This window comes from Roseateles sp. GW821-FHT03B02 (genome assembly GCF_059421025.1).
This window is the reverse complement of the sequence record NZ_JBWKUV010000002.1, coordinates 426,777-482,874: the sequence shown is the minus strand read 5'-3', so window position 1 is coordinate 482,874 and position 56,098 is coordinate 426,777. Positions and strand designations below refer to the sequence as shown.

The following is a 56,098-nucleotide window of genomic DNA, read 5'->3' as shown; positions in this document are numbered from 1 at the left end:
AATTCGGTAGTCCGAAACGCCCCCTAGGCGCTCTCGCGCACGGTCGATCAGTTCGACAGCAGAAAACATTGAAACCCCCCGGTTTCGTGGCGCAGCCACTACGAAACCTGACTGTAAGCCGACTGTCTCAATGGGGTAAATACTCGGTGTGGCTTGAGATATCTCTTACCCCTTGAGATAGTCCGGCCCGCTGACCGGTCACTTCGAAACCCCCCGTTCCCCGGTCCGGTCAGCACCCTTAGGGGCACTGCCCGCCCAGGTAGGGCAGTGAGGCAAGCCAAAGCGGTTCGATTCCGCCCGGGCAGTGCCCCTAAGGGTCTCAGGCGGGGAGGGTGGGGGTTCAAGGGGTTTCAATGCACCGTATCGAGTTCTCCGGCTTCAGCGACTGCGCGTTTCTGAAGTCGGCACCGGCCGCAGTCATCTTCAACGGACGCGAGCTGAAGCCGCATGAGGCGCTGATCCTGTCCGACATGCTGCGCGAGATGGCCCACGAGGCCAGCGACAAGGCGGCCAAGGAACGGGAGGCCGTCAGAAAGGCATTCGAGTCGCACAAGCAGACCCGCGCCGCTGTGAAGCGTGCCGAGGACGCCCAGGTCTGCGAGCAGGTTGCTCGCGAGATGCTGGAACGCGAAATCGGGGCCTGACCATGGGCGGCAGCGTCAACAGCGGCGTGTGCCAGGGCGGTCCCTTCCCTGCGCCGTTCAAGATCAGTTCGTTCTGGTGGAAGCCCTGGGACTCGACCGGAACGCCCTGGCGCGTGGCAGTCCGCTCGGGCCTCATGGGCATCTTCTTTCCCGGCCGGGACGGCGCGGAGCTGCGGGACTACGGGCTCCAGGCCGATGCGCCGGCCGTGGTCGATGACTTCGGCAATCTGGTCATCGTCGGGCGCTGGGAATGAGCCCCGCCACCATCCAGACCGAGCGCGGCCCGCTGGTCGTTGACCGCGTGCCCGGCGCCCCGACCGTCCGCGTCAAGCTGGGGGAGGGCATCTTCTCCATCACGGTCAACCTGACTTTGGGCCAAGTCGCCGACATCGTGCGCGCGCTGGGCCTTGCGCGGCACGAGATTGCGCCCGAGCGCGATCCCTACGACGTCTGAGGAGCCATCATGAGCGGTCCTATCCCCCAAGCCCTGGCCGACAAGGCCGCCGGCCTCGCGTTCGCTGCGAAGGCGGCGGCCTACGGCGTCAGCCCTCGTGAGCTGGCGGTCCTCGAAAGCCGCGCCAACCTGCGCGACATCGCCGAGGCCCGCGCGAAGGCCAACAACGTGAGCGCCCAGGCCCAGGCCTGGGCCTCCATCCCCCACCGCTGCCGCGTCGTGCTGCTGAACCTCGGCGCCCGGTCCGAGGGCGACAACTTCGCCCGCGCCCGCCAGCCCTGGGACACCTTCAGCCGCGAGGATCAGGACAGCATGGCCCGCGTGCGGGAAGAGCTGCTCCAGGGCCTCGCGCCGGCTCACGCGCTGAGCTGGTGAGTCGTTCCCACCCCCGAGCGACGCACATGGAACGCAACCCCCTGACCGGCTTCAGTCGCAAGCGCCTGATGATGGCGCTCGACGCAATCGGCGGCGATCTTGAGCTGGACGAGAGCGACGTTTTGGAGGCCCACGCGCCGCCCGGCTACTGCTGGGCCGGCAACGGCGGGACCGTCATCGTTGAGCCGGCCGTCAACCTAGCCGGCGACCGCTTCATGCGCGAGGCCCTGGACCGGCTCATTGAGCTGATCGGCCACGGGCTGCGCCGCTGCACGGCAGAAGAGTCGGCCGACTTTGAGCACATGCGCGATGAGGCGTGGACCGCGCCAGTGGGCGCCCCCGACTTCATCGACGCTGCCGCCATCGCTGCCGCAGCCTGAAAAACCATCCCCTGGAACTGAAGTGCGGAATCTGAGCCCGCGCCGCGCCCTGTTCCTGCACGGCGCCAGCGAAAGCGACGTGAGGGCGGCCCGCCGGGCCGGCTACGCGCTGCGCACCATCGTTTGGGCGCTGGACACGGCCGACGCGCCGCGCCGCGCCGCGGCCAAGCGCGCCGCGCTGAAGGCCCTGCCGGACCTCGGCGAAGCGCACCCGCGCGCCTCGCAGTGGGTCACTCCAGACATGCCGGATGCCGAGATTCGCGACCTCGCGAACTGGCGCGCGGCCCTGGTGCTGCACCTCATCGGCGAACTGCGCGAACCCGTCACCCTCGAATGGTTGGCCGCGACCGTGGAAGACCTACAGGGCACGCTGCCGCGCGTCAGCTGCATGGCCTCGGCCGAAGAGCTGCAAGCCTGCGTGAAGCGGGCATGCTGCCGTTTCTGGTGGCGCCGACAGCTGCGCCGCGTGGCCGGGCAGGCCCGCGAGGCCCGCGCCGCCCAGGACGGCGAGCTGGGCAAGGGTCAGCAGGTCTACGTGACGGATGAGACCGCCCGCCGGCATGCCGCCCAGCGCGCCGCGAATCAGGCCATGCTTGAGCGCACCGAGATTGAAGACGCGGACGGGAACACGATCACGCTGGCCGCGGCGGTGAATGCCAGTGTCGCGAATAGAGCCATCCGGCGCGGCGAGCTGATGACCCGCATTCGTGGCGCCGAAGAGTGGGCCGCGGCCCGCGGGCTGGCTGGCCTCTTCACGACCAACACGGCGCCCTCACGGTTCCACCCGGCCGCCGGCCGAAACGAGAAGTTCGACGGCTCGACGCCGGCCGACGCTCAGCGCTGGCTCTGCAAGACCTGGGCGCGCACCCGCGCCGCCCTGGCCCGCGCCAAGGTCGCGGTGATGGGCTACCGCGTGGCGGAGCCCCATCAGGACGGGTGCCCGCACTGGCACATGCTGCTATGGGCCAAGCCTGACCAGCTCGACAAGCTCCAGGCCATCATGCGCGAGCATTGGCTGAGGGACGAAGGCGACGAACCGGGCGCCCAGCGCTACCGCGTCAACTTCAAGGCCATGGAACACGGCGGCGCCGCCGGCTACGTCGCCAAGTACATCAGCAAGGGTATCGACGATCACGGCGCGGTCGGAGCTGAGGGCCACCGCGACGAAGAGCAGGGCGCCCAGGTCGATGCCATCGGAGGCAATGCGAAGCGCGTGGAGGCCTGGGCCTCGCAGCATCGCATCCGCCAGTTCCAAGCCATCGGGCAGCCCCCGGTGACGGTTTGGCGCGAGCTGCGGCGGGTTTCATACCCCGCCGCCCAAAGCGCCTCCCTGGCAGTGCAAGAGGCCCGCGAGGCCGTCAACCGCTCCGGCGGCCGGCGCGCGTGCTGGCGCCGGTACATGGAAGCCCAGGGCGGCGCCATGACCGGCCGCGGCTACCGCATTGCCCTGGCCGGCCTGGAGGAGCGGCGCGAGGGCCGTTACGGCGCCTTCGACGCGCTGCGCATCCTGGGCGTGGTGGACCGCGAGGCCGGCCCGGTAATCATCGAATCGGAACGCAAGCAATGGCGCCCGCGTGGGTGCTGGGGACAAGGCGACCGCAACACGGCCCAGCTGGCGGCCGTGCTGGGTGTTGCAAGCGCGAAGCGCGCGCAGCCTTGGACCCGTGTCAATAACTGTACGCAGCAGCAAGGCGGCATTGCCGCCCTGTGGGCCTCCGGCATCGTCGGGGCCGTCACGAATCGGGGGCCGGGGGGTCTACCTACTGAGGAAAACCCATGTTTGAAGTCTGGACCCCCGTCAAGGTCACCAATCCCGAGCACGCCCGCGCCGAGACCGCCGGCATCGTCACGCAGCGCAACCTGAAGGAACACCCCGACGCCGTCGTCGTGAAGTTCGACCTCGACGGCACGGAAGAGGCCGTGCCCTGCGCCGACCTGAAGGCGCTCTAAGCCATGGTGCGCACCGTGTCCGAAAAGGTCGGGCGCGGAGCGTGCCCTTCGTGCGGCGAGGCGGTCATGTACCGCCGGACCGGCGGGGGCAAGCTCTCGTTTGAGTGCGACGCCTGCGACCTGTCCGGCTACATGCCGGCGGGAAGCGAGGCCGAGCGCAAGGCCCTGGCGACCGTCACCCGCCGCACCCCCGAACCGACGCCCGAGCCTGCCCCTAAGGGGCAGCCCGCGCCGACCCCTGAACCCTCGCCGAGCCCTGCCCCTAAGGCGGCGCGCTCGGTCTTCGAGCTGGGCCAGCTATGACCGAACCCATCCCCGGCGACGCCCTCGCGGCGCGCACCTTCACCCCCCTGCAAGAAGACGCCGACGCCAGCCAGGCGGAAGCCCAGGCGGCGGCCGAAGCGGCCCAGGCCGAAGCCGCTGCCCGCGCCATGGCGCTGGGCGTCCAGAAGGTCGTGCTCGGCCTGCTGAAGATCGCCCGCGCCGCCATCGCGAAGCGCCTGCCCGAGATTCGGGAAGAGTGGCCCGACGACATGCTGCACGCGCCGGCCGAAGCCGCGGTGCCGCTGCTGGAGAAACACATGGGCGCCCTGATGGCCCTGGTTGGCAGCTCGCCCGAGCTGGCGGCCTTCGCCTTCGCCTGCATCCCCCTGGGCATGGGCTATCTGGCAGCGGTGGACAAGCATGCCCGCACTATCGACATGCCGACCGACGCGCCGGCCGCGGCATCGTGAAGCCCCTCACCGTGGGCGCCTTCGGTGCGCGCGGGACGGGCAAGACGGCATGGTCAAAGCAATGGATCAGAAAGCACGGCGGCCCGCGCGTGATGGTGTGGGACTACAAGTCCGACCCGTCGCTGACCGACCTCGGCGAAGGGTTCGCGAGCTGGGCCGCCTTCGTCGCGGCCTGCACCCGACCGCGGTTCACGGCGCGCTACCTCGTCAGCCATGACCACGACGTGCATGAGCAGTTCGCGGCCTTCTGCGAGCTGGCATGGCGTGAAGGAAACCTCTGCATGGTCGTGGATGAGCTGCCCGAGGTGACCAAGGCCAACCGCGCCCCGCCGGTCTGGCGCAAGTGCGTGAACGTCGGCCGTGACTACGTGGACGGCGGCAAGCGCAAGGCCCTGACCATCGTGGGCATCGGCCAGCGTCTCGCAGAGGTGGATAAGTCCTTCCTCGACAACTGCGACCTCATCCACGTCGGCCGCCTGGGCTACGGCTGCGCGACCAAGCTTAAAACCTGGGGGATGGACCCTAAGGAACTGGTCACGCTGCCTGATCTGCACTGGCGCGAGAAGTCGCCCGACCGTGCCGAAATCGCCTCAGGGGTGTTGTCTTTTGCACAAAAAAAGCCGGCCGTGAGGCCCGCCAAAACACGCCCCTAAGGGGCCGCCCCTGAGGGGCAGTTTTTGCGCCTGAGGGGTGCTGGGAAGCCCACTGCGAACCGTTCGCAGACCAACCCCCAACACCCCTCAGGAACGCATCGTGAACCTCTCCGATCTGACCAAGCTGGCCGTGCCCGCCGGCATCCTCTTCGCCATCTACAAGTTTGTCCCGGACCAGCGCGTCAAGGCCATGGCCCTGGGCGCTGCCGGCGTGCTGGTGGCCCGTCAGCTGCCCGTCCTCGGCGACGCCATCTAAGGGGACGCGACCATGCAAAAGCAAGTCGTCCTCGATCCGTTCCTGAACGTAGTTGCCAGCGGCGTTGCCGTCAGCGACATGACCAAATACCTCGGCTCCGTGATGGAGAAGATCACCCTCACCCTGGGTGGTACGACCTTCACGAAGTCGATGATTACCTCGCTGGTCCTGAAGGCCAACGGCAAGATCATCTTCGAGACCACGGGCGCCAACCTCGACGCCTCGAACCTCTACAACGCCGGCGTGTCCGACGTGACGGTCCTGAAGATCGACTTCATGGATCGCAAGGCCGTCACGGTCAATGCGCGCCAAGCCGGCGCTATCGACCTGTCTGCCGGTTCGGGCATCACGTCCCTGCGCCTGGAAGTCACGATCAGCGGCGCCACCGCGCCGACCCTGGTGGGCTTCTGCGACGTGTCGCCCCCGACCGCCGACCCGAGCGAAGCCGGCATCCGCGGCCTGATGGTCCGTCGCCACCGCGCCACCTACGTCGTTGGCGCGGCCGGCACCCTGGCCATCCCGATCCCTCACCTCGACCCGGCCGGCGGCGGCTCGGCCTATCGCCGTATCTACCTCTACTCGGCGAACTGCACGGGCATCAAGACCGTGCGCGAGGGCGTCACCGAGCACGAGCTGACCAAGCTCCAGAACGAAAACGCCCAGAAGGACAACTTCAAGGTGCCGCAGGCCAACCTCGTGGTGTTCGACCCTGTGCAGGACGGCCAGATGACGGGCCGCATCTGGGACACGCGCCCCGGTGCCGGCATCCGCTCGGCCCAGTTCTACGCCACCTTCTCGGCCGGTGAGACGATCACCATTGAGACCGAAGAACTGCTGGGCCTGGGCGCCTACTGACCGACATGGCGGCCACTCAACAAGCCGTCGTCCAGCAGCAGGACTCGCTGCGCTCCGTGCGCAACTTCGTCTCGCTGCTGTCCGGTGCGGTCAACGATCAGACCTGGGCCGGTGAGGACGCCTACGCGGTCAACATGCCCGGGCAAGTCCAGGTGCAAGGCCCCAACGGCGTGGCCGTCGAAGGCAAGCCCGTGGTCATCGCCTCGACGGCGCCGGCCCCGGTCTTCCCGCCCGCGATGCTGGCCCTTGGCCTCGTCGTCGTCGGCTATCTGCTGCTGAAGTAGGGGGCCGCGTGGTCCCCTTGAACCTGAACCTGTCCGCGCCATCGACGGCGACCAGCTCGGCGGCCAATGCCGCCCGGCTGGGCTTCGATGGATCGGGCTGGACCCTCAGTACGGGCGGCGGCACGGCCCGCGGCGGCAGCTCCGGCGGCCTGACCCAGACCGGCGGCTTCGGTGCGCCGGCCCAGCAGCCGGACAGCCAGGTCGGCGGCTACTTCGAAACCGTGCCGACCTTCGGCGCGGGCGTTCCCTCCCAGGCAGGCGGCGGCCCGCTGATGTGGCTCTTGCTGCTCGGCGCCGCTGGCTTCCTCATCCTTCGGTGATCCATGGGCCTCTTTGGCGGCGGCAACAGCTCCAGCACGTCGAACACGACGAACAACGCCTATGACCAGCGTCAGGTGTCCGACGCGTCGGGCGGCGGCCTCATCGGCTCCGACAACGTGTTGGACAGCTCCAGCCGCTGGAGTTCGGTCCTCAACACGTCCGACAGCGGCAACAGCTGGGCGAACTCGGGCAACACCTCGCAGTTCACGACCCGGGACAGTGGCAACACCACGTCCACCAGCAGCTTCGAGACGCGCGACAGCGGCAACACCACGTCCACGCTGAACACGTCCAACAGCGGCAACACCACGACGACGGTGAACGCCCTGGACGGTGCGGCCATCGGCAGCAGCTTCGCGGCCATCAGGGACACGGCGCACGCCTTCTCCGACTTCGGCACCGATGCCCTCGGGCTGGCCGGCAAGTCCGTGGACGGTGCCGGCAGCATGCTCGGCAAGTCGCTGAGCTTCGGCGACTCGGCCTTGGGCAAGTCCTTCGGCTTCGCGGGCGATGCCCAGTCGGGCGCCTTCAGTTTCGGCGGCAAGGCCCTGGACAAGGCTTTCGGCTCGATCAGCGACGCGCTGAGCTTCGCCAAGTCGGCCCAGCAGGCCAGCTACGCCCAGGCCGGCGACGCGCTGAGCAAAGCCACGTCGGCCCTGACAGATGCCCTGTCGTTCGGCAAGTCGGCCACCAGCTCGGCAATGGACAGCTTCGCGGCCTCGTCGCGCCAGCTGGACAACGCCTACGCCGACGCCAAGGGCCAGGGCGCTCTGACCCCTTACCTGCTCGGCGCCGCCCTCATCGGTGCCCTCTTCATCGCCTGGAAGGTCGCGAAGTGAGCCTGACCGCCAAGAAGTACAGCTTTGACATCCCGGCCAACGGGGCGCTGCGCGTGCCCATCGTCGGCGCCTTCCTGCGCATCATTTCCTGCCTGGGTCCGCTGGACGTGTCCACCGACAACGGCGGGGTAAGCATCGAATCCATGGGCGTCGGCGACGGCTTCAAGGACAAGCCGTTCAACGCGCTGACCTTCAAGGACCGAAGCGGCGCGACCAACACGATTTCCGTGGTGGTCAGCGACGAAGAGTTTCTGAACGCGCCGGCCGTGTCGTCGGCCATAAGCTCGACGGTGCAGGTTCAGACCGCCAGCATGGCCCACACGGCGCCGGCCGTGGGCGTGGCCTCGGCCCAGCTCATCGCGGCCAACACGGCGCGGCGCTACCTGCTGATCCAGAACACCGGAACCGTGGCGATCTGGGTTCGCTTTGGCGCCACGGCGGCGGTGACGGCATCGCCTTCGGTGCGCATCCCCGCGGGCGGTGATCGCGAGTGGGACAGCATCGGCCCCACTCAGGCGGTGCAGGCCATCGCCGAAGGTGCGGGCGCGACCGTCACTGTGGTGGAGGGCTGACCATGCCGGCATCGAATGGACAGTTCACCGGGGCCGTCCCGGGCCTGAACCTGCGGGCCTGGGCGCTCATGACCAACTCAGAGGGCCAAAGCTTCGGCCGCACGGCTGCGAAGTCCTTCAACTGCACCCTTGCGAACGGATCGGGCGGCAACTTCACGCTGACGCTAACCCAGGCCATGGCCGACACCAACGTGACGCTCCAGGCCGTGCTGCCTGACGGCCTTGTCGTCGGCGGCACCGCCACGACCACGGGGGCAATCTCCTTTGTGACCAAGCTGCCGGGCGGCGCCACGACGCAGCCGACCATGCTTTGGGTGGGGGTCTACGGCTGATGAACACGACCTATCTGGCCGCGGCCATCGCCCTGGGCTTCGTCGCTTGGGTAACCCTGCGCCGCCAGCCCGAGACCGCGGGCGAAGGCGACATCACGACCGAAGACGGGGAGGGCAGTGCCCTCGATGTCGGCGGCTACGTCAGTCAGGCGGCCCAGGTCTTCAACAGCTCGGACGACAGCTGGAACAACCCGACCAGCATGAGCCCGGCGGGTCTGCAACGGCTGATGAACCGCGAGGGCTTCAGCCCGGAGCCCTACCCGGACCACAAGGGCCAGTCCATCGGCTTCGGCCACCTCATCAAGCCCGGCGAGACGTTCACGCGCATCAGCCGGGAAGAGGGCGCCCAGCTCCTGGCCGCTGATGTGGCCTGGGCGGAGGATGCCGTTCGCTCGGCCATCACGGCACCCCTGAATCAAGACCAGTTCGACGCCCTCGTGTCCTTCGCCTACAACGTCGGCGCCGGGGCCTTCAAGCGCTCGACGCTGGCCCTGAGGATCAACCGGCGCGACCCCGCGGCCGGCGATGAGTTCGCCCGCTGGGTCTATGCGTCCGGCGTCGTCAATCCGGGCCTCGTCGCGCGCCGCGCCGACGAAGCCGACCAGTTCAACGCGTGAGCCCCACCATGGATCAATCGAAAATCCTTCTCCTGGCCGTCGTCGGCGTCGGCGCCTATCTGCTGCTCAGCCAGCGCGCCCAGGCCCAGGCCCAGGCCCAGCAATACCGCGTCCCGGGCGTGAACGCCACGGGCGCCCCGCGCTACCCGACCGCCACGACGGTGCAGGGCGCCACGGAGGCCGCGGCCTACCAGAACCTCGGCAGCCTCATCGGCGGCATCTATCGCAAGATCGGCAGCGCGGGCAGCTCGACGCCCGCGGCTCGCCCGATCCTCCCGGATGACTCGATTGCCGCCAACCCGGCCGGCAACATCGATCCTTACGACTTCGAGACGGCCACTTGGGGCTTCGGCGACTGATGAAGTTGCAGCTCGGCTCCGGCGCCATGCTGGTAGGCCTCGGTGTGCTGGCCCTGGGCGCGCTCGGCCTCTATGCATGGTCGAAGGGCGGCCTTTCCGGCGCCGCCAAGTCGGCGGCCGGCGCGGTCGTTGACGCGGCCGGCTCGGCCGTCTCCGGCGGCGTGGGCGCCATCTCCAAGGGGGTGGGCCTGCCGACCCCAGACGACACGACGACAGACCCCGCCGTGGCCCGCTGGTTGATTGACCGCGTGGGCTACTGGGAGGCGTCCAAATGGTGCGGCGTGCCTGCCCTGGTGCAGGCGGCCGGCATGGACAGCGGCAGCGGCACCCCGCCTCCGCAAGGGTCCGCCATCGCCCAGGCCTTCGGCATCGGTGGCGGGTATATCGACTACGGGACCGGCAGCAGCTGGTGAAACCATGAACTACCTCACCCTCATCAAGACCCTGACCCAGGCCATCCACCTCGTGGAAGCCCTGATGCCGGCCAGCCCCGGCCGCGACAAGTTCGACGCATGCCTTGCCATCGTGGAGGCCGTCGTGGGCGATGTGTCCGCCATCGCGCCCCAGCTCCAGCAGATAGCCACGACCGTCGTGGCGGGCCTGCGCGCGGCGGGCATCTTCAAGACCCCCGACCCGACGCCCGCCCAATGACCCGAGACCAGCTGCTCAAGTCCCTGGCCGGTGCTGCCGCCGGCACGCTGATCGGCTGGACCGGCTCGGCCCTGACCCTGTCCGGCCGAGTCGATGCCATCGAACACAGCCTCGCGCGCATCGAAGCGCACATTGACCGCCTGACCCCCCAACCCGCGAAGGACGCACCATGACCAAGCGCAAGACCCACCACAAGCGCAAGCACCACAAGACCCCGGCCCGCAGCAAGCGCACCGGCCGCTTCGTGAAGCGCTGAGCCATGAAGCTCAACGGCAAGACCCTCGCCATTGCGGCCGGCGTGGCCGTCGTCGCCTGGATGCTGCGCGACAAGCTGCGCGGCGCCGTCAACGGCGCTATCTGGTCCGGCGGCCTGTGACCTCGACGGGAGCGAACCGGGGACGGTTCGCGCTCCCGAAATGACCCGCGGCCACCACGCGGGCCAGCTCACGCCGTAGCGCCTCGTTCTCGCGCCGCACGGCCTCGATGTGGGCCGTGTACTGCGCGGCCCGGTTGTGCAGCTCGCACGACAGCTCCGACTGCCCCCACGACGTAAGCCAGAACATCGCCAGCATCACGGGCCGCGGCGCGCGGTCGTGCTGGCGCCAGCGCTCGACCGTGCGCGCATGCACCCCCAGCGCGGCCCCCAGCGTGGCCGGCGGCGGGTTCCCCAGGTCGCACACCATCGCCCGAAACGTCGGCAAATAGACACGTTTCACCCTCGAAATCATCATTCCCCCTGTCAAGTAGTGATTCTTCTCTGATTGACGACACGATAAATTGACGGTAGGCAATACCTAGAACTGTTACTTTCTGGCGGCAATGTGCATTATGTTAAATATAGAATACACCGCCCTTAACCTTTGTTGGTCAGCGCGGCGCTTGGCGATCCAGTGTGGCTGGACAACGTGATCCCTGTACCGATGTCCTCCGGCGGAGCCGCCTGATGATGCGCCGTGGGGGCCTTGGATCCGTCGCCCAACGTTTACCGGTGGCGGCCGCCGATATGACACCAACGTTGGGCGTGGTCGTCCTGCCCAACCTTCACCTACTTGTGGCCGTTTCGCCCAACGTTAGCGTGCGGCGCGGTGAGCTGGTTGGGACGGTCGCACAGACCTGCCCTCAGCGCCGGCCCCGTCGCGCAGACCTGCCTGCCGCCTGCGGCCCGCACAACGTTGACCTCCGCTGGCGCACTGACAGCAACGTTGACCACCCATTTCCGCGCGGACGGCCGCCTCACACAGCGTTGACCTCCGGTGTTGTGCCGGCTCAGCGCCGATCCGCATCTGCATAGCTACAAGAGTCCATCAGTGTTCTTCAAAGCGACCGTTGCTTTTGTCTGGCTGCTGAGCTGGCTACCGTTCACGGCGATCTCGGCGCTGGGCTGGCTCGTTGGCCACCTCATCGCATCGATCCCGTCCTCCCGACGCCACATCGGTCAAGTGAACCTCAGACGTTGTCTGCCTGACTGGACTGAGGCCGATCGCTCCCGGCTGCTTCGTCGCCACTTCGTCGCCATGGTTCAGATGCTGCTGGAGTACGGGTACTGCTGGTTTGCGTCGCCCGAACGCCTGCGGCGACTGATGCGCATCGAAGGCCTGGAGAACCTGAAACAGCACGAAGGCAGGCCGGTGATTTTGATGATGCCGCACTTCACCGGCTTGGACCTGGCTGGCCTGCGCGTGTCGCTGGAGACGGAACTCGTCAGCATCTACTCGCGCCAAAAAGACCCCTGGCTGGACGAGTTCTTCCGGACCCGCCGGCTGCGGCTGGGTACCGGCATCATCTTTTCGCGACAGCAAGGCACACGCGCCGTCATTCGTGCGCTGAGGGACGGCTACCGGCTGTATTACCTGCCCGACCAGGATTTCGGGCACCGCGACTCAGTTTTCGTGCCCTTCTTCGGTGTGAACGCCGCGACCATCACTGGCCTCTCGCGTATGGCCATGGTCGCTGGCGCGGCAGTACTGCCTTGCTACCCAAGGCGCGAGGCTGGCGGCTACGCCTTGGTTATCGAGCCTGCACTGGACAACTTTCCGACCAATGACCCAACTGCGGATGCGGCGCGCATGAATGCCATCATCGAAGCCCAGGTCCGGCGCCAGCCCCATCAATACTTCTGGCTGCACAAGCGCTTCAAGTCGAGACCTCCGGGGGAAGCAGACTTTTATGGTTAGCGCGTCAAGCTACTAGGTTTGGCAGCCTTGCTCGCCGCAAAAGCCGCTTCAGGTTTCCGTGCTGAACGCTGATGCGCCGTCAAATCTCAACCAAGGGTCCACCTTTCGCCAGTTGGATTCCTGCAAGCCGAGATGCGCAGGCTCCGCAAAGAGGACAACGTTCCAGCCCTGCCTATGCACCGTGCTGCCGTAGGCGATTCCGTCCAGGCGGCCGCCAGGGAAAGCAAAGTCGCGCAGGAACTCTGTCACCACCTGGGACGGCAGATAGTCGATGTGCACGCGCTCGTCACGCTCGACCGGCTTCATCACGTCGGCGGCGAAAGCGTGCAGGAAGCGAAGCACGAGGCGCCGCTGGCGTCCGACGTCTGAAAACAACCCCGGGACTGCCGGGAGCTCGCGCAGATCCAGCACACGAAGCGGCTTCAGCGCCACCCATCGGCCGACGTCGGCACGCGTTACGCGCGTTTCCATGACCGCCGTCCTTCGGGACGAAGCCACGTAGAGCATGGGTATGCCAGGCGGGTTCATGCGGTTGCTCTGGGTCGCAAACTCGACCGGCGGCGTGCCGTATTCATTGGCCAGATCCCGTCGGTCAGGCGGCAGGTTCGTTCGTGCACGCCAGAGGGGCGTGCCCTCCTCTATTTCCCTGACGAGGCCCATCTCCCGGCTTGCGCTTGCGATCGTGGCGAGCAGCGAAGCCGGCGTGTATGAATCGACATCGTCTGACCCGGTGCTGTGGAAGAAGAAGCGGCGCTTGTGCTTCACCGTCTCGCAGAAGCTCTCCCAGCTCGTGAGGAGCGCCTGATCAAGATCCAGGCAGGTCCAATCGTGGTCGCACCATGTCTCATCCGGAAGCGCGTGCAGCAATGCGTAGAAGAGCTTTTCCTTGTGGTCCCGCGGCAAGGAAAGCGCGATCTCGTCTCTGAGCAGGTCATAGGTATCCCACGTGTTGCCACCGATGTAGCCGCCTTCGGCGGTCTCATAGGGCATCTGGTCGACCGCTCGGCCCCAGTACTTCTGAATGCACGCTGTGATGAAGTCGCAGACCCCCTTGAACTCGACGGCCGGCGCATCGATCCTGCCGCAGAAATCACAAAGCCGGTGCTCGCCGTTCCGGCTTATCCACGCGCCCAGGTCCTCGTCCTCAAAACACGCTGAGCAGACGTAATCTGGCATTGCTTCTCCCTCAACTCCCATTGGTTTTGACCAACGGCTCGGTTCTGGCGGCGCTGTGCTACCGCCCTACTCCGGCTGACTGGGCACCGAACCGCCCTACTCCCAAGCCTCGCCGCCCTCCCCCGGCGCCTGGGCGCCTGCCCCAGCGAGTTCCTGCAAGTGCTGGTCACGCCTGCCCGACTTGCGTGGCCGCCAGAGGCCGCGATCTTCTCAATTGTTGCGATTCGTGGATGGCCTCAAGCACCGAGCGCCAAACTCGACGCTTCGGCCAGGCCCACATGGGCCAGCGGCTTGTACTGCCTGACGTCAAGGGTCTCCTGATCGACCGCGCGGGCGTTGCAGGAAGCTGCGAGGCCGTCCAGCAAGCTGTCGCCCGTGGGTGTCCAGGCCATTTGCAGCGCCTTGCCGCTGAGCCCAACGTAGGGATGCGAGGACTCGCGCCGAGCGACCAATGCCCGCATCGGCACATATAAACCGCTGAGTTCCAGCTGTGGCAAATGCTGCCTCAGGGCCATCGCGATTCGCAGCCCCTCCCGGTCGAGGTCGCCCCAAAAAAACATCCGATGGTGGCCAAACAGTCGATCCAGGCTATGCCCGCTTCCAGTGCGGCTCAGTACTTCACACCCCCCGCTTCGCACACTTTCCAGCAATGCCAGACCAGCACTGCTGTCTGACATCATGTTCAGGCCGTAGCCGTACGCCGCGATCAGGGCCACTTGCTCGTCGAGCCCTGCTTTCACCGCCATCTCGAAGCTGGTCGTGTTTTCGATGAAGAGAACAGCCACTGGCTGCGGTGGGCCAGCGACGACCAAGTATCGAGGCGTCGATGGCAGTCGATCCACCCCCAAGAGTCTGAGCGTGGCCAGCGGAAGGCGGCTCAACACCTTGGAGGAGCCAAGGATGTGCTGTGCGCTCACGCTGAATCCGAACTCGCCCTCCAACGAGGCCGCAGCGCCCCGGATTCGAAGCAGTCCTTGGATGACGTGGAGCATGTCGATGGACTCCAGGCCGTCAAAGAGCGCATGGGAAACCGCCAGCGCGTCGGCGAGTTGAGCGTCGCTCGTGCCAGCCGCCAGGGCCTCCCGCCATGCCTTTTCGGTCTCCGACACATCGATTAAGGTGGGGACAACGGTCAGGTATCCCGCGTAAGGAATTCCCATCGTGTCGGGCTTGTACGAAACCAGCTCGCTTGACCGCAACTGCCGCAATGCGTCGTAGATCGAGACGAGATCAGTCCGGAGCGCCCGCGCCGCGCGCGAGGCCACGTCCGCCGCGAGGAGCTTGCGGCCCTTGGGACCCGAGGTTCGTCGCAACCATGCGAGCAAAGGACCGACGACGTCATCCATCGAGCGCCCCATTCCCGTTCGGTTGGCGCTTGTGCATGAACGTGGCGAGCCCCATCGAGCCTTCCGGCCGCCCGTCTTCGCACCGGATGTAACTACGCCCGCCTTCTGTATCGCGGCTGCCGACGCGCCGGCCGACCACATAGGTTGGGAAGATATTCGAGTTGTTGCGGTACTCGGGGTTGTGGATGAGCCCGATCAGCTGCAGGCTGCTGTCGGCTTCACCCAGTCCCTTGAACGCCTCGTCGATGAGACGACGATCAGTCAGGTTGCTGAAGAGGCCGTCGAAGAACAACACACGTTGCGATCGGCTGCGCAACCGCTTCTTGGAGCCGCCACCCAGGTGTCGGCGTACCGCGCATTCCAGGTGGTACTCGGACTCGCGAATGAGCCACAGCATCTGCAGGGCCGACTTCTGACCCTCGGACATGCCCGGCTGGACCGGCCGCTCTTTGCCCTCCCACATGCCGACATGGATGAACTCGACGGCCGGATCGACGAAGATCCGCTCGATCAGCGCGCGACGGATGTCGGAATTGAGGCTGCTCTCCACGACCCGACGGGTCAGCTTCTGCCGATCCTTGGCCTCGCGCTTGCGGCCCTCGATGTGATCGCGCAGGTCTTCCATCAGCTTCTTGATGCTTTCCGTCGCAATGACCTCGGCCTTGATCGTGAAACGGGCTTTGGGGTTGCGAGCCATCACGGCATTCATCGTCACCAGGTTGCCCTTGCAGCTCTCGACCAGTCGCGTCAGCGTTTCGATGCTCGCCGACTCGATCACCTGGGTCGACTGCTGCAACTGCTCGAGCTCGGCCTTCTCGGCCTTGAGCTGATCGCGCAAGCGTTCACTGATCTTGGCCAGATCCGAGAGCTCCGCGGTCGTGTTGGCAGTCTGGATGGCTTCGATCTCGCCTTCGGAGAACCCGCCGCTGGACGAGGCGCGCGCCTTGCTGCAGAACTCGCCGCGGACCCGCTCGAAGTCTGACCTGACGCGCGAGGCGTACTTGCGGGCGTCCCCGACCTCCTTTCCGGTGCGCGCGATGTCCATGGCTTCGACCTCTGCGCGAACCACACTGATGGCAGTGCGGTCGAACCGCCCATGGTCGGGGCGCCAGTCCCGCAACTGCCACTGCAGTGAATCCGTGGCCTGGTAGGCCTCATGGGCCTCCGCAGGCGAGCTGCCGACGTCGCGGCTTCTCAGATCCTCTTCGAACGGCGCCGCCGCATTCCTGCGGTTGCGCAGGAAGAAGGCAAGCTCGTGCAGTGCGTCCGCAGCCAGCTGTGCTTCCGTGATTTCGCCTTCCAGGGTTTCTACTTCGCCGTTGAGCTTGATCGCCTTGGCTACCGCGTCGGCGCGGCGCGCCTTCGCCTCACCGATCTGACGCTGCAGAGCCGCCTCGTCCTGTCCCTGGTGCTGCTTGAAGTCATGCGCGCGCTGATAGTTGATCTTTTTCAACGGGTCGAGCGCATCGCGGAGGTCCTCAAGTCCAACCAGGACACCGGCTTGGCTCTCCATGAAAGCCGCATGGCCATCCGCTTCGAACTTCTGCGCCCGCGCCAGGCGGCCCAGCGTGGTGTGGAACGTCGACATGAAGGCGAGCTCACGAGCACTGGCTGCATCGAAATCTGCCTGGCACCTCGCCAACCGTGTCGCGCGCGCCGGCATCTCGGCGTCAATCGTCCCGACCTGCTCTTCAAGGGATGACCGCTTGTCGCTGAGCCCCTCGAACGTCTCATGTCCACCCGCCAGCACAAACCGGCGCGCGCCATCGTGCGCGACGATCGCTTCCCTCGTGACCAGGGGAGTGATTTCCGCGACCCGCTCCTCCAGCCTGACAAGTTGGCCGGTGAGTTCTTCGATGTCCAGGGTCACCGCGGCCAAAGCTTCATCACCGCCGATCTGGATGAACCTCCTCGCATCCTGGAGCAGCGTCAGGGCCTCGGTGGACACGAGGCGCTTGGCTGCTTCAAGCGCGGTCTCCAAAGTCGCGAGTTCGGTTTTCGCTGCAGCAGCCTTGGCGACCGAGCCACGCTTCTGGGCCTCCTGGGCGCGCACAGCCTGACGGTAGGCGTTGGTGTGCGGGGTGAGCGACTCCGCCGCCGCCATGGCGGCTTGTCGGTGCCCCTCCTGCTCCTGCCGCTTCTGGGCAAGCGCCTCGCGCTCTTCGGCCAACGCCTGCGGATCGACGATGGCGCGCATGCGCCGGGACTTGGCGCCCGCAAAGAATCCCAGGGATGCGGATGTCGCTGTGTGATGACCCGGCCCTTGCTTGAGCCGCTCGACCAGCGGATCGAGCAGCAGCACCGGCACGTCGTGATCGCCGCGTTGCAGGACCGAGAGCGCCGCTTCAGCCTGGTCCATGTCGACAGCCACCGGCGCATCCAGCAACGGCCCCAGCGCGGCCAGGAGCGGCAACGCATCATCCTTCGGCAGGCTGAGACCGAGGATCACATCCAGGACGCGGCCGACGCCAACGCTCGCCGCCTCAAGGGCGCCGTGGGCTGAGGCGTAGTCCGCGTTGCCGACCTGGTCGAGGTTGTCGAGCGCCGCCAGTTCGAGGTCCAGCTCTGCGACCAATGCCCGAGCCTGCCGCGCCCGCTCCAGCGCGGCGGCGTGAGCGGCGTCCGTGTCCCGCAGCCAAGCGCTGGGATCCTGTCCCGTTCGCTCCAGGTGCTCCTCCAGGCTCTCCGCCAACGGCTGGTGCTGGCCGTACTCCGCCTGAGCAGCGCTCTGCGCTTCCAACAGGGTTTCATGGCGTCGCTGTGGCGATGCAGTCAGCGGGTCGACATCGCCGAAGAGCCGCTTGAAGTCGCGCGTGGCGCCTGCCAGGCGCTGCAGCGACTCCTGTGTCTGCATCTTCGTGCGGCGCTGCCCTTCCCACTGCTGGCGCTTCTGGCCCAGCTGCCGGTGTTCATCCACTGGCGGAGCAACCTTTTGCGGGTCCACGTTGCCGAAGATGCCGACAAACGCTTCAAACGCCGCGCGGTGTTCCGACAGCGTACTGAGCTGCGCCACTGCGCTGGCGATGTCGCGACGCAGGTCGGCAGCAGCCTTTGCGCCGTCGTCGCACGCGGCCTGCGCGGTCCGCAAATCAGCCGATCGGGCCGCCTTGGTGCTTTCGACGGCGGTGTGCTCGGCTTGCAACTCCTCGATGCGGTCTTCGATGCCGATCAGGCCCAGGTCATTGCGGACTTCGTTGCGCTCTACCCAGCCGCCGGACAGTTCGCCGACCCGCCTGATGTGCTGGTTGACTGCATCGGTGCGCACCTTCGTCTGCGTTTCCAGCCAGGCCGGGACAAGAGCCGGAGCATCGTGGAAGTCCTGGGGCAGCAAGTGAAGTCGTTCGCAGAACTCCTGGTACGCCCCCTGGTTCTCGCGCCACTCGGTGACCTGCCGCTCCAGGCCTTCCTTCTCGGCATCCGCGGCCCGTCCGGCGCGCTCTGCTTCGGCGATGCCCTCCTTCAGCGTGGCCTTGCTGCGCGTCAGGCGCCGCACTTCATGGCGGAAGACATTCGTGTCCAGCATGGTCCGGGCGAACTCGAACGCCTCGTCCAGCACGCCGAGCAGGTCGGAGGCGGCTTCCGGACGGCGCGACACGAGCTCGCGCGCCGACGCCGAGTCGTAGTACCGAAGCGCCTTGCGCTGGCCTCCGCGCCCCTCGGAATCTTTGATATCACAATACAAATCAACAACTTGCGAGCTGACCGAGTGGCTCGCAACGGCGCCCTTGGTGGCTGTGACGCGACCGGCGAGCTGGTTCAGGTGACCGGTCGTTTGTTCCAAAAGGTCGGCAAGGCCGGAGCTTTCGATCAGCACGCTGCCATCCTTGTCCAACACCATGGCCTTCAGGCATTGCCTCACCTTGGCACCCAGGGAAAACTCTCCCAGGGCGTTGGGTACGCCTGGCACCCTGGAATCCTTCTTGTCGACGAAGCGTGTCAGGAAGGCCGCATCGACGGCCAGCGTCTGCAGCTGCGTCTGGTACGCATTCCAGGCGTCCTCGATCTTGCCGGCGGCGTCCAGAACCGGCCGAAGCTCGGCCTCCAGCGCCTCACGGCCCTCGAGGTAGGCCTCCTTGCTTTCCACCTGCAGCTTGGCGTCGATGAAGCTGCTCATCGACCTCATGATGGTGTCTTCGACGTTGCGTTCGTCCTCCTCGGCCGACTCTCCCATGACATTCATCAAAAGCTGCGGCGCGACCACCTGTCGGAAATAGGCTTCGTCGAACCGCTCTCCCGGACCGGACGTGACCTTGGAGAAGGCGGCCGACGCGTCGCCGGCGCCTTCACGGTGGAACATGACGTTCTGCCGGACCACGTCCGGGCTCATGAACATCCCCACCACCTTGCTCCACTCGGCGGCGGTGTTCCAGATATTCCACTGGCCTCGGATGTTCTTGACCGCGGCCTGAAGTGCGGACGCGGTGGTGAACTCGATGGCGGTGCCATCCATGCGGCAGGCCGGGACGTCCTCCAACGCGCCGGAGTAGCGATAGAAGCGCGGACTGTCGTCATCTCGGTTGGCACAGACGCCGATCACGAAGGTTTCTGCCGGCGAGTTTTCCGGGTCCGGCGTCATCAGGTCGCGCTGGGTCAGGTCTTGATCGTGGAGGATCGCGAACTCGATGCGGATGTGGGTGGCCACCATGCCGGCCGGAGAGCACCTCTCAAGAAAGCGCGGCTTGAGCACGCGATCCTGGCTCAGCAGGTAGAGAACCGCGTTGGTCAGCGACGTTTTCCCTCCGCCATTGGGGACCTGCACTGCCGTGGACGCGCCACAAAGGTTGATGACGTTGGCTGGCCAGAGCGGACGCCAATTCGCAACACCCATGCTGGGCACCCAGCCCTCGCAGAGGTAGTTGACGATCTCGATGCGGTTGATGAGCGCCATGGCGTTCTTAGCCTTCGGAAGAATCGGAGGGGCGGACAAGCAACTCACGTCCCGCTTCAAGCGGGCCAGTGGCCTGGATCCAAGGTTCGAGTCCCTGGAGATGGTTGTTCTTCATCTCCAGCGCGCCAAGCAGCGACTGGCGGTAGCGGTCTGCCCCGAGGTCGTCCACTTGCGCGCCGTCCACCATCAGCTCGATGAACCGTCCCGCGTACTTGTCCACCTGGGCGCCGCTTTCCGAGATCAGGCAGTTGTAGACCACGTCACCTTTCAGCGCGTCCTGGCCGAGCTTGCGAACCATGTCGTTGATGTACTCATGCATGGCCTGCACGAGGTCGGCGCGCGTGAAGGTCGTCTCGACATAACGCGTCACTTCCGTCGCGACGCGGTTGCGATGGGTGTAGAAAAGTGCGAGCAGCACGAACCAGAGCTGGGTGAACCAGATGCGCCGCGTCGTGATGGTCTCGTTCTTGAGCTGCATGCGTTCGTCGATCCAGCGCTCGCTGAACAACGCGCTCACCTGATCCAGGCGACGCGGCAACAGGAAGACCTTGCCTCCGTGAGCAAGACCCTGAGTCTGGAAGTCGTCCAGCGCCACCAGGTCGAAACCAAACCCCTGCAGGAGGCCTTCGAGCTCGGTGCGCGCCTCCAGGTCGGCGTCGTTCAGCAGCCGGGCGAGCTCCCGCTCGTCGACGCGCCCCTTCCCTCGCGGGATGGTCTCCATGCGGCGATGCTGAAGCAGGAAGGCCTGGACGCGGCCCATCTCGATTCGGTTCATGCTGATGCGCCCCTCTCGACCCTGGCCAACTCCAGGTCGGAATAAATCAACTCGCCAACCACGCCATCGGACCGGGTCGCCACCTCGCGCGGGATCCGAAGTTCAATGGGTTCGCCCTCGGTCAGCGCCCAGGGCGCGACATAGACGCCCAGCAGTTCCGCCAGTTCGAGCGTGCCGTCCAGGACGCACCACCCACGTTCGAGCGCTTCGGAAAGCGGCAGCGGCCCAGACGCCAGGCGAGCCCGGATGACGTCGCCGTATTCGCCAAGAAACCTCAAGCGGGTGTCGGCCACCTCGACTGCGCCCACAGCGGTCTCAAAGCGCGGCGCCATCTCCGCCTTGGTCAGCGAGACACGCACCCTGCCCCGGACGTCTGCCGGCGAGGGAAAGATGCCATCGAGACGAAGCGGACCGAACCGGCGAAACAGCGACTCAAGCTGGCGGTCGGAGGGCGGGCGCTTGACCAGGTTCAGCGCCACCTCCAGGAAATCAGTGGCGCTGACCGCCGACGTGCGGCGCTTGGCGGCGATCTTCGTCAACTCCGCCAGGTCGCGCCCGAACGATTCCAGCGCCTGGTAAACGCGCAGGACCTGGTGCTCAAGGTCGTACACATCGACGGCCAGCGTGTCGTCGAGTTCGTCGCTGTCCGTCGCGCGCCAGGACTTCAGCCGAGCCTCGGCCTGGCGCAGGAGTTCGGACGTTTTCTCGATGACATCGCGGAATCGCGGCATCTTGACCTTGAACACCTCCGAGTCCTTGTCCACCTGGCCGCGCTCGATCTCCTGGCGCAGTTCCACGCTGGCGAACCTGATCGTGTCCAGCAGACCGTCGGAGAAGGAAGGCACCACGTCTAAATCACCGGACTCGATAGCGCGCAGCAACTTGAGGGCATCACCTTCCGCATAGGCGAAATCACTGATGTTGGAAGAGACGCTGATCGCATCCCGGCCGATAGACGTCAGCCGGTAGTCATCGGCGTAGTGCGTGCGCTCCACCAGGTGCGTCTGCTTGTCGCTGACCAGATCGGCCCTCCCGTCGGAGCGGTCGATCGCCCACAGTTCCGTCGGCCGCGCGAGCACGTTGAGGACGTACCGAAGATCCTCTGAATCGACTTGCGGCTCCACCTCACGGACAGAGATCAGCAATGCGTCAAACCCGATGAACTCATTGCCGGACTCGTGCGCCAGCCCCCTCAGCACGTCGAGCACGATGCAAGCCAGGTCCAGATAGCGACCATCCCCGCGTCCAGCGCGCTCCTCCTGCGTGTACACAGGCGAATTGCCTGGCTCCCGCTGCGCGTCATGCAGGTCCAGCAGACGCGCGCTGAGTCGGAGCAACGGGAGGCACTTCATTGAAGGATTAGCGTCTTCTCAATAACAGTTAGCCTTAAAGATAACATATCTCGCCTGATAACTGTAACCTGCTTGACTCTAGGCCATACCCGCGCTGTATACTTTCACAGTTATCACTTGTGAATAATCACCCGCGTGCCACCTTCGAACGTCATAAGCCCCGGAAGCGGTCAGGAAGATGGGTCCGGGCGCATCAGAGACATGGACGTCCTGGTGCGCTGGGAAGGCGAGCTTTCGAACGCGCGCATCCGTGAGGTGTTCGGCGTCCAGGCAGTCCAATCTAGCCGGCTGCTGGCCGCTTACATGGCGGAGCGTGGCGAGGCGCTGTCCCGCGCGACCCCACGCGCACCGGTCAAGCCATCTCCAAGGTTCGACGACGTGGTCCCTCCGACCTCCGCCGACGACTACGTGCGGCTGCTGTCCGGGGCATCGACCAGTCTGCCCGGCTCCGACCTCCTCGTCGATGCGCGCCCTTCCCTGTTGAGCGAGAACCCGCGGCTGTTTGCGGATCTGTTGACCGCGTGCCGCGCCGGTACCGGCCTCTGGATTGCCTACGGATCGATGCAGAACCCTGGCGGGATTGAGCGATCCATCTTTCCTCACAGCCTGGTTCGCGCGCCGCGGCGTTGGCACATGCGTGCGTGGTGCGACCTGCGCAAGGAGTTCCGCGATTTCGCCCTTGGACGGGTGCTCTCGTACACGATGCTGGATCAGGCCGCGCCAAAACTACGCCGTCAAGATGTCGACTGGAACAAGTTCGTCAACTTAAAGGTCGTGGCGCATCCTGAATTCGGCGAGGAGCATCAACGCTTGTTGCGCAGAGAGTACTTCGCCGGAAAGGCGTCCTTGAACCTGAGAGTGCGCAAGGCCCTTGCTAGCTACGTCGTGCAGGATCTCCGCCTTGCGACCGATCTGAAGCGAGATCGGCCACCGCAGTTCCAGCTCTATCTCGAGAATTCCGAGAGTCTGGGAGACCTGTTCAGCGTCGGTAGCGTTCCCTCGTGAGGTCACCACCAAGCTGCAATCCGAGTTTGAAAGCTGCGTCTACTTTGATCGCCAGACCAACTCAGTAGTCAGGGCCCTGGCGCCTTGCGTTGCCACAGGTGCGAGGAGGACTGTTTTCTCGCAAGAGGCCCACTGCGCCGCACCGGAATAGCCTCCCCGTCAGCGTTCAAGAGCTGGTGTTGGTCTTGTGCCGGCCGACATGGGCGACCACCGCCTTGCCGGTCGATTCGTCCCAGGCCCAGTGGATCGACAGACAGGAGTCAGCCTGCTTGGCGCCGATGGTGATGTGCGGGGAAATGTCGTAGGTCCGGCCGCCGTCTTTGGCCTCGTACTCGTCGCCATAGCGGTTGCCAGAGGTCTGCGAGACGTCGTCGGCATAGGTGAAGCCCAGCTTCTTGAAGTGGTCCTTCAGAGATCCGACCGACTTCTTGGACTTGAGGCTGTTCTGCCAGACGCCCGCCACTTCATTGATCGCCTGCAGCGCCTGCAACGCACGCTCCGGATGGCGGAAGGGCGAGTCTTCGGCCGAACTGAACGCGCTTTGCAGGAACGTCAGGTGGTCGTTTTCTTCCGCGGCGCGGCGGACCGCGGCTGCGACCGTGACGACCGGCTCGCCCTCTTCAACTGCTTCTGGCCCTGGAGCCGGCTCATCCACCGCCGGCGCTGCATCCCACATGCCAGGCGACGTGAGTGCCGCGATGTTCTCCTCGTGCCGCTTCACCTGCTCGCGCAACGCGTCGTTGTCCGCCTGCGCTGTCTTGAGCCGCTCCTCCATGTCATAGAGGTCGTGAAGCAGCTTGTCGACGTCGGCCGCATCGGCGGCGGGCTGACGCGCCGATTGGCGTTCTTCGCGGTCAGCGAGGCGCCTGAAATCCGTGATTTCCTGCGGTTCTGAGAAGCGAAATGACGCCGCGTTGAAGACTGCGGTGCACAGCTGCCGCTGGGACCGCGCGGCCATCTCGTCCGTCGAAAGCGACTTGGCAAGCCAAAGCGGATGCGCATAGGGCCTTGCGGTCAGCGTGAACCCTGGCCAGTAGATCCGAATCGCCCCGTCAAAGCAGGCCAGCTCACGGCCCACAAGTTCGTCCAGTTTGTAGGCCGCCCACTTGTCGGCCAGTTCATAGACCTTGGCGACGCCGGCGAGGCTCTCTGCCAACGCGCTGCTGTCGATCAGTGGGGCGTCCTGGCGCGTGCGCCGCGAGACCACAACCACCGGGTGCGCTCGCTGTTGGAGCACGAGCTCGGCGACCAAATCGTCGACCTCAGGCGCCTGGATCACTTCGGGCGTCTTGCTGTAGGCGCGGCCAGCGAGGTAGACCGACCTCAGCCGGCTGATGTCTCTCACCAACCGCGGCGAGCCCAGCTTGATGTTGGCTGGCGCGACCTTGAAGCTCAGGCCGGTCACGCACACCTCCAACGCCAAGTCCAGCCGGTCCGCTGTTCGGTACAGCGTCAGGTTGGTGTACCAACCCAAGCTCTTGTCGTACTGGTCCGGATAGCTCCAGCGTAGGTCAATGACGCGTTCGTTCGGCCGCTCGGTCGTTTGCAAGCTGCGGATGACCAGCCGGTGCCCTGCCATAGGCATAGCGTCGATCTCACCTTCGCCGATCGCCGCGACGACGTCATCGACGTTGACGCGAAACCGCGCGTACCAGTCGGTGATCCACCGGCCGACCAAATCCAGCGCCGCGTGGACGTCGTTGGCGTCGTGCACAGACAGCACCGTTGCGTAAACCGTTCTCATGGGCCCTCCCCTGCAGACCGACCTAATTTCGCTGTGTGGTGAGTATCTGGGCCCAGGCCGTGAAAGCGCATTGGGTGGCTACCCTCACCTCAATTGCGACGGCACGCTATGCAGGGAGAAGCCGGGATAACGGGTTCTATCGGATCAAGCAACGGTCCAAGGTTAAGGGCGTGGGTGTGCTCGCACTGCTTGTCCGGGTCGATCGAAGGTTCAGAGCTTCAAGCGTCGTCGTTGGGCATGTCCATCCATGGATCACCAACGGCCGCCACGCTGAGTTCGTGCCTGCGGCTAGACCACGCGTAAAACACCCCTGCCAGAACGACAGCCAGCCGACCGCTTTTGCGTTCGTGCACGAAGCGTAGACACGGTGAGCCGCTCATCCCAGCCAGTGCCGGCGGGTTTGTCACTGCTGGGTTCCATTTTTCTGGTGTCGCCTTGCCCCTGTACTCGAAGGTGCGGACACCTGTTTTCAAGTCAAGGACTGACCCGTGCAGTGCCAACGCCAAGATAGCCCGGTCGGGTCGTTGGCCTTCTCTGAAATCCAGCGAGGCGTTCTTGGATCCTGGATAGCCAAGCAGCATGAAAGAGTCGGTTGGCTCGAACGCATCGCGCGCCATCTCACGCGGGAAGATCGGCAGACCCGGAACGTGCGTGATGCCTTGCTCGATCAAGGCGTTTGAAGGGATGTCCCATCGCGCCAAGTCCAACGTCGGATGCAAGCTGCGCAGCCCGATGTCACCCAGTTTCACACCGGTGGTGTCGACCGTGATGCGACCGTGAGTGTGATCGAATTCTTCAAGCACGTGCCTGGCTGTGTAGAGCCTTGCCCGCGTGGCGTCAGGTGTAGCCACGAAGAACCCGGTGCCGAGAAGCCGCTCTCTGCCTTCATGATGTTCTTTGGGAAGCAGGAAAGACGTCAGGCAATCTTTGTGAAGCTCCGACACGCTGTGAGCCAAGTTTTGGTCCATAGCAGCTGGATGAAGATCTAACAGCGTTTTCATGCGAGCTTGCGTAGGCGTGTGTCATGGGATGGCCGCCACGAATGTATTGGCGGCTGAATCGCCCACTCATGGTGAAAACTCACCAAGCACCCAGCCCCCACCCGGGACTGTGAACTTTGCCGCGCGCCGTGCTGTGCCTTGCGCATCGGCCTGTCCCTACAGTCCTCGCACGAGGCCAACGGCGGGTGCACAAGCTGCTGAGACTCACGGCGGCCCTCGATGCAACGGCAGCGGCTATCGCTGACCTCGCACTCGGAAATCCTTCGCTACGCGAGTGCCTGGATCGGGACCCTCACCGGCAGGTCGTGGCGTACCCAATTGGTTGCCGCCAGGGCCCGCATGCCCTGGGCGTGGATCTCCGTATCGCCGTCAAGCGATCGCAGTGTGCAGAGGATGTAGACGGTCAAGCCCTCTGCCATTGCGGGCTCGAACTCCCGCAAGAACATCCGTGCCTGTAACGCCCACGTATCGCCGGATACGCCATTGGGGAACGACTTTCGGTGCACCTTCACAGGTGCCCACTTGCCGCCATGTTCGACCTGCGCAGCTTCGTATCCATCGGTGCCATCCTCGCCCTTGAGCGGCACCTTGCTGTGGATGCTGTCGCCGTCCAAGGTGCCAAAGCTCAGCTCCACGTTGGCGCGGACATATTCGGCACCCGTGTTGCCGTCCAAGGGAGGCGCGTAGACCGCCGTGATGATGACCTCGCCTCGGAATTTTCCGTCGCGAAGCAGGCCAGATGGGATGGGATACGGTGCCTTGCGCCAGCGTATTGACGGAACCACGCGCGACTCGAAGATCAGCGTGAAGCTGTCCGCCCGGTCGTACAGGGCGGAGGTCACGTCGCGCGGAAGGCCGGTGCCGTAGTAACGCCGCTCCCAGGGCGTGTACGCGGGTGACGACAACTGCGCAGCGTGGATCATGAGAGCTTTGACCAGCGCCGGACTTGCAGTCAGGCCCGTGCCGCCGGCGATGGCTTGCCAGGCATGTGCAGCCATGCTCGCTGCGATCGGCGCTGCAAAGCTGGTTCCGAAGTTGCGGGTCTGCGTGTTGCCTGCCGTCAGCACTGCAACGCTTGAAGCTCCTGTAGCCCAGGGAGCATGCACTCCGCCACCAACGTGAACGATGTCGGGCTTGGGCGTGAAAACCGGCCCTGGCCCGCGCCGGCTGTAGGCCGCCGGTTCACCGGGCTCATTCAATGCGTCGACGGCGCCCGCGTGACAGACCGATCCCACCGTGAGCGCGCGCACCGACTCCCCGGGACAAGACACCTGGTCTTGGAGCGTCGCCAGGCTGGGCCATGTGCGGCGCGGCTCCACGACATAGTTTCCGGCGGCCACGACGAAGAGCACATTGAACTGGTCGCTCAGCTGATCAAGCGCCTGTGCGAACTCGCTGAAGGTCTGTTCGTCGCACCCATGCGGCGAACCTAGAGACAGATTCCATACCCGCACGTCCGGCTTGCCTCGCACCGCCTCTTCGAGGCGTGTGATCAGGTCGCTGACGAAACTGCCGTTCGGGCCGGACTCCAGGCCGCACGCGTCGTACACCAGGGCACCGACGGGTGGCAGGTCCAGGTGACCGCCGTTCATGCGATGAGCACCAGCCACCAGCGATGCCACATGCGTGCCGTGCTCGTGATCAGTGTCCGGCGGGAGGACGAAGGTCGTCCTGCCCACGATCCAAGGCGCCAGGTCAGTTGCAGCAGGCCCGGTTCCCGTGTCGAACACGCCGACGGTCGGCAGCCCCGCGACGGGTGGATCCAAATGAGGCCCCGCCGCGACTGCAACCGCGCTGCCGCCGGTGGCTGCCGGCTGCAACTGCGGCTCCGGCATCAGGCGCCGCAGGCCTGGGAAACTGAGCAGCGCATCGAACTTGTCCTCGCCGAGATTGCTGACGTCCATGAGGCTGGCGTAGAACCAGCCGTGGCGTGACTGTCTGAAAAAGCGGTACTTCAGTCCGAGATGACTCAGCAGGTGACGAATCGCCTGGAACAACTGAGCGTTGGCGGCATCGTTGCCGTAGCGGAAGAAACGCAGCAGTGCGCGGCCGCGTTGCTGGACGGCCAACGTCCCCTCAGGGTTGCGCTGGGCCCGCCCCCAGGATTCGATGCGCTGGATAGCACTCAGGTTGGCGCGAATCTCCTTGATGTCGCGATCAAGAATCACGCTACGCAGCGCGGTGATGCTGCCGCTGTGCGCGCCGACCAGCATTTCTTCGACACGCTCATGCCCAGCGGGCATCAGCCCTGCTTCCTCAACCACCTTGAGTGGGCGGTGGGACTTCGCAATGGCCTCATGCCGCAGGCGAAAGATCAACGGGGCGAGCGAATGCGGGTGGGCCTGCATCTGTGCCGCCAAGCCCTCCGTCGCGCCGTCCAGCGTCGCGGCGAGCGCTTGACGATACGCGGCGTCAACCAGCACAAACTCTTTCTTGGGCCCACCGCCGGGCTGCATCCCTTGCAGATCCTGTCGATCAAACATGATCTGCTGGAATGGATTGTCCGGGCTCGGTTGCGGCACCGGTCGTTGCGGTTCAGCCGGACTGTTTGTCGTCCTCCTCGTGGCCATCTGTACCTCCCTCCTGAGTGATGTTGGTGACGTGACGCGTCGAAACACCGTAGAGCTTGGCCAGCACGCGCAACGAGAAGATCTTGCGATCCCAGCGCCGCAGCCAAGCCATCTCGGCATCCTGAGTGCTCAGCGGCACGCGTTCTATCAGCGCCAGCGTCAGCCCAAGGCGCCGAAACACTTCGTCTTCATCGACCTGGGCCTGACCAGCCAGCACGGCGCTGCGCTTGGAATCCAGACAGACCTGTTCGATGACCGCGCCCGTCAGCCCCTCGGAGCGCGCGACCAAGGTCTTGAAATTGATGTTCGCTGGCGCGTAGGTGTCCAGGAACCGCTGCCAAAGCGTCTCGCGCACCAGTTCGTCGGGAAGGGGCATCGGCAGCCTGAAGCTGAACCGGCGCCAAACCGCGAGATCCAGGAGTTGGTCATGATTGGTCGCTGCCAGCAGGATGGTGCTGTCCGGCAAAGCGTCCATGTTCTGCAACAGCGCGATGACCACTCGCTGCAGCTCGCCCACGTCGCGCTCGTTGCCACGCGCGCCAGCCAGCGCATCGAACTCGTCGAGAAACAGGACACACGGACGCTGCTCCGCATATTCGAAAACGCGCCTCAAATTCCGGCTGGTCTGCCCGAGCAAACTGCTGACCAGCGTGTCGCACCGGACGGTCAGCAGTTGCAGGCCCAGCTGCGCGGCGACCCAGCGTGCCAGCTGGGTCTTGCCGGTCCCTGGAGGACCGTGCATCAGCAGTCGATTCGGCAATGCCGCATTGGCGCGCACCAACGCGTCATGGTGGCGCACGCTGGACAGAAACTCCTGGACTCGCGACTCGATGGCACTAGGCAGGACCAACCCCACGTCCCGCACCTCGGGCTGACTCACGTCGACCGTGTGCAGCCGGCTTTCGCCGTCGACCGGGAGGTTGTTCAACGTGATGCCGTTCTCAGCGCTTTGAGCGGTTGCGAGGGCGGCCGGAGCCCGGGACAGGCGCTCGCGAATCTGACGAGCCTGCTGCCGATTACCAGTCTCTTCAAGCTTGTCAGCGAGGAGACCCGCGTAGTTCGCAGCCATACTCGCATTGGCACGCAAGGCGCCGTCGAGTATCTTGAGAACTTCAGACAGGTGGTCCACTTCGATCCGGTTTTATGAGCTGGCGTCGCAGTTTAGGCGCCCGTTGATCCGTTTTTCACGGTGTTTGCGCCGATTTTTTAGGGATGCGTATCAGGCGGCGCGCCGATGCCGGCCTTCCAGAACCAGCGGCGAGGCACCAGCAACCGTAGAAGCGGACAGCAGCCCTCACCGTCGGTGTAGAGGGTGACCGTGCTCAACGAATGATTAGCGCGATTCCGACATCCGCACTGTTCAATGACTGGATTTCCAGTCGTTGAGGGCAGTTTTCGCTATCAATGACTGGAAATCCAGTCGTTGTCGCCGTGCGCAAAACAACACCGCTTGCCTCCCGGTAGAGGCGTTTGCGCGGGTCGTCATGGGCTCTTGGCTTTGCGCCGCCCTACCCGGCTCACTGCCAATGGGCACCGGCATAGGCGTGAGCTAGACCGCGCAAGCCGCCGCCCGTGTGCCTCCGGCAGAAAGCCGCAACGATCGGCTCGATGACGCATCAGCCACCGGCTGCAGCCTTGACCTTGGCTTTGCCGGCCGGCGAAGGCTGACTGATTCGCGCAAGGAGCTCCTTGACCATGTCGGCCTGGGACTGCGCCGTCGCGGTGGCCCCAGCTAGCAACCGCTCGAGTTCCGCGTTGCGCTGCTCCAGATCGCTGGCCCGAGCACGCAGGGTTTCGTACTGCTGGGCCGCTTGCTGGGCCTGATCACGCAGGTTCGCGGCGAGCTGCGTCTGGACGGCCAGGCGCTCAGCGGCCGACTTGAGCTCACGCAACTGATCGTCGACCTGGCGTCGTTCAGCTCGGGCCGCGGAAAGCTGCGCCAAGGCTTCCGCCTTCTCCTGCAGCGCAGAGCGCAGTTCGGTCTGCTTGGCTGTCAGGGCTTCGACCGCGTTGGCCACCTCCCGCTGCAAGTACTGCAGCTGCTGTTCGTGCTGGCGGGCTTCGCGGTCGCGCTGCTCGCGGGATGCATTGCGGAAATGCTCCAGGGCCTCGCGCGCGTGGGTGTGCTTCTCCTCCAGCGAGGCAACGTGGACCTGGGTGGCCTTGAGCTGTTCCTGGGCGCCTTCCAACTGCGCGCTGAGCTGTGTCGTCACCTGGCCATGTTCTAGGCGCAGCGCGGCCAACTCGGCTTCCACCCGCTGGCGGGCGGTGCGCTCGGCCGACAGCTCGACCTGGCTTCGCTCCGCCTCGGTCCTGCCGGAGCGTGCTTCGCCTCGGGACTTCTCAAGCAGTTCCTTCAGGCCGCGAACCTCTTCGGCATGCCCTGCTCTGAGCGCGTCGAGGCGCTCCTGCGCCTCGAACTCTAGGCGTCCGGCCAGGTTGGTGACGAATGCCAGCAGCTCCTCGCTGACCGACCCCTGAGGCACGCCGGCGCCACCTTCGTCGGCCTCGATGTCCTTCAGGTGGCGAAAGATGGTCGCCTTCGACCCGGTGTTGCCCAGTTCTATGCGGATGGCGTCGATCGACGGGTGCCTACCCGCCTTGATCAGCGCGAGCCTGGCCCGTTGGACTTCGCCCTTCGTCACTCCCGCTCGTGCCATGTCTGCCACCAATTTCGTATGTATTACGTATCGTCAGTATTACGTACCACGAAACAGGGGTCAAGGCGGCAAGAGCTGCGCATTCCTGAGAAGTCTTAATATGTAGTTATTGCATCTGAGCGACCCAAAGCGTAAATGCGACGCCTCGGCCGGGCAAAAAAACGGCCACATCCGATCGGAATTGGGAGCCCAAAGCCAAACAGGCCTTGAAGCGTCCCGAACTGAGGCTGAACTGCCTCGATGGGACTCAGAAGAGCGCGGCTTTTCGGCTTTCGCAGATCGGCTTGCTGGCTCGCTTGCATCGCGGCTATGCAGGATCGTGGGGCAATCACCGACAGCCAATACACGGCTTATGCGGATCAGTTGATGGCGGATCAGCGTCTCAGCCACCACAGCAACAGCCCGGTCATGCCCGTCGCAGCCAAGGCGATACCAAGCACGGCGTTCACCGCCTCAAGCGCGAAGCCGCCGAGTTCGCCTGTGTGCAGCGGGTAGATGACGCTGTTGGCGCTCGCCCCGGGGTCCAGCTCGTTCCAACGGTCGGCCCGCAACACTGCGCCGGTCAGCGGATGCATCCAGACCGAGGTCAGGCCGTTGGGATGCGGGTCGTCGGCCAGCATCAGCCGCACGCGCACCGGCTTGGCCGCACCTGCGGGCAGCGCGATGTAGCCGACGGGCGCGCCGCCGAAGCGGGCCATCGCCGTCGCGACCAGGGCATCCAGCGGGGCGGGCTGCAGGGCCGTGTCGCCGACTTTGATCTTGGGCGGGGTCCGCGGCGTCTGCCCTGCCATCGAGGTCACCGCTTGGGACAGCGGCTTCCAGGCCATGTAGGCCCCGCTGGCAACCGGCACAGCGATCAGCAGGCCGAGCAGAGCGCCGGCGGTGCGGTGCAGGTCGAACAGCCCGCGCAATACGCCGCGATCCAGTGTCAGCGCAAAGGCCTGCTTCCAGCGTTTGGGCCACCACAGCACCAAGCCGCCGATCAACAGCACCAAATAGGCCAAGGCCAGCACGGCCAACAGCGGCTTGCCGGTCTCGTTCAGCAGCAACGAGCTGTGCAGCTCGAAGACGAAGTTGAATAGCCCCTCACGTTCGCCGCGGCGGCCCAGTTCGCGGGCGTCGCGCGGGTCGAGGTAGATGAAGCCTTCCCACGCCTTTCCGCGCACCGTCGCGCGCAGACTCTCACCAGCCTCGCGCGGCGGGCGCAACACGAAGGACGCTTCAGGCCCGAACTCGGCCTGCAAATGCCGGCGGGTGCGCTCCAGCAGGTCCAGCGCGGCCGGGCCGGCCGATACGCTGAATAGCTCGGCGTTGAGCCAACGGTCCAGCGGCTTGAGCACGACCAGGATGCTGCCCAGCAGCGCAACGACGATCAGCGGCAAGGCCAGTGCAAGCGCGAGCCAGCGGTGCAGCTTCAGCCAGAAGCGGCGCATCAGAAGCTGCGCCGCCAGCTGACGGTCAGCGTGCGGCCACGGCCGGCGAAGTAGTCGTCGTTGGTGCCGGCCGGGTTGGCCTGCGAGTAGTAGCCGACGTACTGGCGGTCGAAGAGGTTCTCGATGCCGACGCCGAAATCGCCCCAGGCCGTGCCATGGGTGGCTGCCAGGTCAGCCAACGTGTAGCCATCGAAGTTCTCCTCCAGCCGCGACGTGCCGACCATGCGGCCGGTGTTGATATGGCGCGAGGCCAGCCGCGTGGCCTGCAGGCGCACGTTGCCCTTAGGCGCGAACTGCCAAGCAGCGGCCATCACCAGCTTGTCAGGCCCCTGCGAACGAGCGCCCAGGCTCACGTCCAACGGTGCATCGGGTTGTGTGGCCGTCTTGCCGCGGGTGCGGGCGTAGCTGGCGCTCAGCGTCCAGTCCGCCAGCGGCTTGACCTCGCCGTTGAACTCCAAGCCCTTCACCTGCACCGGCACGCGCAGCACGCCGCCAACACCGGTGGCCGCGTCGACACGGATCTGCGAGCCCAGCTTGGAGCGCGAGTCGTAGACCGAGGCCGAGAAGCTGCCCAAGCGGCCGCGCCAGGCCAGGCCCACCTCGCGGTTGTCGGTGACGACCGGCTCCAGCGAGATCAGCTTGTCCACCGACTGGTTGGCCGTATTGACCGCACGCAGCACCAGGCCGACGTCGGGCACGCCGAAGCCCTCGTTGTAGGCCACGAAGGTGGACCAGCCGCCACCCAGGCGCCAGACCGCGCCCAGGCTCTTGACCCACTGGCTGAAGCTGCGCTCGCCGCCCTGCACGGCGGTGTTCTTGTAAAAGGCCAGCGTCTGGTAGCTGTCGACCTTGAGGTTGGCGCTCTCGCGGCGCGCACCGCCGCGGATGGTCACCGGGCCCAGTTCGTATTCCAGCTGCGCGAACGGTGCGGTGCTGGTGAACTTCAGCGGCGGCACCCACGTGCGGTTGGTCAGTGCCAGGCGCTGCTGGGACGTGTCCTTCAGCCAGTCCAGGCCGGCGGTGAGCTCCAGGCCTTCGACGAAGAGGTCGGGCCGCACCCAACTCAGCTTGACGCCGGCCTTGTCGGCGACCACCTCGGACTGGTCGATGAGCTGGCCCTGCGGCGCGATGCGGGTGTCCTGGAAGGTGGTCGCAGCTGTCGCGCCGTAGAGGGCGGCGAAGTCCTGCTTGTAGACCTGGGCGCGCGCCTGGCCGCCGGCCAGATCGGCGTGGCTCCAGTCCAGCGAGACCGTGCGCACGTCGTTGCGCGGCGGGCTGCCCGGCGGCGTGCCAGGCGTGGCGCCGGTGAGCTGGCCGGTGGCGCGGTTGCCGGGCACCGGCTTCCAGTCGCCATCGCCTTCGAGGCGGAACTTGTTGAACGAGAACTGCAGGCGCTGGGCGCCGAAGTCGTGGCCCAGCTTCAGGAAGATGTCGTCGGCGCGCGAGTCCTGCGTGTCGCCCTGCACGGCCTCCAGGCCGAGGCGGCGGCCGTCGCCGTCCACGCCCACGCCGCGCAGCGTCGCGCCGACGTGCAGCAGCGCGTCGAAGTTGCCCTTGTGCTCCAGCGTGTAGGCGGCCTTCCACAGCGCGTCGTCGCTGTGGCCCTGGGTGCCGTACTTCAGCTCGACGCGCTGGCGGGTGCCGGTTTCGCGCGGTGTCTTGGAGATGAAGTTGATGATGCCGCCGGTGGCGCCGAGGCCCTGGGCGGCGGAGGCGCCGGAAATGACTTCGATGCGCTCGATCAGCGAAGGGTCAGCGAAATACCCCTCGCGGGCGCCGTTGCGCAGCGGGTTGCTCTGCGGCACGCCGTCGAACAGCAGCAGCGCCGTGCGTCCGCGCATGGATTCACCGAAGCTGGTCATCTTCTGGCGCGACGGTGCATAGGAGGGCGCCAGCACGGACAACACCGCGCTCAGGTCCTCGGCGACCAGGGTTTGCGTCTCGATCTCCTGGGCGGTGATGACCGATACCGCGCCGGGAATCTTGTCGATGGCCTTGGTGCCGCGGGTGGCGGTAACGACGACGCGCTGCAGTTGCGGGTCGGCGGGCTGCTGGGCGACGGCGGGAAGCACAGAGAACAGAGCAAGGGCGAGCGGGCTGAAGCGCAGGGAGGTCACGGTTTGGATTTCGAAAGTGGGGGGCACTGCCGGAGGAGCGCTCGGCTCGATACAACGCAATGTTAATTCATAATGCGAATCAATCTCATTTGCATGTTTCGCGTCCCCCGATTGCCGCGATGTACTCCGGCCATTTACGTGTGGAATGGCCGCGGCCCGGGACACGGTGACCGTTGGCCGGCAGCGTTCCGTGCAGGATCCTGGGGTTCAACGGCTTGGGGTGATGCCTGGGCCTGGGGAGCCGCTACGTTTGCCCGTCGCCTGATGACCTGGTCGGCCGTGCGCCGCCGCTGAGCCGCCCTGCCGGCGCAATCCGCACTTGGTCCTGCCTGCAGAGTGGGGAGCTGCTTGGTCTGCACGCTCCTCATGCGCTGCTAGCCTGACAGGCCTGCCGCCGATCTGCCGCAGACCCTGGCGCACGCCGCTGCCTCCGCGTGCAAGCTGCCCAGCCTGGACCGCATTCGTCCGCCTGCTTCCTAGCCGAGCCCGTCTTCGTGCCCGCCACCAAGCTCCAGTGCGCGGATGCCGCTGGAGCGAGGCCCGGCATTGGTCAAGAGCAGTTGGATATCTGGCAAGCCAGCGGAACTCGAACCTGCGCTGCGGTGCTCGCGTCGCGCATGCCAACTGCACGGATTCCGCCGGCAAGCAACAACTGTCAGTCCTTCAACTCTTGTCGAAAGGCACGCAAGGGGTCCAAGAACGAGGGCGCCCATCTTTCGGACCCTGCACTCCCCTCAGGAAGCCATCTCGCTTCAGGGAAATGTCGCTCCGCAAAATGCGCCCACCTCCGCAGTGGGTCGTCGACCGGAAGTGTGCTCTGCAGGACCACCAACATGAGCCGCCCAGCTGCAAACGCCACGCCCCACGCCGCCGTGGGAATATGAGTCGCGCCTTCCAACCAGACGGTGATGTCCGTCTCGTGCGGGAAGCCCTTGAGCGCAGCCTGCGCGCCGCGCCTGAGATCCATAGACAGACGCTGCTCTTGCGTCACGGTCTCGAGTAGCTCGCGCGTTTCGCGTAACGATCGCAAATATTCTTCTTGTGTCGACATCACACCGATTTTCGGGAGTCGCATGCTCGCCGCTTCCGGACGCGGCTTTTTCCAATATCGCACCCCGAAGTTTGAATTCCGATTCGGCATGCCAACGGAACAGTGCTACCTCGTGGCGGCACACGCGCGGCGTGGAGCTTTACCCAAGAAGCTAGCGCAGATCAGGCGGTATTCCGAATTTGAATGTTTGCCCGATCGCACCACGGTGGCACTGCACACCAGTCCTTGGTGTTTCAAAGGCGGTGTCAGAACATTTGGACATCGCTACCAACCTCGCAGCGCCCACCCATCGCCTCTGCGCACGAGCTTTCATGTTCATCACCTATCCACCCTATGAGTTCCCCATCCCACAAGGCCTGGCCCACCCCGACGCGCGCTATTGGCGTGTAGTGGAGCTGTCTCTGCACGCCCCGTGGTTCCTTCTGTCGGTTGAGGTGCCTGACGGCGAGGCCGGGATGAGCTTCGTGCGCACCATGATCTTCGCCTGGGAGAGCGACCTCATCAGCTTCATACCCACCGTGGACGCTCGGGAGATCACAGGTTTGGTGTGCATGGTTCCCGGCTGGAAAGCGCCATGTGGCCAATGGACGTCCCGAGAAGTTCGCGAGGTCTGGCTCGCCAGTGCTGAAGATGGACAGCAGTTCCTGCAACTGATCGACACCGATGGTCAAGCGCTAGATGTAGGCCTGCCGACTGAACCGGATACCGCAGTCTCTGATCGTGAATTGCTGCTGAAATTCAAGCCGCGCCGCCGGCGGCAGCCCGCTGCCCGGCAACTCAGGAAGTCCGCGCGACCAGGCGCAAAGCATGCATGGCCAGCGTGATCTCTGACGGCATGATCTTCTTCGTGAATGAGCGTGATGCCCCGCCTGTAGATGACCAGGCGACAGTGGACGTTCTGTCGTGGCGCCTCTTTCAGGCGCCCGCCGGCGCTCTTCACTTGATGACGTACCGCGATGGACAAACTGTTCGGGTCACGTCGCCCGTCAGCGCCGTGGACCTGAAGCGACGCACCCTAGCTACATCGTCGGGCCGCCTTTACAAGCTCCTTGCTTCGCCCGAAGAGGACCGTATGGCCGTCGCGCTGCTGCGCGCCAACGCCATCCGAGTAGGACTCCTGGGAGCCATTGACGTGAGCGACGACGCCTGGACAGAGTTTCTCGGCCATGTCGTCGCCCGTTCGCTTTTCCGCAGCAGCGCCGGGCTTCAGTAGCTACTTTCGTGTGTAGTAGCTACTTCAACACCATGCAGGACGCACGGCAAGAACCGTCCTCGCGAGGGCTACACCGCGCAGTAGCAGTTCTTGCCTGCGCGGTTGGCGCGAAATCGAAGCTCGGTTCGCGGGCTGATTGATCGAGCGAGCATTCGGTTTCGACGACGAACGGCCGATCGAGATGGCCAGTGAGCCTGCGGCCTCTCGCCGCTGAGACGATGCCTTTCGGCGTTCAGGCGCACGGGGGTCGCGCCATCGTCGACAACGGACGGCTGATGCCGCTCGAGCTCAGGCGGTCTCTGCACAAACGTACACTCAATCGCACTCACACTAATTCATACAGTGTAGCGGATGGACGGACCCATGCCTCAGACGGCCGAAGCACTTCCCAACCAGCGGCGCAGATCGCCGAGCACGGCGTTGGGAGATGAATTCCCTTTCCGAATATTCCGGACGGTCGCGTAGCGTGTCGCCCGAAAGGTTCTCATGGGCAAGACTCTCCACAGCCGACACAACACCATCTTCCTGGACATGCTCAGGGGCCTGCGCGAGCGGAAGCGGCTGCGGCAGACCGACCTTGCCGTCCTGCTGGGCAAGAGTCAGGCAACGGTCAGCAAGGTCGAGCGAGGCGAGCGGCGCCTCGACGTCATTCAGTTGAGAGACTGGATAGCTGCGCTGGACATCAGCTTCTTGAGATTTGTTCGAACGCTGGACGCAGAGCTGCGCTCCCACGGGATCACCGATCCGCGCATGCGCCAAAGAACGCGTCGACGCCAACTTCGAGCCGGCACAACGCGACGGCGCCCCCGGAGCGATGAGTAGTCCCTCCAATTGAGGAGTCTGCGCGGACGCGGTCAACCTCTCGGTGGTCACACAGAGGATTGAGACCGGCGCGGCGCTGGCTGCGCGCAAAGGCCAAAAAGGGTCGCTTGGGATGGTCACGTGCGCCACCAAATTGACGCGCATCGCGCCGACTTCCTCGGCGAGACTAGAAAGCCGGCGTAGACAACATGCGGGGGATCGCCTGAACGCGAGCGGTTGACCTCCGCGCAAATGCAGCGGCAGTGCATATACTGTGCTTTTGTACAGCGCGAGTGCGACTTGCGCGCACCAGTGGCGAGATGCCCATCCGCGCAGACCAGCGGGCTGAGCAACTCTGGCACTGCCGAGGCAGCATCGGAGGCCGTGTGTCGATCGCAGGAGCACCATCAGACAGAATTCCGATCTATGCCCGCGAAGGTCGAAGACTATGTGCTTGCCGCTGACCGTGAGAACACGGTTCGGAGCTATGCCAGTGCCCTCAAAAACTTCGAGGAAGTCTGGAAGGGCCTGCTGCCCAGCACGAGCGACACCGTAGCCCGCTACCTGGCCGAGCACGCGACCACCTACCGACTCAGCACGTTACGGCTGCACATCGCCGCGCTGTCCCGGTGGCATGCGGACAACGGGTTCCCCGACCCAACGCGGGCGCCACTCGTCCACAAGGTGCTCCGCGGCATCCGCTCCAAGCATGCGACGGCTCAACGACGCGCCAGACCGCTGCTGCTGGATGTTCTTGAGGACGTCTCCAACTGGCTGCTGGCTGCCCAGGCAGCTGCGCGCCAGCAGGGGAACCGCACCAAGGAGCTGCGCCTAAGCCGGGACCGCGCGCTGGTGCTGCTCGGCTTCTGGCGAGCCTTTCGGTCAGACGAGCTTGCCAGCATGCGGATTTCGGAAGTGCAAGCCGTGCGGGGTCAAGGACTGACTTGCCGGCCAGGCCGGACCAAGACGACCGACGAGGACGAAGACCGGAGCTTCTACTGCCCTGCCCTTTCGAGGCTGTGCCCGGTCGACGCCTACATCGATTGGATCGAGCTCAGTGGCCGCACGTCCGGGCCGGTGTTCCCCGGCATCGACCGCTGGGGCAACATCTCCGCCGCTCACATGGCGAGCCAAGCCATCCTTCCGTTGCTTCGTCGCATCCTCGCTGAGGCCGGGACTGCCGAGGCCGCCACCTATTCGAGTCATTCCCTGCGGCGAGGTTTCGCGGGCTGGGCCAGCGCCAATGGATGGGAGTTGAAGGAGCTGATGGAGCACGTTGGGTGGCGCGACGCCAGCTCGGCGCTGCGCTACATCGACGTGCCTCGTGATGCCGTGAAGGCTAAGTTCGAGCGTGGCCTTTCCAACAGCAGCCCAGGGGCTGCCGGCACGCAGGGGTGATGGCCCCCTGACGATTACCCCCCAACGAGCCCCTGCATCAGATGCCGCAATTGACCCTCCCTCGAAAGCTCTGGCATGAGTCCACGGATGGAGCGGTGACCGTTGAACAAGCCGCTTTGCCGTCCCGAACAGACTCGTTCGTCGTTCTGGGTGAGGCAGGCATGGGCAAGACCGAGCTGCTCAGCTGGTTGGGACAGCAGCCGGGCCATGTCTACTGCACCGCGCGCAAGTTGAACAACACCCGGCTGGATGCGGCTCGATTGCTTGGCGACGCCACGACGGTGGTCATTGATGCCCTCGACGAGCTCAGCGTCCAGGGAGACGGGGACGCCGTTGACCTCGTTCTTCAGCGGCTCGGTGACTTGGGATACCCACGGTTCGTGCTGTCGTGCCGCGTAGCGGACTGGCGCAACGCAACCGCCGTTGCCGCGATCCATGAGGTCTACGCAGAGCCCGAAGTGTCGGTGATGCACATGTGCGCCTTCGACGATGACGAGGTCCTTGCCATCTTGACCGGCAAGCTCGGCACCGAAGCCGCCGCGGTCGCTGTCGTCGAGCACTTCGAAGGCGTCGGACTGGGCGGGCTCCTGGCCAACCCTCAAACGCTGGAGATGATCGCCAGTGTCGCCAAGGCGGGTCCGCTTCCCAACACCAAGGAGGCCCTCTTCCGGCGCGCCGCAGATGTGCTGCGCTTTGAACACCGCGATGAAAAGATCGAACGCCAGCCGAGCATGGAGGCAGCGTTGGATGCCGCCGGCGCTGCATTCGCGGCCTTGATCCTGACCGGCAGCGACGCTGTGACGGTGGCCACGGCCAACTCGGAAGATGGAGAAATAGCGTTTGCGGAGGCGGCGGCGCTGCCCATGGCCTCGGAGTTGCGGCCGGTCTTGGGCACCCGGCTTTTCGCCACAGTTGGCGCGGCGAGTCGTTTCAGCTACTGCCACCGGCGCATCGGGGAATATCTCGGCGCGCGGTGGCTGGCGAAGCAATGCTCCACGGTGATGAAGCGCAAGCGCTTGCTGGCCCTTTTCCACTCGCATGACGTCGTGCCGTCGTCGCTTCGAGGCCTTCACGCCTGGCTGGCCACCCATCACGGTGACCTGGCCGCTGAGGTCATCGGCAAAGATCCCATGGGCGTCATCGAATACGGCGACGCTGATTCCCTGGATCGAGCCCAGGCCGGTCTGCTGCTGGATGCGTTGGAACAGGCTGCACGGGAAGACCCCAACTTCCTCAAAGGGCCTTGGCAACGGTTCACGATATCCAGCGTGGCGCAGCCGTTCCATCTAGATCGGGTGCTTGGCCTGGTCAGCCAGAGGAGCACCCCGCTGCGGTTGCGCATGCTGCTGCTCGGCGCCGTCCGGTGCTCCGGTATTGCCGATCCGCTGTTCGATGCCTGCATGCACATCGCAATCGACCCACAGGAGGCCTTCGCCGTCCGATCTCGCGTCTGCGACGTGCTGATCGATTCCTCGCGCACGAACCTCCCTGAACTTGTTCAAGCGCTGCGAAGTGCCGGAGATGACGGCGTGCGGCTTGCTCTGGACGTCGTCGAGGAAAAGGGCTTCGGGCCGTTCAGTGATGCGGACATCGCGCAGTTGGTCGTCAGCCACGCACAGCGCAACGACAGGACCATCGGCTTGTTTTCGAAGATGGTCCGGATCGCTCCCGACGCACGCGTCAGCGGCATCCTGGATGAGCTGGCCAAGCTGTTGGCGCCTCCGAGCAGCCGGTTCGAGCGGGCTGGCAATCACGAGCTGACCGACCTTGCGTATAGGCTTATCGCCAGGCGGCTTGCATGGCAACCGGTTGAGGCTTTGGATTTGTGGAGGTGGCTCAAGCCTTTTCACACCGACACGTATTACGGTGGCTCAGAACGGGTAAGGGTGCATGAATTCATCAAGAACCGCCCTGACCTCCGCCGCCCCATTCAGCGCCTGGTGCTGCTTGAAGAGCCAGGTCCGAAGACGATCTATCAGCGAGGGTGGCGCCTCGAAAGCCGCTCCAGCGGCTACGGCTACACCGACGACGACATCGTGGCTCTTCTTGAGAGCTTGGACCCGACAAACCGGTCTGACAAGCGCTGGCGCGATCTGCTGACGCTGGTGCGCCACTCCGACAGCGCGGGCAAGGGCCCGCGTGACGCAGCCAAACGCTTCGTGCAGAACCGGCCCGACATGCAGGCTTGGATCGACCGGTTGGCTGAACCCCGGACGCCTGAATGGGAGATCAAGCAAGAGCAGGAGAAACGCAGGCGCGCCGCAAAACAGGCCGTTCAATGGCAGCAGCATCGTGCGACTTTCGGCAAGAAGCTGACCGCCATCGCAAGCGGGCAACTTCAACCCATGATCGACCTGTCGAGCGCCTACCTCGACAAGTTTCACGATCTGAACCATGACGCGACGCCGGTCGAGCGCCTCACCCAGTGGCTGGGCCCCCAAATCACCGCGGCCGCTTTGGAAGGATTTGAGGCCTTCCTCCACAACGGTACCGCCCTGAGCCCGGCCACCATGGCCGCCAGCCATGCCGAGTCCAAGCGGTGGCAAACGGGCGCCATCATCGTCGCGGCCATCGCCGAGCGGCTGCGCACCGGACGCGGGTTCGATGGGATCAGCGACGAGAGGATTGCCGCTTGCTTCCTGGAATTGCGGGACACGCGGATCGACGACCACGCCAAGCTGCCGACGCTGCAAGACGCCGTCGAAGCCGAGGCGAAGTCACGAGGTCTCGTCGCGCCGACGTTGGCGATATGGATCCGCCCCCAGCTGGAGGCACGGCGCAGCTACGTGTCTGAACTCCACTCCATGGTCTGGGACGACCTGTCGGATCAGCAGGCGGCTGATCAGTCCCTTCAGTGGCTCCAAGAGATACCTGACATGGCCGGGGAGCCCGAGGCCACGCTCATCGACCGTCTCATCGCATCCCGTAGGTTCACAGCGCTGATCTCGCTGGCCCAAGCGCGGCTGAAACAGCAGCTGAGCGATGAGCGTCGACGAAACTGGCAGGCCGTGCAGTTCGTCGCCAACTTCGACTCGTACCAGTCCCAACTGTCAGGCTGGGCCAGAGCCGACGCCGAACTGATCATGGCGGTTCGCAGCCGATCTGCCAGCAGCCGAAACCGCCGGTTCAGCGTTGCGCTTTCGCCGGCTCAGCTCACGTGGCTGCTCGCTACTTTCCGGGGTGTCTTCCCCCATGGGCGTAGGGGGAGCGACACCGGCGACGACACCCGCGCGCCGGCGTCCGAGTTCCTGTCCGACGTGGCGGACCGGTTGGCAGAGATGACATCTGACGAAGCGATATCCGGATTGACCGCACTTCGCAATGCGCCCGAGGACAGCCACACGGAATACCTCAAGGTGCTGGCGGCCGAGCAGCGAACAAAAGCCACGGAAGAGCGATACCGCCCACCCACGCTCGCCAGCGTAGGAGCCATCGTGCGTGCCCAGCCGCCGTCCACGGTGGCAGACCTGCAATCGACCGTGCTCTGCCTTCTCGAAGAGGTGCAAGCGCGGGTTCGCTCGGACCCGGCCGATTCATGGCGGGGTTTCTACGGTCCGACGGGTCCACACAACGAAGAAATCTGTCGTGACTACTTGCTGGTCATGCTGGGCCCCAGGCCCGAGTCAATTCAAATGTTGCCGGAGGGGCACCTGGCGAACGACAAGCGTGCCGACATCATCGGGATCCTGGCCGGTATGCGGCTTCCCGTCGAGATCAAGGGGCAGTGGCATGCCGACGTCTGGACCGCCGCCGACTCCCAGCTCGACAGGCTCTACACCGCTGACTACGCGGCCGAGCGCCGCGGCATTTACCTGGTCCTCTGGTTCGGCCGTCAGGTCCTGAAATCCAAGCTGCCGAGATCATCGGGACGCGGCAAAAGAGCCCCCACCAGCCCCGAAGAGTTCCGCACCAAGCTCATTGCGTCCAGTCGATCTGCACAGGAGGGACGGGTGGTCGTCGTCGTGCTGGACCTCGAGCGCACATCGATCACCCGCTTGCTGCCGCATGCTCATGCCGCGACGGCGCAGCCCTGATCCCTGGTCTCGAGCCTCAGCAGTTTGAGGGTTGCAGCCCCCACTTATGCGTAGCAAGCTTTGTCGCTAACCTATCGACGACAAGACCATCCAGGGGAGCCATCATGCCGTCACGCTTCGACGTGTTCATCGCTGGGGGATTCCCCACGCATACCTACGTCCATCGTCGGTTCACCGACCCGGTGTCAAAGCGTTTGCGGGACCCGGAGAACGAGATCACCGAGGCCTTCAACAGGCCCGGCATGATCGTCCAGGTATCGGGCCCCTCCAAGTCGGGCAAGACCGTTGCCTTGCACCGCATGATCCCCGAGGCCCAGTTCGTGAAAGTGCCTGGATCCTCGCTATACAGCGAGGAGTCGCTGTGGCGGATCGTGTCCGCAAAGCTGGAAGTTCGGGTAGACCGCAAGGCCACCACCCAAACGACGATGGAAAAAGGCGCCGAGGTCGAAGGCGAAGTCGGTCTCGAACTGGGCGTCGTGAGCCTGGGCGGCAAGATCGGCGGCTCCGGAAAGACCTCCCAAGAGCGATCGTTTGAGCACGCCATCGAAGACGACCTCTTCGGTGCGGCGACCGACGAGTTGCTGCGCAAGGGGCGGTTCTTGTTCATCGACGACTTCCACACCATCCCTTCGACCATGAAGAGGTATGTGGCGGCTCAGCTCAAGGCCGCGGCGGAAAAGAACGTCAAGATCGTGCTGGCCGAGGTGCCGCACATGGCCGACGATCCGATCGCCAATCTGCCCGACCTGTCCGGCCGCATCGAGCGTATCGAGTTCAGTTACTGGTCCGCCGAGGACCTGGTATCGATTGCTATGAAGGGCTTCGAGAAGCTGAACGTGATCATCAACGAATCCGCGCTGCTCGCGATTGCAGACGAGTCAGCCGGCAGTCCGCAGCTCATGCAGCGTCTGTGCCTGGATCTGTGCAAGGAGCTGGAGATCAGCGAGGCTCGACCCGCCCCGGAACGCTTCCAGGTTCGGCTGGACCAGCTCAATGCGGTGTTCGGCACAACGATCCGGTCCGTGGACTACAGCGCCAGCATCTACTTGCTCGAGAACACGCCCAAGCCTGCGGCGCCCAGGGTCTTCCGCGCCAAGGGCGAGGGAACCCTGACGATGAACGAGCTGGCCGTTGCCACACTCTGTTTGAGCCCGCCGAGGATCAACATTCCCTTCGTGGCACAGCGCGACTCATTGGAAGAACGTGCCGCGCGGCTCGTTGCCGATGACAAGGGTCCAGATCGTGAGCTACTGGCAGAGACATTCAGCCTGATGACCGAGGTCGCCCAGAACAAGTCCTTCAAGATTCCCACGCTGGACTTCAAGCCTCACCGCGGCGTGACCATCCTGGACCCATATTTCTTGTACTCGTTGCGGTGGAGCGGCCGGTACTACGACTTGCGGATGATCGTCGACCAGAGCCGGTGAAGTGATAGTTAGGTCACACCTGAGCGCTGCAGCGACGGCACCGATGTAACAGCCGCTTCACCTTCCTCACGAGGCCGCCTATGCTGGGTTCTGGCTCGGGAGGCTTCATGACACCCAGTCCGTTGCTACAAGCGAATCGGCGCGTCTTGTCCGCACAGCGTATCTACAGCGCGGCTCTGGCACGAGTCCGGCCGGGTGACGCCGCCTCGATGTCACGCCTCAGCAAGGCCTCGTTTGTCCTGGGCCTGGCGCATGAGCGCTATGTGCAACTCGCGAAACGAAGATCGCTGCCTGCCTGAGACGCACGCGCTAACACTCCCCTGCCCTTTCGTCTGGACGGCATCAAACCGCATCTGACGACGGGGCAGCGCCGAGCACAAACTTCCATGCGTCAGACCGTTGCAGCGCCTGGTTGAACAAGTCGATCTCGGCTGGCATGTGGTGCCCGGTCTCGGCCACCTTGAGAGAGCACTCCATCTCGATCATCAGGATCACGACCTGACGCATGAACGTGTCGATTTCCGCTCGGGCGTCCACCCGCATCCACAGCTCGCCACAACCGTCGTCGCTGGTGATCAGGTCGATCCGGTTTCCCCCAGCCCCTCCGTAGACCCGAAAGTCCTTGAACATCTCCGACGGTTGGCCGTAATGTTCGGCCAGCAGCTTCTCCGCCCGACGGCGGAGCGGTGGCGGCAGTGAGGTGCTGCCGTCAAAGACTGCCAAAACATCGAACTGCCAAGCGGCCATGGGCATGCTCTAAATGCCAAAGCATGCATTGTGATCAAGCGTGACGGCCCAGACGTCCGAATCGACCTAGCGCCCTCGTTGTTAGGGATAGGCCTCCGTCAGCGTGACGGTCGCTCCGGTCGCCTTGATTCCGTTGACGATGTCGTTGATCGTGCGCGGAATGAACTGGCTCGAATCACCAGTGACAGTCCGCGCCAGCGTGGCGCCCAAGGTCGCCGCGCTGAACGCGCCGGACGCTTTCGTGAAGGTCGAATAGATGTTCACCGAGTACCCGCCCTCGTAGGGCATCACGCAGGCGAAAAACGTCGTCCCCTCGCCGTACTTGGACATCGACGTGTCGCGGCCGTTGGCGGTCATGATCGCGCCTTCACAGGTGGGCACCTGCAGGGACTGGCCGGAAACTGCGGCAAGCGCGGCGAGACCGGTGCCCTTGAGCGGCGACGCCAGCTGAAACCTTGGCGCTCGTTGAGGCAGCGGCGAGGGCGGGATGCCGTTGTTGATCTGGACCGCGCTCATGTTCTTTTGCAGGCCGACTTTGACCGCTTCCACAAGGCGTGCAGGCGCCACGTCGGGGGCCTTCACGTCATAGATCGCATAGGCTTGGCTCGTCTCCCGCGTGGGCGTGGTGCTTGCGCATCCCGCCAGGCCTGAGGCCACCAGAAACAGCCCTGCAGCGCTGGCGAGCGCTTGCAAGAACCGAGCAGACACCGATGACGTGGAAGCGTGATGTGGAACGGTCATGGATCCTCCTTGATGTATGACCTGATGAAAACATCCGAACGGGAACATCGGCCAAAACAGCGCGCGCCGAAATGTACGAATTAGTGTGTGTATGAATGAGTGTACTTTCTGGAAAGTGCGCGCGTGTCCACACGTGCAATTGCTCCCCAGAAGGCTTTCGGCTCCCGCATCAAGGAGCTGCGGCTGCTTGCCGGCATGACCCAGGAAGACCTGGCCGAGCGCTGTGGGCTGTTCAGGACCTACATGAGCCGCATCGAGACGGGCCAGGCCAATCCGACGCTGACGATGATTCACGCGCTGGCAACCAGCCTTGCCGTGACACCGGGCTCCCTTTTTGATCCAGCGGGCGATCCGCCGGAAGAAGCGGTGCCGGCGCCGCGCAAGCCCCGCCCCTCCCGTGGCCGCGTTCGCTAAGCGTCAGTCATCAACCCGAGCGGCCCGGGTACCGAACGAAGACCGCGTCCGCTACCTCTTTGCCGTCCTGAGGGTGGTGGCGGACATCCAGCCGCATGAAATTGGTGCCGGCCTTGAACAACAGGCAATCGACCGCGGACCGGGGTGGAAGTGGCAGTTCAAGGCGCGTCTCGACGAATATGAGCAGCTGCACAGGCTGAATCCGGACCAGAAGAGCCATCTCCTGCGATGCCTGCGCATGTGCGAGGAGTCTCCCAACCTGTTGCGAGGGGGCTTGCTGTTGGCGGCTTGGTCCTTGGTGCTGGCGACCCTATGCAACCTGAGCTGGCTTCTCGCCCCGCAGCCAGTGCTCTATCTCGTGACCCTGGGACTGACTGGTTTGCTCGGCTACGCGACCGCGGCGACCTTGAGCATCTTTGATCACGAGGTCTCAACGGCCACGCGCTGGCAGCGGCGGATGCTCTGCTCAACAGCAGGTGCGTTTGCCGTCGCTGTTTCCATGCTGGTGCCCGATTCGGCCATGCTGATCATCCAGTCCGCTTCCAAGCGCTCGTTCCAGCTCGAACGCGAAGCCTATGCCGCCGATCCAGGGGGTTTCGAAGCGATCCGGCAGCTTGCAAGTGACACCTTTGGCGTCAACGTGGTCCTCGGTGGCGTCGATCAGAGCTGGTCTCTGACCAGTGTGCGCGTGCCAGAGGCTTCGGTCGCGTCGATGGGTCTGGGGTCAGGCTTTTGTACCCTCAACTTTTCACCAAACCGAATTCATGCCGGCTTCGGGGGCGGCTCCGGTGTGGATCCAGCGTTGTGGGTCCGGGGCGTTGCTATCCATGAGCTGGGCCATTGCGTCGACACGTGGCGCGATCTGGCTCTCGCGTCCAGCCGCAAAGTCGCCACGCATTCGATAGCGCCGGTCCAAGCGACCAAGGTGTCCGACATCAACGGCTACTTGGCCGCCACTGAAGAGCCGGCAACACAGCAATGGCGCGAGGTGTTCTCCGACATTTTTCTCGTTGGCTACTGGCGACTGAGCGCGCCTGACCAAGCGCCCGCGTTGATCGATGCGCTGGTGGCTCATCGAGATGCCAATGCGCAAAACGATCGCGTCCACTACACCACCTGCTGGGTCAATCTTGCAAGGCGGTCGTCCCTACCTGACGACCTCAAAGGCCTGCTGGTCTGGACCGACAGCCTGCGTGACGATGCTTCCTGCCAACTGACTGCTAAACCTGCCCACCCGGCCGGCATCAAGGCTCGCCTGAGAGATCTCCTCGGTCTAGATTGACGTGACGGCCCGTCAAACGTCGCCCACCACCAAAGTGAAGGTCTGCAGGAAGTGGAAGTCCGGACGCCGCAGCGCGAACTCCGGATGCTGAGGATCGCAAAGTCGGGACAGTTCTTCGTAGTCGTCTTGCGCGAGATAGGGCTTCAGCCGTGCTCCCCACGTCTTCTGGAAGATGGCCTCGAGGAGGTAGCCTTCGTCCTCCGGACGCAACGGCGTCACGCGCTCGATGACAAAGGTGCGCGCGTTGACGCGCCGAAGACCGGCCGATCGAAGAAGGCCCACGATGGCCCGGATATCGGCCAAGTCGCGTTCTTCGAGGCTATAGCGATCCCGGTAGTAGCGCCGCACCGCTTCGTTCGTCAGCCGCTCCAGCCGCGAATCCCAGGCGAAGACCATGTCCGGCAGCAGCGCGCTCTGTGCCAGCGCGATCCGCCCACCTGGTCGAAGTAGGCCCGACACCGCCTTCACGGCTTCCAGACGGTCACGCAAATGGTTGAAGGTGTTGGAGGACCAGATGACGTCGAAGCTCGCGGCGGCCAGTGGTGCACGCTGCAGGTCACCCTGGATGACCAGGGAGCCTTCGGGCGCCCGGGAATGCGCCGCAGTCACGTGTGCTGTCGACAGGTCCATGCCGACAACCGTGCCTCCAGGTTGCACCGCCGCAGACAACCAGCCGAGTGCCTCGCCCGTGCCGCACCCCGCATCGAGGACGTGCATGCCGGGTTCAAGAGCAAGACTCGCAATCGCCAGGCGGATCTCCGGCGCGGCGAACGCGTTGAAGAGCGTCAACTTGCGCGCGTAGTCCCGCGCCGAGGTGTCGCCGAGAAGCCCGGGAGCGGCGGTCGCGGCGTTCATTCCGGCGCGTGGTCCAACGCCCGCCTCGCGATACGCGAAGCATGTTCTTTCTCGATGACCGTCTCACACACCTGCACTCTCCCTTTGAATGGGTGGCAACAAGGTTAGCGGCAACTCGGCGCCTGGCCGGCATCGAGCCGTGGCGCACGCCGGTCATTTTGAAGCTGAGCGGATTGAGGATCGGCGTATCCCGGACGGTTCGTCTTCGGGGCCAATCTCCTGGAGCTGCTGCAGGGAGGGTCTCGGACGCGGCCGGCCGCAGCAAATTGTCGGCATATCGCGCGCCGATGCCTCACACAGGGTGACGTGGTCGATCGGGCGCCCTGCAATGGGGCTTGACCTTCCTGCTATGGGAAGGTCTACAGTGGAAGAACTGGCTCCTCAGCCTTGGCCTGGCAGGCTGAAAACGTAAGGAAAAGCCGGTAGCCACGACCTAATCTATGAACATGAAAACGTCCCGCAATCACCGCATCCTGACCGCGCTCATCGCGCTGTTCAGCATGCTGTTCATGCAGGCGGCCGTGGCGTCATATTCCTGTCCGGACCTTCAAAGCGAGGGCGCCCCCGATAGTTGGGTTGCTGACCAGGCACCAGCATCGAAGATGCCTGGCTGCGATCAGCCGGACGCTGCCAGCCTCGGTCTTTGCCACGCGCATTGCCTTGACGGCAAGTCGTCGCTGGACAAGCCAGAAGTGCCGACGGTCACACCGGCTGTCGCAATCGTCTCGACCATCCTTCTCCCGCTGCAACCCCTTGTCGCCTTGCCACTCCCGGCAGCCGAGCAGGCGTCGTTCCTGCAGCGCACGACGGCGCCGCCCATTGCGATTCGACACTGCTGCTTCCGACTTTGATCCCTTGCCGCAGCGCGCGCTGAGTTGACTCCGTTGGCCAGCCGCGCAGACACGCGCGCTGGGTCACGTCATCCCCACTACGCCAACACACGGCGAGCGTCTGAGCACGTCCGTACCGAGGCGAGCTGGGCCGCGCGAACTCACCGTTTCATCAGTTCTACGCCGGTCGCTGAGCGACACCGGTTCATCAATGCGCGTGCTGGCAGTACCCCGCCAGTCCACGAAGGAGTTCATCATGAAGAAGTTACTCATCACCCTCATCGGCTCATTCACTCTTTCAGCCGCTGCACCAGCGCTGGCAGGCCCTGATTGGCAGATCATCGAGAAGGCTCGGAAGGACAAGCAGGCCGCTGTCCAACCTGCCCAACATGCCAGTTCCTTGCCCCCATCAGGTGCACAAGGCGAATGTCGTGTGGACCCACTGGTGCTGCAACTCGACCACGGACCACGGGCGGATACGAGTCCCTACATCAATCAATTGCGCAGAGAGCGCCACGAAGCACAGTTGAAGGCGTGCGCGTCAAAGACCAAGTGAACCGGCGGTGACCTCAGGCATAGCCCCGGCTCCTAGGAGAAGGCGGCTGCGGCCTTGCGGCCAAAAGTCACGCCAAGGCGGCGGGGAACTCCCTAGCTAGACAGGCAACCGACGGCTTGGTGCAATGCAGCACATTCACTTGCCGCCGCATGAAGCTCCTCGCCTTTTGGCTCCTCGTCTTGTTCGCCGTTTTGATACCGGCGACAGCGGTCATTGCTTCGGCAACGACCGCTCCGACGTCCGCTGAACTGCGTCGGGAGGCAACCCAGAGCGCGAGCGTCTCCAAGCACGCGGCCGCGTCGGGTGTTCATGCCAAGATGGCCAAAGCCAAGCCCAAGGCAAAGGCGAAGGTCCAGATTGCGAAGGCTGCTTCTGCCGATCAGCAAGGCGACCACTGCTGCGATCTGACGCCCTGCAGCCAATGCTCTGGCTGCGGTACCTGCCCGGTCATGGCTATGAACGCGGATGTCGGGACCGATGCGCTCCCGCTTCCGCTCACCCTCCTCCCCGAGTCCCTGGGACCGAGAGCGGAATTTCTGCTGTCAGGGCAGGAACGCCCACCCAGAGCCAGCTGACTCAGCACCGCCGCCGGCAGGCTGCGAGCGCGATGGCGCACGCACTTACTGCTGGCACAAGGTTTGGCTGAGTCGCATGCGTCGATAGACGGCCGGCTCTCTCATCGCGCCCCCGTTTCGAGCCCAATTCCTTCCGGCTCGTCCTTCGCCATGTACTCGCCAACGAACAACTGTTCGCAGGTGCCTTGAATCGCGTCCGGCCACTGAATCGGCGACGCCAGGCACCCAACTGGATGTACATGATGCCCATCAGACTTACCCAAACGGCAGTCGCTGCCGCCGTCCTCTTTCTCGTCAACAGCGCGTCGGCCCAAGCTCCCGCCGCTGACGCCGGCGCTGCACCTACGTCACTGGACAAGGTGCAAATCACCGGCAGCCGCATCAACCTGAAGCAGGCCCAGATCTCCGGTGTTGGCCCGGTCACCATGATCGATGCCGAAACCATCCAGCGCACGGGCGCCATCTCCGCCGAAACCCTCTTGCAGCGGCTGCCCGCCTCGGCCGGCACCGCCGGCAACCAGACCAGCGCCTACTGGACCGGCAACGGCTACGGCACGACCCAAGTCAACTTGCGCGGCCTGGGCATCAACCGCACCCTGGTGCTGCTCAACGGCCGCCGCGTGGTCAACGGCGGCACCGGTGCCAACAGCTCCGTCGACCTGAACATGATCCCGGTCGCCATGATCGAGCGCATCGAGGTGCTCAAGGACGGCGCGTCGGCGATCTATGGCGCGGATGCGGTCGCCGGCGTCGTCAACATCATCACCAAGACCGGTCTGAAGGGCGTGGAAGCCTCCGTGCGCTACGGAGAGACCACCCGCGGCGACGGTGATGAAAAAGCAATCGACCTGACGTGGGGACTGCAGGCCGCTGGCGGCTCGCTCGTGACCGGCATCAACTATTCAGAGAGTGGCGCCATCAACATGGCCACCCGCGCACCCTGCGGCCTGGGTGAAGTCAACGGCAAGCTCGAATGCGTGGGCAGCTCCGCCACCATCGGTGGGCGGGCCCGCCTCGCCGACGGGACGCGTGTCAACTTCAACCAGACGCCCGGCGGCAATCCGAGCGCGTATGAGCCGTACTCGGCGGCGAAGCACAACTACAACAGCAACCCGGCGCTGAACGCGGTCAATCCGATCAAGCGCCTGGGCCTGAGCGCCTTCGGCACGGTGAAGCTGACCGAAGACACCCAGCTGTTCACCGAGATGCTGTTCTCGCACCGCGAGTCGAACCAGTTGGCCACCCCCGGTTCGCTCGGCGTCTACCGCACCATCAACATCGCGGCCAACCATCCCACCAACCCCACCGGCCAGAGCCTCGTGCTCGAGCGCCGGCGACTTGAAGAGGCTGGCACCCGGACCTTCTCGCAGGAATCGAACATCTTCCGCGTCGTGGCCGGCGTGAAGGGCAGCATTGGCGACAACTGGGACTGGTCCGCGGCAGTCAACTGGGGACGCAACACCGGTGTAGACGGCACGACCAACGTGGCCAACCTTGACCGGGTCGATCAGACGCTGGACCGCACCAAGTGCAGTACGGCACCTGGCGCCGCGATTCCGTGCGGCAACTACCTCGGCTACGGCAACCTGACACCCGAGGTGTTGCGCTACATCCTTGCGACGACGCGCGACACTGGCGGCAACGACCAGAAGAGCGTCAGCGCCAACATCAGCGGCGAGCTGTTCACGCTGCCTGCCGGTCCGGTGGGATTTGCGGCAGGTGCAGAAGTTCGCAAGGAAAGCGGCTGGCGCAACCCGGACAACCTGACGGTCATCGGCGTGGCCAACACCAACCGGCAAGATCCCATCTCCGGCACCTACACGGCACGCGAGGTTTATGCGGAACTCGCCGTGCCGCTGCTCAAGCGCATCCCCTTCGTCGAGTCGCTGCAGTTCAACACCGCGGCGCGCTTCTCTGACTACAGCCTGTTCGGTTCCAAGAGCACCTACAAGGCTGGCCTGGACTGGCAAGTCGTGCCGAGCCTGAAGTTCCGGAGCAACGTGTCCTCGGCGTTCCGTGTCCCGAACATCCCCGAGCTCTACGGCGGCGTGTCGGAAGGCAACCTGACGACGACCGACCCCTGCAGCAATTGGAGCACGCTACCGACCTCGTCCGTCGTGTCGCAGAACTGCAAGGCGGCCGGCGTTCCCGCAGGCTTCAAGCAGCTGGGCAACACCATCCTCACCACGGTGGGCGGCAATCCCAAGCTCGAGCCTGAAGACGCCAAGACCATGACCGCAGGCGTGGTCTGGTCTCCAATGAAGACCCTCACCCTGACGCTGGACTACTACAACATCAAGGTGACCAACGCGATCCAGAGCGTGGCCGGATCGACGAAGCTGGCGACTTGCTACAACACGCCGGGCCTCACGCACATCTTCTGCAGCCCTTCCAGCTTCACGCGCAACAAGACCACGGGCGAGATCGACTTCCTGTCGTCGCAACCGGTCAACGCGGCCGATGAGAAAATCTCTGGCTTCGACCTGGGCGGCCTGTACGAGTTCAGCTTCGGCGGTTTCACGAGCACGATCAATGCCGAGGTGTCGCACCTGAAGAACTACCAGGTTCGTCCGTTCCCAGGCGCCGCTGCCATCGACTACACCAACAAGACCACCGGCGGTCGAGGCAGCTATACGCAATGGCGTTCGCTGACTTCGTTGACGGTGGCCAAGGGGGCATGGTCGGGGGCCTACACGCTGCAGTACATCGGCTCGGCCGACGACATCAATGCCGCACCGACGGACATCGGGGCCAAGGCACCGGCGATCACCTACCACTCGGCGCAGCTGAAGTTCGCCTACAGCAAGCAGTTGGACTTCGCTGTCGGTGTCGACAACCTGCTCGACAAGAAGGCGCCGTTCGTCAAGTCCTATACCGATGCGAACACCGACACGATGACCTATGACCTCCAAGGTCGTCGCTGGCACGTTCGCGCCGGCTATCGCTGGTAAGTCCAGCGGGGCGCCGCGGTTCACCCCACGGTGCCCCGTGACGCATCAAATGAAGTGAGACATCTCCTATGAACCTACCCTTCTGGGTGCGCCGAGCCCACAAATGGATCGGCCTTGTCATTGGCGTCCAGGCCTTGCTCTGGATGGTCAGTGGCCTGTACATGACCGCGATATCGCTCGAAGTGATCCATGGCGACCACCTCGCCCATGTCTTCGATGGCCCTCTCGACCAGGTCAGCGAGCGGCTGGACATCGAGCAACTCGCCAAGATCCGCCCCGGCTTCGAGTCGATGAAGCTCAAGAAGTTCCTCGGGAAGGAGGTCTACGAGCTGCGTGCCGGCGGCAAGGCAACCCTCGTCGACGCGCGAAAAGGCAATGTGCTGAGCCCGTTGGCAAGGGAGCAAATCGTTGCGCGCGCCAAGGACATCTACCAGGGTGAGGCTGAAATCCGCGAGGTGACCTGGATCACGCAGGCACCCCAGGAGGTGGCAAAGCGGCCGGTGCCGATGTGGGCCGTCCGTTTCGACGACCGATCCAACACGACGCTGTACTTCTCGCCGGACACCGGCGACCTTCTGGCCCGCCGTCACGATCTCTGGCGCTGGTTCGACTTCCTGTGGATGTTCCACATCATGGACTACGACACGCGCGACGACGTCAACAACAACCTGCTGCGCGTCGCGGCCGGCACCGGGCTGGTGTTCGCGCTGAGTGGCGCCTGGCTCGTGTTCTACAGCTTCCGTCGGAGGGCACAGCCATGACCCCCTGGATGCGCAAGATTCACAAGTGGATCGGTTTGCTGATCGGCTTGCAGCTCGTGCTGTGGATGTGCAGCGGCCTGGTGATGAGTCTTCTGGATGCTGAGAAGGTTCGAGGGCGGGAGTTCCGAGCGCCTGCGGCCGCCAAAAGGCCCTGGCCTCAGGATGTTCAACCGGTCGGCAGCCTGCTGGCGCAGGAACGTACCCTGACCCAGGTGGCTTCCACCGGCTGGTTGATGGATCGCCCCGTCTACCGGCTGGTCAGCGAGAAGTCGACCCAGTTGATCGACGCCCGCAGCGGCCAGCGGGTCGAGCTCGATGCCGCCCTGGCTCAGCGCCTCGCGCAGGCCTCGTACCGCGGCCCGGGCACGGTGAAGTCTGCGGAGCTCGTCGACAAGTCGCTGGAGACTCGTGCTCTCGACGGCAAGGTGTGGCGCGTCGTCTTCGCGGACGCAGAAGACACCACCGCCTACCTGACCTTGCAGGGCGATGTGCTGGAGCACCGTAACAAGACCTGGCGGCTGTTCGACTTCTTCTGGATGCTCCACATCATGGACTACAGCGGACGCCAGGACTTCAACAATCCGCTCGTGGTCAGCGCTGCCGTCGGAGGATTCTGGCTGGCGTTGAGCGGCATCTGGTTGCTGTTCACGAGCTTCAGCCTGGCCGAGTTCATACCGAAGCGATGGCGCGGCACCCGGGCGCTGATGATCCATGCGCCGGATGGCAGTCGCCTGCGCAGCGTGCGTGCCCACGCCGGCGACACCGTGTTCTCCGCGCTGGCCCAGCAAGGGCTGCAGCTGCCGTCCAACTGCGGTGGTGGCCAGACCTGCGGTCTGTGCGAGGTGCGCGTGCGCGGAGCAGCTCCCGACGCAACCAGCGCGGATCGCGCGCTGCTTTCGCCGTCGAGGATAGAAGCCGGCTGCCGTCTGGCCTGCAATCTCAAGCTCGACCGCAACCTGGACATCGAAGTCCGCGGTGGTGCCGAACTTGGGGCCGTGCACGATGCCGAAGTCGAAAGCGTCCGCGCGCTGTCGCCTTTCTTGCGGGAGGTCGTGCTGCTGCCCAAGGACAAGCTCGGCCCTGACTACCGGCCCGGTTCGTTCATCCAGATCCATGTGCCGGCCTACAAGATGGGCAAGCACCAGATCGAATCGCCCGACGAACACCGCCCAGCATGGGCCGGTCTGCATCTGCCGACTCAATGGACCAGCGGCAGCTTGTTGCGCAGGTCCTACTCGTTGTCGGCACCGGTCCACCAGACGAACGGGCGGCTGTCTTTGCTCGTGCGCTTCTGCCACGGCAAACAGGGTGGCAAGAACCATCCGCCAGGCAAAGGATCGTCCTATGTCTTTGGCCTCAAGGCGGGTGACAAGCTGAAGTACAGCGGGCCCTTCGGGGACTTCGCTATTCGCCACGGCGAGCGGGAGAAGATCTTCATCGGCGGCGGCGCAGGGATGGCGCCATTGCGCGCCATGGTGAGGGATCTGCTGGAGTCCGGTGCCGAAGAGCCCATCCACTTCTGGTACGGCGCTCGCACGGTTGCCGATGCTCCCTACGTCGACGAGATGCAGGCGCTGGCGGCGCGCTATCCCAATTTCAGTTGGCAGTTGGTCCTGTCGGACGAGCGAGGTACGGAGCATCCCTTCGGCATGGTTCACGAGGTGGTGAGGGAACGAGTGCTGCAGTCACACCCTGACCTGCAGGCCTGCGATTTCTACTTGTGTGGTCCGCCGGCGATGCTGGCCGCGATGCTTGCGCTGCTAAAGAAACTCGGTGTGGAGGACGACCGGGTGGCCTTCGACGACTTCAAGATCTGATCGTTTCTCGGCTATCGCGCCGCGAACTTGCCCCCAGAAATGTAGAAAGCCCCTCAAGCGTCCAGCGAACCCGTCTTGAGAAGCGCTTTGGGAGTGCTATCGATCTTGTCCAACCGGCAATTGGCTGG

At 64.7% G+C, this 56,098-nt stretch carries 55 protein-coding genes (1 of these 55 running past the window's edge); 37 read left to right on the top strand and 18 right to left on the bottom strand.

What is annotated here, in order from left to right; all coding sequences use genetic code 11:
* Window positions 1-69 carry the 5' portion of a hypothetical protein gene (locus tag AC07VX_RS08565; RefSeq protein ID WP_493164280.1) on the bottom strand. Its footprint begins 228 nt before the window's first position, so only the first 69 of its 297 coding nucleotides appear in the window; it begins with the start codon at window positions 67-69; the stop codon falls past the left edge of the window.
* A 284-nt stretch (window positions 70-353) separates the two neighbouring features.
* On the opposite strand from AC07VX_RS08565, the gene AC07VX_RS08560 reads away from it, so the two are divergent.
* From AC07VX_RS08560 to AC07VX_RS08460, 21 genes are all read left to right on the top strand, one after another.
* Window positions 354-644, top strand: coding sequence for a hypothetical protein (locus AC07VX_RS08560; protein ID WP_493164279.1), 291 nt, complete (start codon window positions 354-356; stop codon window positions 642-644).
* A gap of 2 nt (window positions 645-646) precedes the next feature.
* The gene (locus tag AC07VX_RS08555; protein ID WP_493164278.1) at window positions 647-898 is read left to right on the top strand and encodes a hypothetical protein; all 252 of its coding nucleotides are present in this window, start codon (window positions 647-649) and stop codon (window positions 896-898) included.
* Window positions 895-1,098: a hypothetical protein gene (locus tag AC07VX_RS08550; RefSeq protein WP_493164277.1), complete on the top strand. Its 204-nt coding sequence runs from the start codon at window positions 895-897 to the stop codon at window positions 1,096-1,098. The genes AC07VX_RS08555 and AC07VX_RS08550 overlap by 4 nt, the downstream gene beginning before the upstream one ends.
* 9 nt (window positions 1,099-1,107) lie before the next feature.
* Window positions 1,108-1,473, top strand: a complete 366-nt coding sequence (locus AC07VX_RS08545) for a hypothetical protein (protein WP_493164276.1) — start codon at window positions 1,108-1,110, stop codon at window positions 1,471-1,473.
* A 26-nt stretch (window positions 1,474-1,499) separates the two neighbouring features.
* Window positions 1,500-1,853 (top strand): hypothetical protein, encoded by a 354-nt coding sequence (locus tag AC07VX_RS08540; protein WP_493164275.1) that lies wholly within the window; start codon window positions 1,500-1,502, stop codon window positions 1,851-1,853.
* Window positions 1,854-1,932: 79 nt separating this feature from the next.
* Window positions 1,933-3,717 carry a replication endonuclease gene (locus AC07VX_RS08535; protein ID WP_493164274.1) on the top strand — a complete coding sequence of 595 codons (1,785 nt, stop codon included), beginning with the start codon at window positions 1,933-1,935 and terminating at the stop codon, window positions 3,715-3,717.
* Window positions 3,718-3,806: 89 nt separating this feature from the next.
* Window positions 3,807-4,106 carry a hypothetical protein gene (locus tag AC07VX_RS08530; RefSeq protein ID WP_493183881.1) on the top strand — a complete coding sequence of 100 codons (300 nt, stop codon included), beginning with the start codon at window positions 3,807-3,809 and terminating at the stop codon, window positions 4,104-4,106.
* Window positions 4,103-4,537: a hypothetical protein gene (locus AC07VX_RS08525; protein WP_493164273.1), complete on the top strand. Its 435-nt coding sequence runs from the start codon at window positions 4,103-4,105 to the stop codon at window positions 4,535-4,537. Before AC07VX_RS08530 ends, AC07VX_RS08525 begins: the two co-directional genes overlap by 4 nt.
* Before the next feature lie 11 nt (window positions 4,538-4,548).
* Complete coding sequence (locus AC07VX_RS08520; RefSeq protein ID WP_493164272.1) at window positions 4,549-5,190, top strand: hypothetical protein; 642 nt, start codon at window positions 4,549-4,551, stop codon at window positions 5,188-5,190.
* 100 nt (window positions 5,191-5,290) lie between these two features.
* A complete protein-coding gene (locus AC07VX_RS08515; protein ID WP_493164271.1) occupies window positions 5,291-5,446 on the top strand; it encodes a hypothetical protein in 156 nt (51 codons plus the stop codon).
* A gap of 12 nt (window positions 5,447-5,458) precedes the next feature.
* Entirely contained in the window at window positions 5,459-6,301 is an 843-nt protein-coding gene (locus tag AC07VX_RS08510) for a major capsid protein P2 (RefSeq protein WP_493164270.1), read from the top strand.
* A gap of 5 nt (window positions 6,302-6,306) precedes the next feature.
* Window positions 6,307-6,585, top strand: coding sequence for a hypothetical protein (locus tag AC07VX_RS08505; protein WP_493164269.1), 279 nt, complete (start codon window positions 6,307-6,309; stop codon window positions 6,583-6,585).
* An 8-nt stretch (window positions 6,586-6,593) separates the two neighbouring features.
* The gene (locus tag AC07VX_RS08500; protein ID WP_493164268.1) at window positions 6,594-6,905 is read left to right on the top strand and encodes a hypothetical protein; all 312 of its coding nucleotides are present in this window, start codon (window positions 6,594-6,596) and stop codon (window positions 6,903-6,905) included.
* A 3-nt stretch (window positions 6,906-6,908) separates the two neighbouring features.
* Window positions 6,909-7,745, top strand: coding sequence for a hypothetical protein (locus AC07VX_RS08495; RefSeq protein ID WP_493164267.1), 837 nt, complete (start codon window positions 6,909-6,911; stop codon window positions 7,743-7,745).
* The gene (locus AC07VX_RS08490) at window positions 7,742-8,317 is read left to right on the top strand and encodes a hypothetical protein (protein WP_493164266.1); all 576 of its coding nucleotides are present in this window, start codon (window positions 7,742-7,744) and stop codon (window positions 8,315-8,317) included. The genes AC07VX_RS08495 and AC07VX_RS08490 overlap by 4 nt, the downstream gene beginning before the upstream one ends.
* Before the next feature lie 2 nt (window positions 8,318-8,319).
* Window positions 8,320-8,649, top strand: a complete 330-nt coding sequence (locus tag AC07VX_RS08485; RefSeq protein ID WP_493164265.1) for a hypothetical protein — start codon at window positions 8,320-8,322, stop codon at window positions 8,647-8,649.
* Window positions 8,649-9,266: a lysozyme gene (locus AC07VX_RS08480; RefSeq protein WP_493164264.1), complete on the top strand. Its 618-nt coding sequence runs from the start codon at window positions 8,649-8,651 to the stop codon at window positions 9,264-9,266. The genes AC07VX_RS08485 and AC07VX_RS08480 overlap by 1 nt, the downstream gene beginning before the upstream one ends.
* 8 nt (window positions 9,267-9,274) lie before the next feature.
* Window positions 9,275-9,625: a hypothetical protein gene (locus AC07VX_RS08475; RefSeq protein WP_493164263.1), complete on the top strand. Its 351-nt coding sequence runs from the start codon at window positions 9,275-9,277 to the stop codon at window positions 9,623-9,625.
* Window positions 9,625-10,038, top strand: a complete 414-nt coding sequence (locus AC07VX_RS08470; protein ID WP_493164262.1) for a hypothetical protein — start codon at window positions 9,625-9,627, stop codon at window positions 10,036-10,038. Before AC07VX_RS08475 ends, AC07VX_RS08470 begins: the two co-directional genes overlap by 1 nt.
* Before the next feature lie 4 nt (window positions 10,039-10,042).
* A complete protein-coding gene (locus tag AC07VX_RS08465) occupies window positions 10,043-10,276 on the top strand; it encodes a hypothetical protein (protein WP_493164261.1) in 234 nt (77 codons plus the stop codon).
* Window positions 10,273-10,449: a hypothetical protein gene (locus AC07VX_RS08460; RefSeq protein ID WP_493164260.1), complete on the top strand. Its 177-nt coding sequence runs from the start codon at window positions 10,273-10,275 to the stop codon at window positions 10,447-10,449. Before AC07VX_RS08465 ends, AC07VX_RS08460 begins: the two co-directional genes overlap by 4 nt.
* A gap of 180 nt (window positions 10,450-10,629) precedes the next feature.
* On the opposite strand, the gene AC07VX_RS08455 is transcribed toward AC07VX_RS08460, so the two are convergent.
* Window positions 10,630-10,992: a hypothetical protein gene (locus AC07VX_RS08455; protein WP_493164259.1), complete on the bottom strand. Its 363-nt coding sequence runs from the start codon at window positions 10,990-10,992 to the stop codon at window positions 10,630-10,632.
* A gap of 591 nt (window positions 10,993-11,583) precedes the next feature.
* Between AC07VX_RS08455 and AC07VX_RS08450 the strand changes: the two genes are divergently transcribed.
* Window positions 11,584-12,450 (top strand): lysophospholipid acyltransferase family protein, encoded by an 867-nt coding sequence (locus AC07VX_RS08450; protein ID WP_493164258.1) that lies wholly within the window; start codon window positions 11,584-11,586, stop codon window positions 12,448-12,450.
* A gap of 48 nt (window positions 12,451-12,498) precedes the next feature.
* Here AC07VX_RS08450 and AC07VX_RS08445 read toward each other — a convergent pair whose 3' ends face one another.
* The 5 genes from AC07VX_RS08445 to AC07VX_RS08425 form a co-directional block, all read right to left on the bottom strand.
* On the bottom strand, window positions 12,499-13,626 hold the full coding sequence (locus AC07VX_RS08445) for a HEPN-associated N-terminal domain-containing protein (protein WP_492692841.1): 1,128 nt from the start codon (window positions 13,624-13,626) through the stop codon (window positions 12,499-12,501).
* 236 nt (window positions 13,627-13,862) lie between these two features.
* Entirely contained in the window at window positions 13,863-14,972 is a 1,110-nt protein-coding gene (locus AC07VX_RS08440; protein ID WP_492692846.1) for a Wadjet anti-phage system protein JetD domain-containing protein, read from the bottom strand.
* On the bottom strand, window positions 14,965-19,860 hold the full coding sequence (locus tag AC07VX_RS08435) for a coiled-coil domain-containing protein (RefSeq protein WP_493164257.1): 4,896 nt from the start codon (window positions 19,858-19,860) through the stop codon (window positions 14,965-14,967). Before AC07VX_RS08435 ends, AC07VX_RS08440 begins: the two co-directional genes overlap by 8 nt.
* Window positions 19,861-19,867: 7 nt before the next feature.
* Window positions 19,868-20,635, bottom strand: a complete 768-nt coding sequence (locus AC07VX_RS08430) for a hypothetical protein (RefSeq protein ID WP_268149088.1) — start codon at window positions 20,633-20,635, stop codon at window positions 19,868-19,870.
* Window positions 20,632-21,972: a hypothetical protein gene (locus AC07VX_RS08425; RefSeq protein WP_493183880.1), complete on the bottom strand. Its 1,341-nt coding sequence runs from the start codon at window positions 21,970-21,972 to the stop codon at window positions 20,632-20,634. The genes AC07VX_RS08430 and AC07VX_RS08425 overlap by 4 nt, the downstream gene beginning before the upstream one ends.
* A gap of 216 nt (window positions 21,973-22,188) precedes the next feature.
* Here AC07VX_RS08425 and AC07VX_RS08420 point away from each other — a divergent pair, with 216 nt between their 5' ends.
* The gene (locus tag AC07VX_RS08420; protein WP_268149091.1) at window positions 22,189-22,992 is read left to right on the top strand and encodes a WYL domain-containing protein; all 804 of its coding nucleotides are present in this window, start codon (window positions 22,189-22,191) and stop codon (window positions 22,990-22,992) included.
* Between the two features lie 166 nt (window positions 22,993-23,158).
* Here the strand turns inward: AC07VX_RS08420 and AC07VX_RS08415 are convergent, their stop codons facing one another.
* From AC07VX_RS08415 to AC07VX_RS08380, 8 genes are all read right to left on the bottom strand, one after another.
* Window positions 23,159-24,736 (bottom strand): hypothetical protein, encoded by a 1,578-nt coding sequence (locus AC07VX_RS08415; protein ID WP_373716920.1) that lies wholly within the window; start codon window positions 24,734-24,736, stop codon window positions 23,159-23,161.
* A gap of 218 nt (window positions 24,737-24,954) precedes the next feature.
* Window positions 24,955-25,737 (bottom strand): S1 family serine peptidase, encoded by a 783-nt coding sequence (locus tag AC07VX_RS08410; protein WP_373716921.1) that lies wholly within the window; start codon window positions 25,735-25,737, stop codon window positions 24,955-24,957.
* Window positions 25,738-26,003: 266 nt separating this feature from the next.
* The gene (iteS, locus tag AC07VX_RS08405) at window positions 26,004-28,259 is read right to left on the bottom strand and encodes a S8 family anti-phage peptidase IteS (RefSeq protein ID WP_493183879.1); all 2,256 of its coding nucleotides are present in this window, start codon (window positions 28,257-28,259) and stop codon (window positions 26,004-26,006) included.
* Window positions 28,260-28,272: 13 nt separating this feature from the next.
* Window positions 28,273-29,436, bottom strand: coding sequence for an anti-phage ATPase IteA (iteA, locus tag AC07VX_RS08400; protein ID WP_373716923.1), 1,164 nt, complete (start codon window positions 29,434-29,436; stop codon window positions 28,273-28,275).
* Between the two features lie 487 nt (window positions 29,437-29,923).
* Window positions 29,924-30,952, bottom strand: coding sequence for a DNA-binding protein (locus AC07VX_RS08395; protein ID WP_373716924.1), 1,029 nt, complete (start codon window positions 30,950-30,952; stop codon window positions 29,924-29,926).
* A 389-nt stretch (window positions 30,953-31,341) separates the two neighbouring features.
* Window positions 31,342-32,400: a PepSY-associated TM helix domain-containing protein gene (locus AC07VX_RS08390; protein WP_492688393.1), complete on the bottom strand. Its 1,059-nt coding sequence runs from the start codon at window positions 32,398-32,400 to the stop codon at window positions 31,342-31,344.
* A complete protein-coding gene (locus AC07VX_RS08385) occupies window positions 32,400-34,517 on the bottom strand; it encodes a TonB-dependent receptor (RefSeq protein ID WP_493164255.1) in 2,118 nt (705 codons plus the stop codon). The genes AC07VX_RS08390 and AC07VX_RS08385 overlap by 1 nt, the downstream gene beginning before the upstream one ends.
* 655 nt (window positions 34,518-35,172) lie before the next feature.
* Entirely contained in the window at window positions 35,173-35,568 is a 396-nt protein-coding gene (locus AC07VX_RS08380) for a BPSL0761 family protein (protein ID WP_493164254.1), read from the bottom strand.
* A gap of 311 nt (window positions 35,569-35,879) precedes the next feature.
* On the opposite strand from AC07VX_RS08380, the gene AC07VX_RS08375 reads away from it, so the two are divergent.
* The 6 genes from AC07VX_RS08375 (at window position 35,880) to AC07VX_RS08350 (ending at window position 44,441) form a co-directional block, all read left to right on the top strand.
* Window positions 35,880-36,392 (top strand): hypothetical protein, encoded by a 513-nt coding sequence (locus tag AC07VX_RS08375; RefSeq protein WP_493164253.1) that lies wholly within the window; start codon window positions 35,880-35,882, stop codon window positions 36,390-36,392.
* Window positions 36,380-36,781 (top strand): hypothetical protein, encoded by a 402-nt coding sequence (locus AC07VX_RS08370; RefSeq protein ID WP_493164251.1) that lies wholly within the window; start codon window positions 36,380-36,382, stop codon window positions 36,779-36,781. The genes AC07VX_RS08375 and AC07VX_RS08370 overlap by 13 nt, the downstream gene beginning before the upstream one ends.
* Window positions 36,782-37,267: 486 nt before the next feature.
* Window positions 37,268-37,603 (top strand): helix-turn-helix domain-containing protein, encoded by a 336-nt coding sequence (locus AC07VX_RS08365; RefSeq protein ID WP_492688386.1) that lies wholly within the window; start codon window positions 37,268-37,270, stop codon window positions 37,601-37,603.
* Between the two features lie 405 nt (window positions 37,604-38,008).
* Window positions 38,009-38,980: a tyrosine-type recombinase/integrase gene (locus tag AC07VX_RS08360; protein WP_492688384.1), complete on the top strand. Its 972-nt coding sequence runs from the start codon at window positions 38,009-38,011 to the stop codon at window positions 38,978-38,980.
* A 41-nt stretch (window positions 38,981-39,021) separates the two neighbouring features.
* Window positions 39,022-43,014, top strand: coding sequence for an NACHT domain-containing antiphage protein EruA (gene eruA, locus AC07VX_RS08355; protein ID WP_493164249.1), 3,993 nt, complete (start codon window positions 39,022-39,024; stop codon window positions 43,012-43,014).
* A 104-nt stretch (window positions 43,015-43,118) separates the two neighbouring features.
* Window positions 43,119-44,441, top strand: a complete 1,323-nt coding sequence (locus tag AC07VX_RS08350) for a hypothetical protein (protein ID WP_492688381.1) — start codon at window positions 43,119-43,121, stop codon at window positions 44,439-44,441.
* Window positions 44,442-44,783: 342 nt separating this feature from the next.
* Here AC07VX_RS08350 and AC07VX_RS08345 read toward each other — a convergent pair whose 3' ends face one another.
* Both AC07VX_RS08345 and AC07VX_RS08340 read right to left on the bottom strand, forming a co-directional pair.
* Window positions 44,784-45,188 carry a hypothetical protein gene (locus tag AC07VX_RS08345; RefSeq protein WP_492688380.1) on the bottom strand — a complete coding sequence of 135 codons (405 nt, stop codon included), beginning with the start codon at window positions 45,186-45,188 and terminating at the stop codon, window positions 44,784-44,786.
* An 81-nt stretch (window positions 45,189-45,269) separates the two neighbouring features.
* Window positions 45,270-45,929, bottom strand: coding sequence for a hypothetical protein (locus tag AC07VX_RS08340; RefSeq protein ID WP_492688378.1), 660 nt, complete (start codon window positions 45,927-45,929; stop codon window positions 45,270-45,272).
* A 99-nt stretch (window positions 45,930-46,028) separates the two neighbouring features.
* Here AC07VX_RS08340 and AC07VX_RS08335 point away from each other — a divergent pair, with 99 nt between their 5' ends.
* Complete coding sequence (locus AC07VX_RS08335) at window positions 46,029-46,343, top strand: helix-turn-helix domain-containing protein (RefSeq protein WP_492688377.1); 315 nt, start codon at window positions 46,029-46,031, stop codon at window positions 46,341-46,343.
* Complete coding sequence (locus AC07VX_RS08330; RefSeq protein WP_492688375.1) at window positions 46,327-47,625, top strand: hypothetical protein; 1,299 nt, start codon at window positions 46,327-46,329, stop codon at window positions 47,623-47,625. Before AC07VX_RS08335 ends, AC07VX_RS08330 begins: the two co-directional genes overlap by 17 nt.
* Window positions 47,626-47,637: 12 nt before the next feature.
* Here the strand turns inward: AC07VX_RS08330 and AC07VX_RS08325 are convergent, their stop codons facing one another.
* The gene (locus AC07VX_RS08325) at window positions 47,638-48,480 is read right to left on the bottom strand and encodes a class I SAM-dependent methyltransferase (protein WP_492688374.1); all 843 of its coding nucleotides are present in this window, start codon (window positions 48,478-48,480) and stop codon (window positions 47,638-47,640) included.
* A gap of 446 nt (window positions 48,481-48,926) precedes the next feature.
* Here AC07VX_RS08325 and AC07VX_RS08320 point away from each other — a divergent pair, with 446 nt between their 5' ends.
* The 6 genes from AC07VX_RS08320 to AC07VX_RS08295 all read left to right on the top strand — a co-directional run bounded on the left by AC07VX_RS08320 (window position 48,927) and on the right by AC07VX_RS08295 (window position 55,970).
* Complete coding sequence (locus AC07VX_RS08320; protein WP_492688372.1) at window positions 48,927-49,331, top strand: hypothetical protein; 405 nt, start codon at window positions 48,927-48,929, stop codon at window positions 49,329-49,331.
* 235 nt (window positions 49,332-49,566) lie between these two features.
* Complete coding sequence (locus AC07VX_RS08315; protein WP_492688370.1) at window positions 49,567-49,866, top strand: hypothetical protein; 300 nt, start codon at window positions 49,567-49,569, stop codon at window positions 49,864-49,866.
* A gap of 149 nt (window positions 49,867-50,015) precedes the next feature.
* Window positions 50,016-50,441 (top strand): hypothetical protein, encoded by a 426-nt coding sequence (locus AC07VX_RS08310; protein WP_492688368.1) that lies wholly within the window; start codon window positions 50,016-50,018, stop codon window positions 50,439-50,441.
* A gap of 242 nt (window positions 50,442-50,683) precedes the next feature.
* Window positions 50,684-53,392 (top strand): TonB-dependent receptor, encoded by a 2,709-nt coding sequence (locus AC07VX_RS08305; RefSeq protein ID WP_493164245.1) that lies wholly within the window; start codon window positions 50,684-50,686, stop codon window positions 53,390-53,392.
* 68 nt (window positions 53,393-53,460) lie between these two features.
* A complete protein-coding gene (locus tag AC07VX_RS08300; protein ID WP_492688366.1) occupies window positions 53,461-54,153 on the top strand; it encodes a PepSY domain-containing protein in 693 nt (230 codons plus the stop codon).
* A complete protein-coding gene (locus AC07VX_RS08295) occupies window positions 54,150-55,970 on the top strand; it encodes a 2Fe-2S iron-sulfur cluster-binding protein (RefSeq protein ID WP_493164244.1) in 1,821 nt (606 codons plus the stop codon). Before AC07VX_RS08300 ends, AC07VX_RS08295 begins: the two co-directional genes overlap by 4 nt.
* Window positions 55,971-56,098: the final 128 nt, after the last annotated feature.

What these genes read in the sequence shown, in the direction of transcription:
- AC07VX_RS08345 (WP_492688380.1), bottom strand. Translation starts at nt 45,188, where the DNA reads ATGGCCGCTTGGCAGTTCGATGTTTTGGCAGTCTTTGACGGCAGCACC.
- AC07VX_RS08340 (WP_492688378.1), bottom strand. Translation starts at nt 45,929, where the DNA reads ATGACCGTTCCACATCACGCTTCCACGTCATCGGTGTCTGCTCGGTTC.
- AC07VX_RS08375 (WP_493164253.1), top strand. Translation starts at nt 35,880, where the DNA reads ATGTTCATCACCTATCCACCCTATGAGTTCCCCATCCCACAAGGCCTG.
- AC07VX_RS08550 (WP_493164277.1), top strand. Translation starts at nt 895, where the DNA reads ATGAGCCCCGCCACCATCCAGACCGAGCGCGGCCCGCTGGTCGTTGAC.
- AC07VX_RS08460 (WP_493164260.1), top strand. Translation starts at nt 10,273, where the DNA reads ATGACCCGAGACCAGCTGCTCAAGTCCCTGGCCGGTGCTGCCGCCGGC.
- AC07VX_RS08320 (WP_492688372.1), top strand. Translation starts at nt 48,927, where the DNA reads ATGAAAACGTCCCGCAATCACCGCATCCTGACCGCGCTCATCGCGCTG.
- AC07VX_RS08300 (WP_492688366.1), top strand. Translation starts at nt 53,461, where the DNA reads ATGAACCTACCCTTCTGGGTGCGCCGAGCCCACAAATGGATCGGCCTT.
- AC07VX_RS08560 (WP_493164279.1), top strand. Translation starts at nt 354, where the DNA reads ATGCACCGTATCGAGTTCTCCGGCTTCAGCGACTGCGCGTTTCTGAAG.
- AC07VX_RS08510 (WP_493164270.1), top strand. Translation starts at nt 5,459, where the DNA reads ATGCAAAAGCAAGTCGTCCTCGATCCGTTCCTGAACGTAGTTGCCAGC.
- AC07VX_RS08310 (WP_492688368.1), top strand. Translation starts at nt 50,016, where the DNA reads ATGAAGCTCCTCGCCTTTTGGCTCCTCGTCTTGTTCGCCGTTTTGATA.
- AC07VX_RS08445 (WP_492692841.1), bottom strand. Translation starts at nt 13,626, where the DNA reads ATGCCAGATTACGTCTGCTCAGCGTGTTTTGAGGACGAGGACCTGGGC.
- AC07VX_RS08325 (WP_492688374.1), bottom strand. Translation starts at nt 48,480, where the DNA reads ATGAACGCCGCGACCGCCGCTCCCGGGCTTCTCGGCGACACCTCGGCG.
- AC07VX_RS08305 (WP_493164245.1), top strand. Translation starts at nt 50,684, where the DNA reads ATGCCCATCAGACTTACCCAAACGGCAGTCGCTGCCGCCGTCCTCTTT.
- AC07VX_RS08525 (WP_493164273.1), top strand. Translation starts at nt 4,103, where the DNA reads ATGACCGAACCCATCCCCGGCGACGCCCTCGCGGCGCGCACCTTCACC.
- AC07VX_RS08465 (WP_493164261.1), top strand. Translation starts at nt 10,043, where the DNA reads ATGAACTACCTCACCCTCATCAAGACCCTGACCCAGGCCATCCACCTC.
- AC07VX_RS08380 (WP_493164254.1), bottom strand. Translation starts at nt 35,568, where the DNA reads ATGTCGACACAAGAAGAATATTTGCGATCGTTACGCGAAACGCGCGAG.
- AC07VX_RS08505 (WP_493164269.1), top strand. Translation starts at nt 6,307, where the DNA reads ATGGCGGCCACTCAACAAGCCGTCGTCCAGCAGCAGGACTCGCTGCGC.
- AC07VX_RS08430 (WP_268149088.1), bottom strand. Translation starts at nt 20,635, where the DNA reads ATGAACCGAATCGAGATGGGCCGCGTCCAGGCCTTCCTGCTTCAGCAT.
- AC07VX_RS08360 (WP_492688384.1), top strand. Translation starts at nt 38,009, where the DNA reads ATGCCCGCGAAGGTCGAAGACTATGTGCTTGCCGCTGACCGTGAGAAC.
- AC07VX_RS08370 (WP_493164251.1), top strand. Translation starts at nt 36,380, where the DNA reads ATGGCCAGCGTGATCTCTGACGGCATGATCTTCTTCGTGAATGAGCGT.
- eruA (WP_493164249.1), top strand. Translation starts at nt 39,022, where the DNA reads ATGCCGCAATTGACCCTCCCTCGAAAGCTCTGGCATGAGTCCACGGAT.
- AC07VX_RS08390 (WP_492688393.1), bottom strand. Translation starts at nt 32,400, where the DNA reads ATGCGCCGCTTCTGGCTGAAGCTGCACCGCTGGCTCGCGCTTGCACTG.
- AC07VX_RS08350 (WP_492688381.1), top strand. Translation starts at nt 43,119, where the DNA reads ATGCCGTCACGCTTCGACGTGTTCATCGCTGGGGGATTCCCCACGCAT.
- AC07VX_RS08410 (WP_373716921.1), bottom strand. Translation starts at nt 25,737, where the DNA reads ATGAAAACGCTGTTAGATCTTCATCCAGCTGCTATGGACCAAAACTTG.
- AC07VX_RS08480 (WP_493164264.1), top strand. Translation starts at nt 8,649, where the DNA reads ATGAACACGACCTATCTGGCCGCGGCCATCGCCCTGGGCTTCGTCGCT.
- AC07VX_RS08470 (WP_493164262.1), top strand. Translation starts at nt 9,625, where the DNA reads ATGAAGTTGCAGCTCGGCTCCGGCGCCATGCTGGTAGGCCTCGGTGTG.
- AC07VX_RS08475 (WP_493164263.1), top strand. Translation starts at nt 9,275, where the DNA reads ATGGATCAATCGAAAATCCTTCTCCTGGCCGTCGTCGGCGTCGGCGCC.
- AC07VX_RS08435 (WP_493164257.1), bottom strand. Translation starts at nt 19,860, where the DNA reads ATGGCGCTCATCAACCGCATCGAGATCGTCAACTACCTCTGCGAGGGC.
- AC07VX_RS08315 (WP_492688370.1), top strand. Translation starts at nt 49,567, where the DNA reads ATGAAGAAGTTACTCATCACCCTCATCGGCTCATTCACTCTTTCAGCC.
- AC07VX_RS08295 (WP_493164244.1), top strand. Translation starts at nt 54,150, where the DNA reads ATGACCCCCTGGATGCGCAAGATTCACAAGTGGATCGGTTTGCTGATC.
- AC07VX_RS08485 (WP_493164265.1), top strand. Translation starts at nt 8,320, where the DNA reads ATGCCGGCATCGAATGGACAGTTCACCGGGGCCGTCCCGGGCCTGAAC.
- AC07VX_RS08440 (WP_492692846.1), bottom strand. Translation starts at nt 14,972, where the DNA reads ATGGATGACGTCGTCGGTCCTTTGCTCGCATGGTTGCGACGAACCTCG.
- AC07VX_RS08415 (WP_373716920.1), bottom strand. Translation starts at nt 24,736, where the DNA reads ATGAGAACGGTTTACGCAACGGTGCTGTCTGTGCACGACGCCAACGAC.
- AC07VX_RS08420 (WP_268149091.1), top strand. Translation starts at nt 22,189, where the DNA reads ATGGACGTCCTGGTGCGCTGGGAAGGCGAGCTTTCGAACGCGCGCATC.
- AC07VX_RS08540 (WP_493164275.1), top strand. Translation starts at nt 1,500, where the DNA reads ATGGAACGCAACCCCCTGACCGGCTTCAGTCGCAAGCGCCTGATGATG.
- AC07VX_RS08545 (WP_493164276.1), top strand. Translation starts at nt 1,108, where the DNA reads ATGAGCGGTCCTATCCCCCAAGCCCTGGCCGACAAGGCCGCCGGCCTC.
- AC07VX_RS08555 (WP_493164278.1), top strand. Translation starts at nt 647, where the DNA reads ATGGGCGGCAGCGTCAACAGCGGCGTGTGCCAGGGCGGTCCCTTCCCT.
- AC07VX_RS08495 (WP_493164267.1), top strand. Translation starts at nt 6,909, where the DNA reads ATGGGCCTCTTTGGCGGCGGCAACAGCTCCAGCACGTCGAACACGACG.
- AC07VX_RS08365 (WP_492688386.1), top strand. Translation starts at nt 37,268, where the DNA reads ATGGGCAAGACTCTCCACAGCCGACACAACACCATCTTCCTGGACATG.
- AC07VX_RS08530 (WP_493183881.1), top strand. Translation starts at nt 3,807, where the DNA reads ATGGTGCGCACCGTGTCCGAAAAGGTCGGGCGCGGAGCGTGCCCTTCG.